The sequence below is a fragment of the Cytobacillus sp. FSL W7-1323 genome (genome assembly GCF_038595015.1).
GTDB classification, from domain to species: Bacteria; Bacillota; Bacilli; order Bacillales; family Cytobacillaceae; genus Cytobacillus; species Cytobacillus kochii.
In genome coordinates, this window is record NZ_CP151998.1 from 2,073,196 (window position 1) to 2,130,866 (window position 57,671).

At 36.9% G+C, this 57,671-nt stretch carries 59 protein-coding genes (2 of these 59 only partly in view); 57 read left to right on the forward strand and 2 right to left on the reverse strand.

Annotation, left to right across the window (positions count from 1 at the left end):
- The 9 genes from MKX67_RS10730 to MKX67_RS10770 all read left to right on the forward strand — a co-directional run.
- Nucleotides 1-450, forward strand: partial view of a CaiB/BaiF CoA-transferase family protein gene (locus tag MKX67_RS10730; RefSeq protein ID WP_322909256.1) — the end only. 738 nt of this gene lie to the left of the window's left edge; only the last 450 of its 1,188 coding nucleotides appear in the window; its start codon lies beyond the left edge, outside the window; its stop codon occupies nucleotides 448-450.
- A 14-nt stretch (nucleotides 451-464) separates the two neighbouring features.
- The gene (locus MKX67_RS10735) at nucleotides 465-1,682 is read left to right on the forward strand and encodes an acyl-CoA dehydrogenase family protein (protein WP_322909673.1); all 1,218 of its coding nucleotides are present in this window, start codon (nucleotides 465-467) and stop codon (nucleotides 1,680-1,682) included.
- Between the two features lie 14 nt (nucleotides 1,683-1,696).
- Nucleotides 1,697-2,011, forward strand: a complete 315-nt coding sequence (locus tag MKX67_RS10740) for a DUF3870 domain-containing protein (protein WP_095373468.1) — start codon at nucleotides 1,697-1,699, stop codon at nucleotides 2,009-2,011.
- Nucleotides 2,012-2,028: 17 nt separating this feature from the next.
- Nucleotides 2,029-2,493, forward strand: a complete 465-nt coding sequence (locus MKX67_RS10745; protein ID WP_095373467.1) for a hypothetical protein — start codon at nucleotides 2,029-2,031, stop codon at nucleotides 2,491-2,493.
- 5 nt (nucleotides 2,494-2,498) lie between these two features.
- A complete protein-coding gene (locus MKX67_RS10750; RefSeq protein ID WP_095373466.1) occupies nucleotides 2,499-3,809 on the forward strand; it encodes a sigma 54-interacting transcriptional regulator in 1,311 nt (436 codons plus the stop codon).
- A gap of 231 nt (nucleotides 3,810-4,040) precedes the next feature.
- A complete protein-coding gene (locus tag MKX67_RS10755; protein ID WP_322909257.1) occupies nucleotides 4,041-5,204 on the forward strand; it encodes an acyl-CoA dehydrogenase family protein in 1,164 nt (387 codons plus the stop codon).
- A gap of 30 nt (nucleotides 5,205-5,234) precedes the next feature.
- The gene (gene menB, locus MKX67_RS10760) at nucleotides 5,235-6,035 is read left to right on the forward strand and encodes a 1,4-dihydroxy-2-naphthoyl-CoA synthase (protein ID WP_322909258.1); all 801 of its coding nucleotides are present in this window, start codon (nucleotides 5,235-5,237) and stop codon (nucleotides 6,033-6,035) included.
- 24 nt (nucleotides 6,036-6,059) lie between these two features.
- Entirely contained in the window at nucleotides 6,060-7,670 is a 1,611-nt protein-coding gene (locus tag MKX67_RS10765) for an AMP-binding protein (protein ID WP_233435261.1), read from the forward strand.
- Nucleotides 7,671-7,702: 32 nt separating this feature from the next.
- Complete coding sequence (locus tag MKX67_RS10770) at nucleotides 7,703-8,443, forward strand: SDR family oxidoreductase (RefSeq protein WP_095373462.1); 741 nt, start codon at nucleotides 7,703-7,705, stop codon at nucleotides 8,441-8,443.
- Between the two features lie 129 nt (nucleotides 8,444-8,572).
- Here the strand turns inward: MKX67_RS10770 and MKX67_RS10775 are convergent, their stop codons facing one another.
- A complete protein-coding gene (locus tag MKX67_RS10775; RefSeq protein ID WP_095373461.1) occupies nucleotides 8,573-9,031 on the reverse strand; it encodes a DUF2188 domain-containing protein in 459 nt (152 codons plus the stop codon).
- 192 nt (nucleotides 9,032-9,223) lie between these two features.
- Between MKX67_RS10775 and MKX67_RS10780 the strand changes: the two genes are divergently transcribed.
- From MKX67_RS10780 to MKX67_RS10845, 14 genes are all read left to right on the forward strand, one after another.
- Nucleotides 9,224-10,027 carry an alpha/beta hydrolase gene (locus MKX67_RS10780; protein ID WP_322909259.1) on the forward strand — a complete coding sequence of 268 codons (804 nt, stop codon included), beginning with the start codon at nucleotides 9,224-9,226 and terminating at the stop codon, nucleotides 10,025-10,027.
- Nucleotides 10,028-10,110: 83 nt separating this feature from the next.
- Nucleotides 10,111-10,887, forward strand: a complete 777-nt coding sequence (locus MKX67_RS10785; RefSeq protein WP_095373459.1) for an IclR family transcriptional regulator — start codon at nucleotides 10,111-10,113, stop codon at nucleotides 10,885-10,887.
- A 632-nt stretch (nucleotides 10,888-11,519) separates the two neighbouring features.
- On the forward strand, nucleotides 11,520-12,791 hold the full coding sequence (locus tag MKX67_RS10790) for an MFS transporter (protein ID WP_095373458.1): 1,272 nt from the start codon (nucleotides 11,520-11,522) through the stop codon (nucleotides 12,789-12,791).
- 132 nt (nucleotides 12,792-12,923) lie between these two features.
- Nucleotides 12,924-13,451: a cupin domain-containing protein gene (locus tag MKX67_RS10795; protein WP_095373457.1), complete on the forward strand. Its 528-nt coding sequence runs from the start codon at nucleotides 12,924-12,926 to the stop codon at nucleotides 13,449-13,451.
- A gap of 137 nt (nucleotides 13,452-13,588) precedes the next feature.
- Nucleotides 13,589-14,503, forward strand: coding sequence for a VOC family protein (locus MKX67_RS10800; protein WP_307314255.1), 915 nt, complete (start codon nucleotides 13,589-13,591; stop codon nucleotides 14,501-14,503).
- Nucleotides 14,504-14,530: 27 nt separating this feature from the next.
- Entirely contained in the window at nucleotides 14,531-15,322 is a 792-nt protein-coding gene (locus MKX67_RS10805) for an SDR family oxidoreductase (RefSeq protein ID WP_322909260.1), read from the forward strand.
- 26 nt (nucleotides 15,323-15,348) lie between these two features.
- On the forward strand, nucleotides 15,349-17,070 hold the full coding sequence (locus MKX67_RS10810; RefSeq protein WP_095373454.1) for a thiamine pyrophosphate-binding protein: 1,722 nt from the start codon (nucleotides 15,349-15,351) through the stop codon (nucleotides 17,068-17,070).
- Nucleotides 17,071-17,099: 29 nt separating this feature from the next.
- Nucleotides 17,100-18,545, forward strand: a complete 1,446-nt coding sequence (locus MKX67_RS10815; RefSeq protein ID WP_322909261.1) for an aldehyde dehydrogenase family protein — start codon at nucleotides 17,100-17,102, stop codon at nucleotides 18,543-18,545.
- 16 nt (nucleotides 18,546-18,561) lie between these two features.
- On the forward strand, nucleotides 18,562-19,344 hold the full coding sequence (locus MKX67_RS10820) for an aspartate dehydrogenase (RefSeq protein WP_095373452.1): 783 nt from the start codon (nucleotides 18,562-18,564) through the stop codon (nucleotides 19,342-19,344).
- Between the two features lie 59 nt (nucleotides 19,345-19,403).
- Nucleotides 19,404-20,705, forward strand: a complete 1,302-nt coding sequence (locus MKX67_RS10825; protein ID WP_095373451.1) for an aromatic ring-hydroxylating dioxygenase subunit alpha — start codon at nucleotides 19,404-19,406, stop codon at nucleotides 20,703-20,705.
- A gap of 28 nt (nucleotides 20,706-20,733) precedes the next feature.
- Entirely contained in the window at nucleotides 20,734-21,243 is a 510-nt protein-coding gene (locus MKX67_RS10830) for an aromatic-ring-hydroxylating dioxygenase subunit beta (RefSeq protein ID WP_095373450.1), read from the forward strand.
- Between the two features lie 33 nt (nucleotides 21,244-21,276).
- Nucleotides 21,277-22,062, forward strand: coding sequence for an SDR family NAD(P)-dependent oxidoreductase (locus MKX67_RS10835; protein WP_095373449.1), 786 nt, complete (start codon nucleotides 21,277-21,279; stop codon nucleotides 22,060-22,062).
- Between the two features lie 18 nt (nucleotides 22,063-22,080).
- Nucleotides 22,081-23,040 carry a VOC family protein gene (locus MKX67_RS10840; RefSeq protein WP_342489222.1) on the forward strand — a complete coding sequence of 320 codons (960 nt, stop codon included), beginning with the start codon at nucleotides 22,081-22,083 and terminating at the stop codon, nucleotides 23,038-23,040.
- A 146-nt stretch (nucleotides 23,041-23,186) separates the two neighbouring features.
- Nucleotides 23,187-24,389 (forward strand): malic enzyme-like NAD(P)-binding protein, encoded by a 1,203-nt coding sequence (locus MKX67_RS10845; RefSeq protein ID WP_322909263.1) that lies wholly within the window; start codon nucleotides 23,187-23,189, stop codon nucleotides 24,387-24,389.
- Between the two features lie 214 nt (nucleotides 24,390-24,603).
- Here MKX67_RS10845 and MKX67_RS10850 read toward each other — a convergent pair whose 3' ends face one another.
- Nucleotides 24,604-24,885 carry a phage holin family protein gene (locus MKX67_RS10850; protein ID WP_095373446.1) on the reverse strand — a complete coding sequence of 94 codons (282 nt, stop codon included), beginning with the start codon at nucleotides 24,883-24,885 and terminating at the stop codon, nucleotides 24,604-24,606.
- 292 nt (nucleotides 24,886-25,177) lie between these two features.
- Between MKX67_RS10850 and MKX67_RS10855 the strand changes: the two genes are divergently transcribed.
- The 34 genes from MKX67_RS10855 to MKX67_RS11020 form a co-directional block, all read left to right on the forward strand.
- The gene (locus tag MKX67_RS10855; protein WP_095373445.1) at nucleotides 25,178-25,396 is read left to right on the forward strand and encodes a DUF1659 domain-containing protein; all 219 of its coding nucleotides are present in this window, start codon (nucleotides 25,178-25,180) and stop codon (nucleotides 25,394-25,396) included.
- Nucleotides 25,397-25,422: 26 nt separating this feature from the next.
- Nucleotides 25,423-25,641: a DUF2922 domain-containing protein gene (locus MKX67_RS10860; protein ID WP_095373444.1), complete on the forward strand. Its 219-nt coding sequence runs from the start codon at nucleotides 25,423-25,425 to the stop codon at nucleotides 25,639-25,641.
- A gap of 120 nt (nucleotides 25,642-25,761) precedes the next feature.
- Nucleotides 25,762-25,899, forward strand: coding sequence for a YvrJ family protein (locus MKX67_RS10865; RefSeq protein ID WP_095373443.1), 138 nt, complete (start codon nucleotides 25,762-25,764; stop codon nucleotides 25,897-25,899).
- A gap of 171 nt (nucleotides 25,900-26,070) precedes the next feature.
- Nucleotides 26,071-26,271: a cold-shock protein gene (locus MKX67_RS10870; protein ID WP_095373442.1), complete on the forward strand. Its 201-nt coding sequence runs from the start codon at nucleotides 26,071-26,073 to the stop codon at nucleotides 26,269-26,271.
- A gap of 625 nt (nucleotides 26,272-26,896) precedes the next feature.
- The gene (locus tag MKX67_RS10875) at nucleotides 26,897-27,043 is read left to right on the forward strand and encodes a hypothetical protein (RefSeq protein WP_180316972.1); all 147 of its coding nucleotides are present in this window, start codon (nucleotides 26,897-26,899) and stop codon (nucleotides 27,041-27,043) included.
- A 158-nt stretch (nucleotides 27,044-27,201) separates the two neighbouring features.
- Nucleotides 27,202-28,347, forward strand: coding sequence for an exonuclease SbcCD subunit D (locus tag MKX67_RS10880; RefSeq protein WP_095373441.1), 1,146 nt, complete (start codon nucleotides 27,202-27,204; stop codon nucleotides 28,345-28,347).
- Nucleotides 28,344-31,490, forward strand: coding sequence for an SMC family ATPase (locus MKX67_RS10885; RefSeq protein ID WP_342489224.1), 3,147 nt, complete (start codon nucleotides 28,344-28,346; stop codon nucleotides 31,488-31,490). The genes MKX67_RS10880 and MKX67_RS10885 overlap by 4 nt, the downstream gene beginning before the upstream one ends.
- A gap of 475 nt (nucleotides 31,491-31,965) precedes the next feature.
- Nucleotides 31,966-33,327: an MFS transporter gene (locus MKX67_RS10890; RefSeq protein WP_095373440.1), complete on the forward strand. Its 1,362-nt coding sequence runs from the start codon at nucleotides 31,966-31,968 to the stop codon at nucleotides 33,325-33,327.
- A gap of 51 nt (nucleotides 33,328-33,378) precedes the next feature.
- The gene (locus MKX67_RS10895) at nucleotides 33,379-33,834 is read left to right on the forward strand and encodes a GNAT family N-acetyltransferase (protein WP_342489272.1); all 456 of its coding nucleotides are present in this window, start codon (nucleotides 33,379-33,381) and stop codon (nucleotides 33,832-33,834) included.
- Between the two features lie 908 nt (nucleotides 33,835-34,742).
- Entirely contained in the window at nucleotides 34,743-35,987 is a 1,245-nt protein-coding gene (locus tag MKX67_RS10900; protein ID WP_341050922.1) for an MFS transporter, read from the forward strand.
- A gap of 115 nt (nucleotides 35,988-36,102) precedes the next feature.
- Nucleotides 36,103-36,783: a diphthine--ammonia ligase gene (locus tag MKX67_RS10905; RefSeq protein WP_307314228.1), complete on the forward strand. Its 681-nt coding sequence runs from the start codon at nucleotides 36,103-36,105 to the stop codon at nucleotides 36,781-36,783.
- Nucleotides 36,780-37,736 carry a 2-dehydropantoate 2-reductase gene (locus MKX67_RS10910; protein WP_307314226.1) on the forward strand — a complete coding sequence of 319 codons (957 nt, stop codon included), beginning with the start codon at nucleotides 36,780-36,782 and terminating at the stop codon, nucleotides 37,734-37,736. Before MKX67_RS10905 ends, MKX67_RS10910 begins: the two co-directional genes overlap by 4 nt.
- Nucleotides 37,723-38,541 carry an MBL fold metallo-hydrolase gene (locus MKX67_RS10915; RefSeq protein ID WP_180316971.1) on the forward strand — a complete coding sequence of 273 codons (819 nt, stop codon included), beginning with the start codon at nucleotides 37,723-37,725 and terminating at the stop codon, nucleotides 38,539-38,541. The genes MKX67_RS10910 and MKX67_RS10915 overlap by 14 nt, the downstream gene beginning before the upstream one ends.
- Before the next feature lie 442 nt (nucleotides 38,542-38,983).
- Nucleotides 38,984-40,162, forward strand: coding sequence for an acyl-CoA dehydrogenase family protein (locus tag MKX67_RS10920; RefSeq protein WP_095373436.1), 1,179 nt, complete (start codon nucleotides 38,984-38,986; stop codon nucleotides 40,160-40,162).
- A 26-nt stretch (nucleotides 40,163-40,188) separates the two neighbouring features.
- Nucleotides 40,189-40,950: a 3-oxoacyl-ACP reductase FabG gene (gene fabG / locus MKX67_RS10925; protein ID WP_095373435.1), complete on the forward strand. Its 762-nt coding sequence runs from the start codon at nucleotides 40,189-40,191 to the stop codon at nucleotides 40,948-40,950.
- A 20-nt stretch (nucleotides 40,951-40,970) separates the two neighbouring features.
- Nucleotides 40,971-41,420 carry a MaoC family dehydratase N-terminal domain-containing protein gene (locus MKX67_RS10930; RefSeq protein ID WP_095373434.1) on the forward strand — a complete coding sequence of 150 codons (450 nt, stop codon included), beginning with the start codon at nucleotides 40,971-40,973 and terminating at the stop codon, nucleotides 41,418-41,420.
- A complete protein-coding gene (locus MKX67_RS10935) occupies nucleotides 41,417-41,821 on the forward strand; it encodes a MaoC/PaaZ C-terminal domain-containing protein (protein ID WP_307314219.1) in 405 nt (134 codons plus the stop codon). Before MKX67_RS10930 ends, MKX67_RS10935 begins: the two co-directional genes overlap by 4 nt.
- Nucleotides 41,822-41,836: 15 nt before the next feature.
- Nucleotides 41,837-43,063 carry an acyl-CoA dehydrogenase gene (locus MKX67_RS10940; protein ID WP_095373432.1) on the forward strand — a complete coding sequence of 409 codons (1,227 nt, stop codon included), beginning with the start codon at nucleotides 41,837-41,839 and terminating at the stop codon, nucleotides 43,061-43,063.
- Complete coding sequence (locus MKX67_RS10945; protein WP_322909266.1) at nucleotides 43,063-43,836, forward strand: SDR family oxidoreductase; 774 nt, start codon at nucleotides 43,063-43,065, stop codon at nucleotides 43,834-43,836. Before MKX67_RS10940 ends, MKX67_RS10945 begins: the two co-directional genes overlap by 1 nt.
- 19 nt (nucleotides 43,837-43,855) lie before the next feature.
- On the forward strand, nucleotides 43,856-45,034 hold the full coding sequence (locus MKX67_RS10950) for a thiolase family protein (protein WP_224936304.1): 1,179 nt from the start codon (nucleotides 43,856-43,858) through the stop codon (nucleotides 45,032-45,034).
- A gap of 33 nt (nucleotides 45,035-45,067) precedes the next feature.
- Nucleotides 45,068-45,652 (forward strand): TetR/AcrR family transcriptional regulator, encoded by a 585-nt coding sequence (locus tag MKX67_RS10955; protein WP_095373429.1) that lies wholly within the window; start codon nucleotides 45,068-45,070, stop codon nucleotides 45,650-45,652.
- A gap of 2 nt (nucleotides 45,653-45,654) precedes the next feature.
- On the forward strand, nucleotides 45,655-46,098 hold the full coding sequence (locus MKX67_RS10960) for a thioesterase family protein (protein ID WP_095373697.1): 444 nt from the start codon (nucleotides 45,655-45,657) through the stop codon (nucleotides 46,096-46,098).
- Nucleotides 46,088-47,149 (forward strand): phosphotransferase family protein, encoded by a 1,062-nt coding sequence (locus tag MKX67_RS10965; RefSeq protein WP_322909267.1) that lies wholly within the window; start codon nucleotides 46,088-46,090, stop codon nucleotides 47,147-47,149. Before MKX67_RS10960 ends, MKX67_RS10965 begins: the two co-directional genes overlap by 11 nt.
- A 10-nt stretch (nucleotides 47,150-47,159) precedes the next feature.
- Entirely contained in the window at nucleotides 47,160-47,888 is a 729-nt protein-coding gene (locus tag MKX67_RS10970) for a 2-phosphosulfolactate phosphatase (protein WP_341050939.1), read from the forward strand.
- Nucleotides 47,889-47,908: 20 nt separating this feature from the next.
- The gene (locus MKX67_RS10975; RefSeq protein WP_095373426.1) at nucleotides 47,909-48,697 is read left to right on the forward strand and encodes an enoyl-CoA hydratase; all 789 of its coding nucleotides are present in this window, start codon (nucleotides 47,909-47,911) and stop codon (nucleotides 48,695-48,697) included.
- Nucleotides 48,698-48,753: 56 nt separating this feature from the next.
- Nucleotides 48,754-50,433, forward strand: coding sequence for a long-chain-fatty-acid--CoA ligase (locus MKX67_RS10980; protein ID WP_322909269.1), 1,680 nt, complete (start codon nucleotides 48,754-48,756; stop codon nucleotides 50,431-50,433).
- A 31-nt stretch (nucleotides 50,434-50,464) separates the two neighbouring features.
- The gene (locus tag MKX67_RS10985; protein WP_095373424.1) at nucleotides 50,465-51,328 is read left to right on the forward strand and encodes a branched-chain amino acid ABC transporter permease; all 864 of its coding nucleotides are present in this window, start codon (nucleotides 50,465-50,467) and stop codon (nucleotides 51,326-51,328) included.
- Nucleotide 51,329: 1 nt separating this feature from the next.
- Nucleotides 51,330-52,334, forward strand: a complete 1,005-nt coding sequence (locus tag MKX67_RS10990) for a branched-chain amino acid ABC transporter permease (protein ID WP_095373423.1) — start codon at nucleotides 51,330-51,332, stop codon at nucleotides 52,332-52,334.
- The gene (locus tag MKX67_RS10995) at nucleotides 52,321-53,082 is read left to right on the forward strand and encodes an ABC transporter ATP-binding protein (protein ID WP_095373422.1); all 762 of its coding nucleotides are present in this window, start codon (nucleotides 52,321-52,323) and stop codon (nucleotides 53,080-53,082) included. Before MKX67_RS10990 ends, MKX67_RS10995 begins: the two co-directional genes overlap by 14 nt.
- Entirely contained in the window at nucleotides 53,075-53,782 is a 708-nt protein-coding gene (locus tag MKX67_RS11000) for an ABC transporter ATP-binding protein (RefSeq protein ID WP_307314199.1), read from the forward strand. The genes MKX67_RS10995 and MKX67_RS11000 overlap by 8 nt, the downstream gene beginning before the upstream one ends.
- Before the next feature lie 27 nt (nucleotides 53,783-53,809).
- The gene (locus tag MKX67_RS11005) at nucleotides 53,810-54,970 is read left to right on the forward strand and encodes an ABC transporter substrate-binding protein (RefSeq protein WP_307314196.1); all 1,161 of its coding nucleotides are present in this window, start codon (nucleotides 53,810-53,812) and stop codon (nucleotides 54,968-54,970) included.
- A 106-nt stretch (nucleotides 54,971-55,076) separates the two neighbouring features.
- On the forward strand, nucleotides 55,077-56,084 hold the full coding sequence (locus tag MKX67_RS11010) for an NADP-dependent oxidoreductase (RefSeq protein ID WP_095373419.1): 1,008 nt from the start codon (nucleotides 55,077-55,079) through the stop codon (nucleotides 56,082-56,084).
- Between the two features lie 156 nt (nucleotides 56,085-56,240).
- Nucleotides 56,241-56,972, forward strand: coding sequence for a TIGR02206 family membrane protein (locus MKX67_RS11015; protein WP_095373418.1), 732 nt, complete (start codon nucleotides 56,241-56,243; stop codon nucleotides 56,970-56,972).
- Between the two features lie 245 nt (nucleotides 56,973-57,217).
- Nucleotides 57,218-57,671, forward strand: the 5' end (the start) of a protein-coding gene (locus MKX67_RS11020; protein ID WP_342489226.1) for a LysM peptidoglycan-binding domain-containing protein. It continues 494 nt past the right edge of the window; 454 of the gene's 948 nt are visible here — the first part of the coding sequence; it begins with the start codon at nucleotides 57,218-57,220; its stop codon lies off the right edge, out of view.

The following is a 57,671-nucleotide window of genomic DNA, read 5'->3' on the forward strand; positions in this document are numbered from 1 at the left end:
ATTGCTGTTGGCAACGATCAACAATTTGCCCGTTTCTGTAATATTTTAGAATTAGCTGAGTTGATAAACGATAAACGGTATGCCACCAATCGTAGTCGCGTTGAAAATCGTAGTTCGCTAATACCAATTCTTCAACGAGAGTTGTTAAAAAATTCAAAACAAAATTGGAAGCGTTTATTTGATGAACATGCGATTCCGAACGGTCCAATTCATACAATTAGCGAAATGTTTAATGATCCACAAGTTCTGGCAAGAGAGATGGTGATAGAGGGCAATCATCCTCATATACCGTCGTTGAAATTAACAGGTTCTCCATTAAAGCTGTCAAAATCTCCGGTCAAAGTAAGACATCATCCGCCGCTTTATGGGGAACAGACAGCCGAAATATTACAGAGAGTGGGATATACCAGAGCTGAAATAAAAGAAATGAAAAAAAATCAAGTGATATAGGAGGAATTATGATGATGAATTTCGAATTAACAGAAGAACAAGAAAGTGTAAAAAAATTAGTGAGACGGTTCGTTGACAATGAAATTATGCCAAATATTCAAGAGTGGGATCGTAAACAACATTTTGAACCTCGTATTTTAGAAAGGCTGTCAGAACTTCAATTAATGGGTGTATGTATTCCTGAGCAATACGGCGGGGCGGGGATGGATTATAACACCCTAGCAATTGTATGTGAGGAATTAGAAAGAGGGGATACAGCATATAGAACAGCAGTGTCTGTTCATACTGGATTAAATAGTATGACCTTATTGCAATGGGGAACTGAAGAACAAAAGCAAAAATATTTAGTTCCTCAAGCAAAAGGTGTAAAAATAGGTGCTTTTGGTCTTACTGAACCGAATGCTGGATCAGATGTAGCAACAATGAATTCGACAGCGAAAAAAGATGGTGATTATTATATTTTAAACGGATCAAAGACTTGGATTTCACTTTGTGATGTTGCTGATCACTTTCTTGTATTTGCTAAAACAGATCATGATGCAGCTCATAAAGGTATCACAGCTTTTATCGTTGAGAGAACATTTGCAGGAGTAGAAACAAAGGCCATTAAAGGAAAGTTAGGTATACGAGCGGGTAATACTGGAGAAGTGTTCTTATCTGATGTAAAAGTACCAGTAGCCAACCGTTTAGGTGAGGAAGGGGAAGGCTTCAAAATCGCCATGTCAGCTTTAGATAATGGTCGATTCACAGTAGCTGCTGGTGCAGTAGGCTTAATCGCTGCTAGTTTAGAAGCAAGTGTGAAATATTGTCATGAAAGAAAAACATTTGGTAAAGAGATAGGAAAGCATCAACTTGTTCAACAAATGATTGCTAAGATGACTGCTAACCTAGAAATTTCACGCCTACTTGTTTTCAAAGCTGGATCGCTGAAAAATGCTGGTAAGAGAAATACAAAAGAAACGTCCTTAGCCAAATGGATTGCGTGTGATGCTGCGTTTGAGGCGGCAAATGATGCGGTACAAGTCCATGGTGCTTATGGTTATTCAGATGAATACCCCGTAGAAAGATACTTGAGAAATTCAAAAGCTCCGGTTATTTACGAAGGAACGAGAGAAATTCATACCGTTATGCAAGGTGAATATGCACTAGGCTATCGTGAAGATAAGCCATTGCGTAACCCACTGCCATCTTGGCCCTTTGAAGAAGAAGAGGTGGCAATTCAACAAAGATAAGGAGAGCAACTATCATGAATACATTTTTTCTAGCAGGACACGCTAAGCTTCCTCAAGGAATGGCGGCAAGGAACCTATATGATTCTATTACAATTACATTAGAATTGGATCAAAAGTATGGTGTAATCATTGATGCATCATGCACGTTAGCAACAGAGCATGGAAGAGAATTTATTCGCCAGTTATTAAGAGGATATAGTTTAAATGATGGTTTGGAACCTTTGATACAGAGAGTAAAAGATCATTATAAAGGCAAAGCGGGTCAAGCGATATTAGCTGCTTTAAAAGATGTGCACACACAATATGAAATGGTTTTATCTATGAAATAAGGAGGGGGGCTGCTTTCATGCAGACCCCTTTTTCCTATCATCGTGTAAAAAAGGAGAAGAGTGATATGGATACCATTCGTTTTAAGATCGGAGACAGTGCAGCCATAGCAAGAAAATTTACAGAAGAAGAAATTTTGAGCTGTCAGCAACTAACAAATGATTATAGCCCTGTTTACCAATTACACAATAAGAAATGGGATGAACCTTTTCATAAAGCAATCGTACCCGCATTGTTAATTGAAGGACTGATCCATCAAGTAGTTAGTGAAAAATTACCAGGTTGTCCATGTGTGCTCCTTCAAAAAGAACTGTTATTTTATGACCCTGTCTACCGTGACGAAATTATTACAGCTAAGTTAGATTTGCTAGACTGTCATAACGAACGTCATTGGTTGACGATGAAGGTATCATGCATAAACGAAGATAATCATGAAGTCATTAGAGGTCAGCTCGTGGTACAATTACTCGGGCCTAGAGGTTGAATAAGATGAAGGATATTACATTGATGGAACAATCTCATCAAAATCCTATATTAATCGTAACTGAGCACGGAAGAATGGTTACTGCTAACCCTATATTTACCCAACGGTTTGCGATTACAATACAAGAATTGAAAGGTCAGTTGATAGAAGTTAGTAATTTTCCTTATCTGATTGGCAAACTTCACTGTCTAACGATCTTATCGGTTCTCTGTATCGTCAAAGTTAATAAAGAAAATGGTCATTATCGTTTAACTATTTTTTTAAAAGCAGATGAAATTTCTCTCCCTGTTTTAAAACAGTTTCTTTCTTTATTACAAGAAAAAGAGCAATATACACCTAAGACACATACAGCTAATTATGAATTTGCGCATATTATCGGTGAAAGTCAAAAGTTATTAGAAGTGAAAGAACTAGCTGCTCGTATAGCTGTTAGTTCATCCACAGTTTTAATTACCGGTGAAAGTGGTACTGGTAAAGAATTATTCGCTCAAGCGATTCATCATGCCAGTCCAAGGAGAAAAGGCCCTTTTATTGCAGTCAATTGTGCGGCCATTCCATCAGAATTATTTGAATCTGAAGTATTTGGTTATGAAGAAGGCGCATTTAGTGGAGCGAAAAAAACAGGCAAGCCAGGAAAAATTGAGCTAGCACAGAATGGCACATTGTTCCTTGACGAAATTTCTGAATTGCCTAAAGCTGCACAAGGAAAGCTATTGAGGGTATTGCAGGAGAGGGAAGTTGAGAGGCTTGGTTCCATAGGAAAAAAGCGAGTGGATATTCGGATAATAGCCGCCACGAATAGAGATCTATTTGAGCTCGTCTCGGCAGGGGAATTCAGACAAGATCTATATTATCGTTTATTCGTATTTGATCTGCCTATCCCCCCATTAAGAGACAGAAAAGAAGATATATTACCGCTTGTTCACTATTTTTTAGATAAATATAATCAACAACTAAATAAAAACGTAAATCAGATTCATCCACATTTGCTAAAATGCTTAATGGAGCATGAATGGCCTGGTAATATAAGAGAATTAAAAGCTGTGGTAGAAAGAGGGGTAACACTTTCTTTAGGAGAAGAGTTAGGCGACAATGCTATGGTGAAAAGAATAGCGACTCAGACTAGTCAAACCCAGTGTTTACCAAGCAATAATACTTCAAAAACCTTAGAAGAGATCGTGAAAGAAACAGAAAAAAAAGCTATTGTTGAGGCTTTAGAAAAATCGGATGGAGATAAAACGATGGCTGCTGTAAAATTAAATATTCATTTAGCTAGTTTATATAGAAAAATGGCTAAATATCAAATCAAAACCTAAGTAAGTAGAAAACGTAAGCAGATTTTGGCAGAGAGCCAATTTGTTTACGTTTTTTTTTTTGTTGATAACACTCGTTCATCTACTGTATAATGACTCACTTTTGCAAATATATTTCGCAAAAGTGAGATAAATTCGCAATAGTAAGAAGAATGAAACTGAATAAACAGCTTCAAACAAATAAACTAATTTGGCATGGTTCTTGCTTAATAGTAACTGAGAGGAGGATGGATGATGTTACAATTTTCATTTACTGAAGAGCAAGAGGACTTTCGAAAAATTTTAAGACAATATTCTAAAGAGGTATTATTACCTCAATATACAAAGTGGGACAGAGAAAAAAAGACGCCGAGACATTTATGGGAGGAGCTAGGGGAGTTAGGTGTAACAGGTCTGCGTATTCCAGAAAAATATGGTGGAAGCGCGGCAGATTGTATCACGACAGGTATTGCTGCTGAAGAAATAGGCAAAGGTGATTTTAATTTAACTTATTCAGTAATGTTAAATGCTTTAATAGGAGAAATTCTCTCCATTCATGCAAATAATGCTATTAAATCAGAGTGGCTTCCGAAAATTGCACAGGGAAAATCGATTGTTGGGATTGCAATTACTGAGCCACAAGCAGGTACCGATGCAGGGGGAATACAATCAACAGCTATTAGAAAAGGCGATCATTTCATTCTAAATGGTGAGAAATCGGGGATTAGTGTGGCAACAGTGGCGGATGCATTTATTCTTTTTGCTAAAACCGACCCAACTGCCGGAAATAGAGGAATATCCGCTTTTCTTGTACCTAGTGATTTACCAGGAGTAGACTGCAGAGGTTATGAAGATATGGGAAATATCCCAATAGGTAGAGGCTCCGTTTATTTAACTGATGTCATGATTCCTGAGCAATACTTGATTGGTAATCTAAATGAAGGCTTCTCTCAAGTGATGAATGGCTTTGATTTAAGCCGGCTTTTAATAGGACTTCAATGTATAGGTACAGCCACACAAAGTTTGGATGAAACAATAGAACATGTGAAAACAAGACATTCTTTCGGCAAACCATTAGCTGTGAATCAAGCAGTCTCTTTTCCGATAGTACACCATTATACTCAACTGGAGCTCGTTAAATGGCAAGCTTATCGAGGACTGTGGTTGCGTGATGAAGGTTTACAACATACGAAGGAAGCAGCATCTGTTAAGTGGCTTGCACCTAAATATAGTAGTGAAGCGATTCATGAATGCCTCCTTTTAAATGGGCACTATGCTTATACAAAAGAAATGCCATTTGAACAACGATTAAGAGATGTCATTGGATTAGAGATTGGTGATGGAACAGCCCAAGCAAACCAAATGGTAATCGCCAAACACCTTATAGGGAAAGAATTCCGATCTTATCAAAAAATATAAATTCAAATCAGAAGAAAAGGAGAATCACTAATGGAATTAATAGATACGATACTAGAAAAGAAAAATGGCGTAGCGAAAATAACTATTAACCGACCAGAAGTTTATAATGCCTTTCGAGCACAAACGATTAAAGAATTAATTTGGTGTTTTCGTGAAGCTTGGGATGATAACACTGTTGGTGTGGTGATTTTAACAGGGACAGGAGAAAAAGCATTCTGTACAGGTGGCGATCAAAAACAAAAAGATGGAGAAAGTGGTTATGATGGTAAAGGTGGTCTAGGAAATGGAATTGGCCTTGAAATAGAGAATCTCCATCAAACGATAAGAAACATCCCTAAGCCAGTTATTGCTGCTGTTAATGGCTATGCAATCGGTGGGGGCCACGTATTACATGTAGTTTGTGATTTAACAATTGCTGCTGCTACCGCAAAGTTTGGGCAATCAGGGCCAAAGGTTGGGAGCTTTGATGCAGGATATGGATCTGCCTATTTAGCAAGAATCGTTGGTGAGAAGAGAGCAAGAGAAATTTGGTACTTATGTGAACAATATAGCGCTGATGAATGTAAAGAAATGGGACTAGTGAATAAAGTTGTACCATTACATGAATTACAGCAGGCGTCAGAAGACTGGGCACATAAAATACTGCAAAAAAGTCCAACAGCAATTAAAATGTTGAAACTGTCCTTCAATGCAGATAGTGCAAATATCCAAGGGATTACGCAGTTGTCAATGGCAAATTTAGCATTATTCTATCAATCTAATGAATCAGCGGAAGGAAAAAATGCTTTCCTAGAAAAACGCCCAGTAGATTTTTCTACGTTTAGAAGTTAAATGAAAGATGAAGGAGTGTTTATTGTGGAACAATTAGATGGATTAACATCATATTCTTCACAATGGCTCAATAAAACGATGATTGATTACTTAGATGAAGCAATCACGCGTACACCAAATAAAACAGCGATTATCGATAGTAAAAGTCGATACACATACAAAATGTTAGGTTCAATGGTCGATCGCGTCGCACTAGGTTTATTGGACTTAGGTATAAAAAAAGGCGATGTCATTTCTATTCAGCTTCCGAATTGGAATGAGTTTGTTATTCTACATTATGCTGCTTCAAAAATTGGGGCGATTACGAACCCTCTTGTACCTATTTACCGAGAAAGAGAACTTACTTATATGGTTAAAGAGGCAGGGGCTAAATTATTAATTATTCCAGATTGTTTTAGAGGCCATGATTATATTGAAATGGTAGGAAAATGTCTAAACGAATGGCCGGAACTTGAGAATATTGTTGTTGTAGGAAATTCGTTACCAATACCGGAAAAAATGAAATCGTTTGCATCAATAGTCACTTCTATAGACATACTTCAAAAGCGTAGAGATGAGCTAAATATAGAAATAGATCCTAATGAAGTGACTGAGATTATCTTTACATCAGGTACAACAGGTCTTCCTAAAGGTGTCATGCATACTCATAATACTTTATGTATTACTTCCCATTATTGGATTGATCATTTGCAATTAACGAATGAAGATGTGTTATTTATGGCTTCAACTTTTGCCCATCAAACTGGGTTTGCATACGGCGTAAGGTTACCAACACAATATGGTGGTACAGCCGTCTACCAAGATACTTGGAATCCAGATTCATTCTTAAAGCTTATAGAAACAGAGAAAGTGACTTTTACGGCTGGAGCTACACCTTTTTTAAAAGACACAATCGCAGCGGCTAAAAAAAGCACAGCAGATATTAGTAGTTTGAAGTATTTTATTGCTTTAGGCGCCCCTATTCCGAGAAACTTAGTCAAGCAAGCAGAAAAGGTTGTATCATTCAAAATATTGGCCGGTTGGGGGCAAACAGAAAATGGGTTAGTTACTTTAACAAAGAGAACTGATTCCATTCAAAAATTGACGGAAACAGATGGTGTTGCTTTCACTGGCATGGAAGTAAAGGTTGTCAATCAAGAAGGGGAGACTTGCCAGGCGGGAGAAGAAGGTAATATTTATTGCCGTGGACCGGCTTTATTTCGCGGTTATTATAAACAAATAGAGAAAACGCAGTCTGAATTCGATCGAGATTGGTTTATTACTGGTGATAGAGGCGTGTTGGATGAGGATGGTTATTTAAGAATTACTGGTAGAAACAAAGATATTATTATTCGAGGTGGGGAAAATATCCCCGTATCTTATATTGAAAATGTCCTATATGAGTATGAGTTGATCAATGATGTGCAGGTTGTGGCAATGCCAGATGAACGATTGCAAGAAAAAGCATGCGCATTTATTCAATTGAAACAAGGGGCTACTACGCTTACTTTAGCTATGTTACAACAGTTTTTACTGGAAAAAGGGGTAGCGAAACAATATTGGCCCGAACATTTTGTCCTTCTAGAGGAATTTCCACGAACAGCAAGTGGGAAAATCCAGAAGTTTAAATTAAGAGAATCGTTACTAAAGAATTGAATGTAACTTAAGTAAAAAGGAGTGTTTGAATAATGAGTAAAATTGCCTATATTACCGGTGGCGGTAGGGGGATGGGAAGAGCAATTTGTTTAGCTGTTGCAAATAATTATCAAGTGGTTGCCAGTGATATCAATATAAATAATGCGAAAGAAACTATTGAACTTGTGAAAGAAATAGGTGGAGAGGGGTTTGCTGTACATTGTGATGTTACGAGTTTAGAAAGTGTAGAACGATCAGTAAAGGAAGTGCAGCAGAAGTATGGGAGTATTGATTTACTTGTAAATAATGCGGGATGGGATAAAATTGAACCATTTTTACAAAGTGAACCCGATACTTGGAGAAAGGTAATAGACATTAATTTAATGGGTCAAGTACACACATGTAAAATGATCCTGCCATTAATGATAGAAAATGGGAAAGGAAAGGTAGTCAACATTGCTTCAGATTCTGGGAGAGTAGGTTCAAGTGGAGAAGGAGTTTACTCTGCTGCTAAAGGTGGTGTAATTGCATTTACAAAGACGATTGCAAGAGAAATGGCCAGATATCAGATTAATGTGAACTGCATTGCGCCAGGTCCAGCCGATACGCCACTTTTCCAGGAGATAGGATCTTATAATAAAGGGATTGCTGCTGCACTAGAGAAAGCCATTCCATTCCGAAAATTAGCCCAACCAGAGGATATTGCTGGTGCAGTCGCTTTTTTTGCTTCGAAGGAAGCGGATTATATTACCGGGCAAACACTTTCTGTTAATGGCGGTTTAACAATGTGTTAAACAAGATAAAAAAAGGATAACCTTTTTCCTAAGTTCTTAAGGATAGAAAATAAGTATAAGAGCATGCAAACAAGCCGAAACCTTATTCGGCTTGTTTGTGTTTGTGCTTGAATAGGCAGTAATATATTGTTACTCTTCTATATCATAAGAATGTTTCTCGTCAATGGTTCCATCTTTTTTATATATTACAAGATGTGTTTTTTTATTTTGAGCGATTTCCTTTGCTCTTTTGACTGCTTCTGCCTTCGTAGGAAGGATCTCAGATGGTTTTTTTCCATGATCAGTTGTAATTGCCCAACCATCATCGTGTGGTAGTACATGTTGTCCTTCTTGAACTCGTTTACTCTTTTCTTTATCCCCTTTTCCTTCGGGTTGTAACTCACTGTCAGTTGCTTGAATCATTTGGTTTCGTTCTTTCGTTGTTGCATCGCTATACCATTTTTTACTTTGTTCAATGGCAATTGGAATAGCACGACTTTCATTATAGCCATCACGAATAAGACTGTTAGCTATTTCAATGGCTTTTTTCTTCATCGCTGTTTCTAAGTTTTTGAATGAATCTGGATAATCTGTCGTATGCCAGGGCATGTTCTCCACCTCCTAGTTTATTATTAAATTCATACCCTAGTTTGATAAAGATTACTCATAAAAAAAGTAAGAGTAGTACATAACAATAGTGAAATGTCTAAAAATTTAGAATAATGATTGACAAATGATGGGTATCTATTTAAAATTAAAACAATGTTTTGTTATAGAAACATAATGAAGAGGAGGAGTAAAATGCCTACCATAAGAGTAAGTAAAGAAATGAAGATTCATTACAGAGTGAAAGGTGAGGGAAAGCCGCTTATTATTTTACACGGGTTAGGTAATAATTCTCAGTCGTGGACAAAACAATTGGATGATTTATCAAAAGACTTTCAAGTATTCGTTTGGGATGCACCAGGTTATGGTCAAAGTAGTGATCCGGAGGAAGAGTTTACAAGTTTCCGGCAATTTGCTGATATACTAAAGCAATTTGTCGATGCCCTAGAATTACAAAAATTTTACTTACTTGGTCATTCAATGGGCTCTGCTATTGCTATAGATTTTACCTATCGATTCAAAGATCGAGTTGAATTACTTATTATTGCTGATCCAACACGAGGGGCTGCTGGGAATAGTGAAGAAGAGAACAGGAAAAAGTTAACTAGAAGAGTTTATAATGTGACAAATCTAACAGGAGAAGAACTAGCAAAACAAAGAGTAAGAGAATTGTTAGCGCCAGAGGCAAATCTGGAGGTTGTGAAAGAAGCAGAAAGAATTATGGCGCAAGTTCGACCGAAAGGATATATTTCGGTTGCTAACTCATTATATTCCTTGGATCACACGGACATTTATGGGAGCATAACAACGCCAACTTTAATATTATGTGGTGAATTTGATAAGGCAACTCCTGTTGAAGAGGCAAAAATATTTCATCATGCGATTGCCGAATCACAGTTGGTGATCATTCCTAATACAGGCCATCTTTGCTATCAAGAGGACCCAGCATCTTTTAATGAAGCCGTTCGGACATTTCTGCAAAATCCTGTAAATATATAAATGAAAATGATTCTTAATATCTTTTTGATCGATTTTTTGTTAAAATAGTAATATAGCATTTACTGGGAAAGTGGGGTGATGGAGTGGCTAACGGTGAAAAAGAGAGATATAATGCCAATTCATTAGTCAGAGGATTAGAAATTTTGAAATTATTCAACGGTGGACGTCCAACGATGTCTCTAGCTGAAATTGCGAAGGAACTAAATGTAAGTCGTACAGTACCATACCGTTTACTTTATACATTGCAAACGTTAGGTTACTTACATCAAGATGAACATACAAAGCGCTATAGCTTAACACCAAAAGTGCTTGAGCTTGGGTTTGCTTATTTGAATAGTTTAAACTTACCTGAAATCATTCAGCCTTATTTGGATACACTCCGTGATACAACTGGAGCGTCATGTCATTTATCGATATTAGATGATTATGAAGTCGTATACATAGGTAGTGCACCTGTTCGCGGGGTATCTGCCATAAATGTAAATATCGGTTTAAGATTGCCTGCACATGCAACAGCTAATGGCAAGCTTTTATTAGCTATGCAACCAGAAGGGAAGCTACGTGAGACAGTGTATGGATCTAACTTAAAACCGTATACAGAAAAAACGCAAACTGATTTACCTGGGTTCTTTGAAGAATTAGAAACAATCAGGAAAAACGGTTATGCAATTTCTTTAGGTGAATTCCATCAAGGAATTCAATCTGTAGCGGCGCCAATATATGATCGTAGTGGAAAAGTAGTAGCAGCCATTAATATTGTCGCCACTGATGTCACATATCAGAATGATTTTATCGAAAAAGTTGCTTTACCGAAAATCCTTGATATATCCAAACAATTATCCGGACTTATTGGAAATTGATTCACTAGAAGACACGAACTACTCATTAACAATTGTTGTACCCGAATCTAATTGATTCGGGTTTTTTTATTGGATTTACCTTTTTCTTTCACATGAAACTTACTTCTTTACAGTTTATCTTTCTTTAGTTATGAAAGAGTAATTGTTTTATATATATGTACAATCTTTCCCTAGTGTCGCTCTCATAGTAATAACTCTACAAATTAATCTACTAGATTAATATATTACTTCTCATCATCAACCTCTTCATTTGTCGTTCCTTAAATTGGCAGGGACTCACTTTTTATAAATAGTTCACAATAAAAAAGGTCATTAAATTAAATAGATTAAAAAAAATATATGAAATCACCTGATAAAGTGACTAAAATTTCGAATCTTTTTGGGCTTCTTTAAAATAATACGTATTCACTTTTAAAATAAGTGAAATCAGTTGGGATGTTCAATTTTCATTATAAGTATAGTGAAAATAGTTTTAATTTATAACAATCTGTATTGACAAAATTTTTTAAAAATTTTAAGATTATATAAACTTTGTTTTGTATAAAAAACAAAGTTTTAAATGGATCGAAATTTATATGGAGGTGATTTTTGTTAATTAGTGATTTTTTCCACATATGATAGGAGGGTAAAGAATGTTAACAGGAAAGAAAAGATGGTTATATATTGCTGTACCGATATTCTTCTTTTGGTTTTTTGGCCAAATTGACAAGCTTGGTATTTCTATTATTCAAACAGATGCTGATTTTCTTAGTGACTTAGGGATTGCTGGTGAAAATGCCAAGATTGGTTTCATCACTTTTATATTCACAATTGCTTATGCGGTTTCAAACCTATTTTGGGGTGTAATTATTGATAAACTAGGTGCCAGAAAAACAGCAATGTTAGGTTTGGTTGTTTGGACCATTACGATGATTACCGCTGGCTTGTCGACTACATATGAGATGTTTATCTTGTCAAGAATCGTTCTTGGGTTTGGTGAGGGAATGATGATTCCTGTATGTGGAAAATTCATTGCTAACTGGTTCCATTATAAAGAATTAGGAAAAGCACAAGCATCATGGTTATCTGGTAACTATTTAGGGCCGGCTGTTGGTGCATTAATGCTAACCGCTATCATTGCTAGTCTCCATTGGCAAGCTGCATTTTTCCTACTCGCTGCTTTTAATTTATTGCTTGTACTGCCACTTTTTTATTTTCTTACAAGAGATATACCAGAAGAGCATAAAGGGATTACACATGAGGAGCTTGCCTATATACGTGAGAAAAACCCGATTGATAAAAAAGATGGATCGAAAAATTTTGCTCAAGACTATAGGTACTGGATTGTATGGTTTGGAATGCTGATGTCTTCTTTCTTATTTTTTGGTATTAGTATATGGTTACCTACTTATTTAATCGAAGCGAAGAGTTTTTCTAGGGAAGCAATGAGTAGTATTACCTCCTTATCTTGGTTATTTGCCTTAGGATTTGTCCTTATTTGTGGTTACTTATCAGATAAGACAAACCGCCCAAGCCTGATGGCGACCATTTTATTTGCATTAACAACAATCTTTTTATGTGGTGGCATTATGTCGCCTAACGCGATAGTTGCAGGTATTTGCATGGGATTAGCTATGGGTACACAAGGTGGCGTCTTCCATCTAAGTAATTTATTTATTGTGAAATTCTCTACACCTGAAACCGCTGGTAGAGCAGCAGGTATGATGGGGTTTACTAATATTATGGGTGGTTTCGCCAGTTATATTATGGGATATTTACGAGATTTATCAAACGGAGACTTTGGGACATCAATCATTGTGTTAATTTTTGCCTCCACTTTAGGTTTTGTTGCTTATTTATTTACTCTTAAGCGGGAATCAACTGAGTTAAGGGTTGTTCATAATAACCAGTCAATAGTAGGTTAATCGTTTCATTCCAACTATTTATCTTTTTAAAATTTTCTCAAAATTTGTTGACTTTTTTGTTAACAGATTTTAAAATTGATTTATAGGAGAAACAGTGTTTCTAATATAAAACATAAAGGAGTGTTTTTGAAAATGGCATTTGATGTTAAAGAATTTGAAAAGAAGCATGTAGCAAGATTACAGGATCGTTCATTAGATTGGAATGTTCTTAAATTCCAAGAAGAAATTGACCCAAGATTTAAAAGAGCACAAATGAGATATATTGGTCGTGGAGCCACTGCAAATGCTGATTCTAATGTTATTGCAGCTGAGCACTTTACATTAAGCACAATGGTATTACCTGCAGGTTGTATTGGACCATTGCATTTACATGATGATGTTGAAGAAGTTTTCTTCATTATTAAAGGAAGTGTAAAAGCGTTGATTCAAGAAGTAGATAGTGATGAGGTTCATGAAATTCGTTTAAACGAGCGTGATTGTATCAGTTCCCCACCTGGCGTATATCGTGGGATTCATAATGATGGTGACGAAGAAGCATTAATGTTGGTTATGCTTGGTGCAGTTAAACCGAATTTGCCAACTTACGTTAAAGGGAGCGAATTAGAAGAACTTCGTCTTCAAAGAGCGAAAGAAAGAGAAGCAATTATTGCAGATAAATAATTAAGTGAGGTAAGGAAGACCAATCTCATATGGTCTATCCTTACCGATTTTTATTAACATTCTATATTCACCAATAATTTGTAACGAGCGAAACATTTACCACGAACTTTCGCTTTATTTATAGAGGAGGTTTCAAGATGATTGGTATTACCCATTTAAGACATATCAGTCTTATTACTCCGAACATTGAAGAACAAGCAGCCTTTTATGAAAAAGTTTGGGGATTAGACAAAACGGCTGAGGATGAACAAACGGTTTATTTCAGAGGAGCAGGACCTGAGAATCATATTCTTAGCTTGCACAGTGGAGATAGAAGTGCTCTTCATCATATCGCATTTGGCATGGTGGATAAGCATGCAGTTGACCGTGCTGCAGAATATTTACAAGAAAAAGGCGTACCGATTGTGCAAGCACCGGGCTATTTAGATGAGGAAGGTAAAGGTTATGGTCTCCGCTTTGCTGATCCAGAAAATCGTGTAATTGAATTATCGACGTGGGTTGAAATTCATACATCTATTTGGAATCAAAAAAATGTAGATCCAGTCAAACTTAATCATGTAGTAATGAATACCGCTGATTTACAAATGATTACAGAATTTTATACAGATATTCTTGGCTTTAAAGTGACAGACTGGAGTGAAGATAAAATGGTGTTCTTACGTTGTAATCGAAAACATCACTCCATTGCTTTTAATCAAGAGGGTCATGCATCTGTCAATCATATTGCTTACGAAGTTGATACAGTAGATGAGGTCATGCGTGGCATTGCTAATGTGCGGAAAGCTGGATTGAATGAACTATGGGGACCAGGTAGACACGGACCAGGAGATAATATCTTTTGCTATTTCAAAGACCCAGGTAATTTTGTTATGGAATACACTTGTTATCTTGAAACGATTGAGGATGAAGCAGAATGGAAAGCAAGAGTATGGAAACGTGTACCACACTTAATGGATCAATGGGGGATTGCTGGGCCACCATCCAAAGAAGCACGTGCAGCAATGGGGGGAAAACCAGATCCAGGCTGGGCAAAATTACAATCTTTGATTTAATGGCTGACTTAAGAAAGGAAGAGTGTAATGGATTTAGGATTAAATAATAAAGTAGCAATTATTATGGGGGGGACTTCAGGTGTTGGATTGAAAACGGCTGAGATGTTCCTAGCTGAAGGTGCTAAAGTTGCTATTTGTGGTAGAGATGAAACAAGAAAAAATACGGCAGAGAAATATTTAAATGATTTAGCATCTGCTAATAGCATTTTTGCCGAAACATGTGATGTAACGAATAAAGAAGATGTACAGCGTTTTGTCAAAGGTGTGGCAGAAAAATTTTCAGGTATTGATATTTTAGTCAATGCAGCAGGGCAAAGTGTAATGGGACATTTCTTTGATGTTACTGATGATCAATGGGAACAACAAATTCAATTAAAGTATTTTGCTATCATCCACGCTGTAAAAGCTGTTCATCCCTACTTAGTTAAGCGTGGCGGCGGCCGAATAATAAATATAAATGCTACGCTCGCGAAAGAACCAGAAAGGCATATGATTGCAACAGCTGCGACAAGAGCAGGATTACTTAATTTAAGTAAAACATTATCGCAAGAACTGGCGAGTGATAATATTCTTGTGAATTCTGTAAGTCTTGGCTTAATTAGAACGGATCAATGGGAGAGAAGAAGGAAGAAAAATGCACCCGATATGGATCCAGAAAGTTATTATGCAGACTTAGCGAAGAAAAGAAATATACCACTTGGTCGTGTTGGAGAAGCAGAAGAAGTAGCTAGTGTGATTTTATTTTTAGCATCCAAACATGCAAGCTATGTCGCTGGCTCAACTATTGAAACAGCAGGTGCATTAGGAAAGGCGTTATAAATACACAAAAAAGGTAGGAAGATACTATGACAGAAACAAAGCAAATGGAGACAGCAGGTGTAACAGATAACTCGGAGATGAACTTTACGGTTGCTGATGCGATTGTTCAAGAGCTTGTTAAAGCGGGCGTTACGACAGCATTTGGAATTGTAAGTATACATAATATGCCGATTTATGATGCCATTTTACGAGAAGGAAGCATCCATCTTGTATGTGCACGTGGTGAAAGTGGCGCGGTAAATATGGCCGATGGCTACGCACGTGTTACAGGAGAGTTAGGTGTTGTCATTACAAGTACAGGAACAGGCGCAGGTAATGCAGCAGGCGCACTTGTTGAGGCTTGGGCAGCAGGTGTACCACTTCTGCATCTAACTGGTGAAGTAGCATCCCCCTATTTAGGTACTGGCCGTGGCTATATTCATGAATGTAAAGATCAATTATCAATGTTAGAAGGATGTTCTAAACAAGCGATGCGCTTAAGAGTGCCACATCAAGCAAAAGCAGTGGTAAGGCAGGCTGTTGTAACTGCTCAAACTGCGCCGGCTGGTCCTGTTTCGTTAGAAATCCCCATTGATTATCAATCTGCGATTATTCCTGACCTGCATTTACAAGACTGGTCGGTAAAAACTCCGGAAGTTAACTCAAATACATATATTCCTGAAGATATTCTCTCATTGGTTGCTAAAGCGAAACGTCCTGTGATTTGGGCTGGTGGAGGTGTCATTTCAGCAAATGCATCCCAAGAGTTAACAAGATTGGCTAATCAGCTAGGAGCTGCTGTTATTACGAGCCAATCCGGAAAAGGAAGCATCCCTGAAGATCATCCTCAATGTATTGGTCATTTTGCTGCCTATCCAGACACGAAAGAAATGCTCAAGAATGCGGATTTGTTAATTAGTGTCGGTGTGAGATTTAGAGGAAATGAAACGTCAAATTGGAAGGTTGAAGTGCCGAATAATCATATTGCAATTGATGCCGATTGGCAAGGAATAAATCGAAATTACCCTTGTAGTTATGGACTTGTTGGAGACGCGAAGGATATTTTAAATCACTTTGTCACGCAATTACAGACAAAAGATGTTCAAGATAAACCATCGTATAAGGCTGAAGTAAAGCAACTACGAGAAAAATTACGAGCTAATTTACGAGCAACTTTAGGTCCATATGAACAAATAATGGACGAAATGAGAGCAGCATTACCGAAAGATACAGTGCTCGTACGAGATGTGACAGTACAAGCTAATGTATGGGGCAGCAGATTGTTCGAGATTCTTGAACCGAGAACATCTATTCATGCTTCCGGTGGTGGAATAGGTCAAGGGTTACCGACAGCGATTGGTGCTCAAATGGCTGCAAAGGATCGCAAAGTGGTTTTAATGGCTGGTGATGGGGGCTTTATGGTGAATGTTGGTGAAATGCCGACTGCTGCCGAGGAGGCTCTCCCACTTATTGTTATCTTATTTGATGATGGTGGTTATGGCGTTCTTCGTAATATCCAACAAAATGCATACGGTCGTCAAGTAGCTGTTGATCTACTAAGTCCTGATTTTGTGCAATTGGGAGAGTCTATGGGATTTGATGCGGTACGAATTCATTCAAGTGATGAATTTGCCGTAGAAATAAATAAAGCGGCAAAAAGTGTTAATCCGACAATCATCGTTGTAGATATGGAAGCTGTAGGGCCAATGGCTAAACCTTTTGAGGGACCTCCTGGTGCTGCTGATGCGTTTAAACCGAAGAAGTTATAAGTAAACATCTGAGTAAAGGAGGAAGCATAATGATTTCAACATATCCTAAAGTTTCAGGAAAATTTTTAATTGATGGTAAATGGTTGGAAGCGGAAAATAAAAAAGAAGTCATTAATCCAGCAAATACGCAAGAAGTAGTTGGAGAAGTTGCCCTTTGTACAAAGGAGCATGTAGATAAAGCGATAACATCAGCAGTGACGGCATTCGAATCTTGGTCTCAATCAGATATTCACGAACGCGCAGAAAAAATGAAGGTAGCAGCAGGAGCGATTGAAAAAATCGTTGAAGAGAATGTGAATTTACTCGTAAGGGAAAATGGTAAAATATTAGTTGAAGCAAAGAAAGATTTACTTCGATGTGTCGACATTATGAAAGAAGCGTCCGATGAATTATTAACTTGGTGGCAACCAGAGTCATTAGATGGAAAACAAAAAGTGCAAATTCGTAGAAGGCCGAGAGGGGTAACTGCGGTAATCTCTCCATGGAATTCACCGATGATTTTAACATTTAAGCGTGTTATTCCTGCTATCTTAACAGGTAATACAGTCATCGTTAAACCAGCTACAAGTTGTCCGCTAACAATTATGACATTTCTAGAAAAAGTCGCTTCATACTTTCCAAATGGTGTATTGAATGTTGTAACAGGGTCAGGTTCAGTAATAGGAGATGCACTTTGCAAAGATTCTAGTGTACGAACAGTTGCCTTTGTTGGTAGTACGGAAACGGGTAAAGAAATTATGAAAGCGTCAGCTAGCAATGTGAAAAACATCTTCATGGAATTAGGCGGGAATGATGCAGCCATCATCTTGGAAGATGCGAAACTCGATGATGAATTAATAACTAAGTTAAGATTTGGTATCTTACGAGCAGCTGGTCAAGTATGCTCAGCAGTTAAAAGGGTATATGTGCATGAATCTCGTTATGAAGAGCTTGTGGAAAAATTAAGGAAAAAGTTCCAATATATTCGGATTGGTAGTGGGATTCAACCAGATGTAGAGATGGGACCGTTAAATAATCAATCACAATATGAATATGTGAAAGGGTTAATTTCGAGAGCGAAAGATGGAGGGGCAGAAGTCCTTACAGGTGGAATCAAAATTGATCCAGAAGGTTGGAATGATGGATACTTTATTGAACCTACTATTATTACTGGTGTTAATCAAAATAGCGAAATTGTTCAAGCGGAACAATTTGGACCAGTAATTCCGATTCTCTCATTTAAGACAAATGAAGAAGCATTAAAGCTTGCAAACGATAGCCATTTTGGTTTACGTGCGTCTGTTTGGACAGAAAATGAAAAGAAAGCGATTGCGTTTGCTGATCAATTAGAAGCCGGTGCTGTATTTATCAATAACCATACTGTATTCCAGGACCTTCATTTAGATTTTCCTGGTTTAAAAGAAAGTGGTATTTCACGCGAAACGAGACACTGTAGCTTGGAATTTTTTGCAGACACTTATGGATTCGCGAATTAGAAAGTAGGGTTAAAAAATGAAGCTGGGATTAATAGGTGGAGGAAATATCGGAAAATTTTTGCTACAATCTATCAATAGCGATAAATTGGTAGATGGCGCACAATTCGTTGGATTGTATACAAGAAATCAAGAGAAAGCAAATGAGCTGGCTGAAGAGTATGATTTGCGAAGCTACCAATCAATCGATGAACTGATTGCTTCAGATATAGATGTGATAGTTGAAGCAGCTACTGTAGACGTTGTTCGAGCTCATGCCACATCGGTTCTCACACATGGTAAAGATCTTGTTGTGAGCAGTGTTGGCGCATTTTCTGATAACGACTATTTTCTCCAATTAGAAACGATTTGTAAAGAACAAGGGACAACGATTCATTTACCTTCAGGTGCAGTAGGAGGCTTGGATATATTAAAAGCTGCTAAGGCTATTGGTGCTTTACAAGAAGTATCGTTAACAACAACGAAGCCACCGCATGCCTTAAACGGTGTTACTCTCGAGAATAAAACAGTCTTATTTGAAGGTAATGCCTATGAAGCGATTAAACAGTTTCCTAAGAATATTAACGTATCAATTATTCTATCATTAGCTGGACTTGGTTCAAAAGAGACAAAAGTGAAGATTATTGCTGATCCAAAAGCAACGAAAAATAGTCATGAGATTACAGCTAAAGGGGCGTTTGGAAAAGTGAAACTAGTGGTTGAAAATGATCCGATGCCAAACAACCCAAAGACAAGTTACTTAGCAGCTTTAAGTGTTCTCTCAACATTGAAACATAAGGATCAATCTATCAAAGTGGGGTAAGAATTAGTACAATAATCTTTGTGACATCGATGAATCAATTGGTAAGAAGGGGGATTATTATGATTAAAACGGCAAAAGACATAGAGGATATGACAAAATCGGAATTATTGGAACATTTGAATGATACGGTCAAACCGGAAGTAGGAGAAATACCTGCCTACGTGTTGGCCGATCCCAAAGTTTATGATCTTGAACATAAAAAAGTCTTTATGAAAACATGGATATTTATTGGTCATGAATCAGAAATACCTAATAAAAATGATTATATGCTGAGAGATTTAGCCGGATATTCAATTATTGTATCTAGAAATGCAGATAGCAGCATCAAGGCATTTTACAATATGTGTACGCATCGTGGTATGAAGTTGTGTCGTGCAGACAAAGGGAATAAATCTGCTTTTGTTTGTCCATATCATGGATTTAACTTTAAAAACAATGGTGATTTAATTGGTGTTCCACTACAAAAAAACATCTATGGTGAAGAGCTAGATAAATCTACTATGGGTTTAACAGAAGTACGAATTGAATCCTATAAAGGATTGTTATTTGGTACTTGGAATGATGAGGCAGAATCATTAGATGATTTTTTAGGAGATTTTAAATGGTATCTTGATATATTAGTAGGTCGAGCTGAAATGGAAGTTCTCGGTGCTCCGCAACGTTTCGTGATTCATTCGAATTGGAAGATTGGTGCTGATAATTTTGTTGGTGACTCCTATCATACAATGGTGACACATGGTTCAATTGCTAAATTAGGAATGGTACCCTCTGCAACGTATTCCAAAATGGGTTATCAAATTCATAGTGAAAATGGCCATGGACTAAATCTTGGTACACCAAATCCTGATTTTGCTTTTCCAGAAGAATTAATAGAAGAATATAAATCGAATTTATCGTCAGAACAGTTTGAAGTATTAAGTAACTTGAAGAATATGATCGGGAACATCTTTCCACATCTATCTTTCTTAATTTCTCATACGAAAGTAAAAGGGCAATTGATTTCCAATACCACTGTTAGGTTATGGCGACCAATCGATCACGACAAAATGGAAGTGATTGCTTGGTTTTTAGTAGAAAAAAATGCACCTGAAGATTGGAAGAGACGTTCACGTGAATCCTTTGTCCTTACATTCAGCCCATCAGGCATTTTTGAACAAGACGATACGGAAGTATTTACTGACATTACTGCCGCAGCAAAAGGCCCTATGCCAGTAATGAAAAATTTAACTTATAACTACACAATGGGACTGCATAGAAAACCAGTAGACTTTATCGGTCCTGGAGTTGCTTATGATGATAAATTCTCTGAAGCGAACCAAAGAAATTTTTATAAATACTGGTTGGAGCTAATGAATAGCTAAATTTTCTTGAAGGAAGGAGATAGATGAAATGAGTATGGAAAAAATGCTTGCAAATTATGAATTTGAACAATGGCTATATAAAGAAGCACAATTATTGGATGATATCGATTTTGATGGCTGGTTCAGTTTGATGCATCAAGATTTGAAGTATCAGATGCCAGTCCGTATAAATAAGGAAGGAACAGAGCGACCTGATTATACGACAGATATGTTTTGTTTTGATGATGATATTGACTTGCTAAAACTCAGAGTGGATCGTTTAAAAACAGATTATGCTTGGGCGGAAATTCCACCTTCTCGAACTCGACGTTTTGTCAGTAATGTAAAACTGGAAGATTATAAAGAGGAAGAATTTGCGTCAGTGAATAGTTATTTACTTCTTTATAGAAGTAGAAGTACAGATATCCATCACGATATTATTTCAGGAGAGCGTCGTGATGAATTCAAGTTCGAGAACGGCAAATGGAAGCTATCGAAACGGGTATTTATCGTGGATCAAACAACAATTAATACTCGAAATCTAGCAATCTTTATTTAATTTATTCACAAGGAAGAGAGGAGGACAACTAGGATGGCAGAGTTTAGTGGTCGCTCGCTTTATGTAACTGGTGGGGCATCAGGTATTGGGAGAGCTGTGGTGGATTCATTTCTGAATGAAGGAGCAAATGTGACGATTCTTGATCGCTCAAAAGACGGATTAGCTGCTATCAAGGCACAATATGGTGAGCAGGTGATTTGTATAGAAGGAGATGTCACTATTTTTGAAGACCACGAAAAAGCGGTATATCAAGCGGTTGAAAAATTTGGGGGACTAGATGTCTTTATTGCTAATGCAGGGGTATTCGATGGATTTGCAAAATTCGAAAATGTGACTGCTGAAGCAATGAATGATGCTTATGATTTATTAATGAACATTAATGTTAAAGGATATTTCAACGGTGCGAAAGCTTCCCTTCACGAATTGCAAAAGACAAAAGGTAATATCATTTTCACCGTTTCAGGTGCAGGATTTTACCCTGATGGTGGTGGAGTATGGTACACCGCTAGTAAACATGCGCAAATTGGTTTAATGAGACAATTAGCTTTTGAGGTTGCACCAGACGTAAGAGTGAATGCAGTTGCCCCTGGTGGGACATTAACAGCACTTAATGTCATCCCACCTTTAAAACCATTTGTGAAAGAAATCGACAATGATACGAAAGCGAAAAGCATAAAAACGAGAAATCCATTACGAATCGCAATGAATGCTGATGATCATGTTGGTCCATATTTATTATTAGCTTCGAGTAAATCACGCGCCATTACTGGCGAAGTCATTTCGAGTGATGGCGGCCTAGCCATCAGAGGTCTTAGTTAAGAAAGGAGATAAATGATTATGGCATCGAATACGAAAATACAGCCACTTCTTGGTAGTACAGAGGTCAATCAATTAGCATTTGTTGTCAATGATATTGAAAAAGCCTCGGCTGATTTTTCAAAACTGTTAGGTATACCTAATCCTGGCTGGTTCCTAACAGGTGATGAGGAAGTCTCTAAAGTAATATATAAAGGAAAGTCGACCGCTTCACAAAGTAAACTAGCATTCCTAAATACACCGACTGTTCAATTTGAACTCATAGAACCTAATATGGAGCCGGGAACAATGCGCGAATTTCTCAATGAAACAGGAGAAGGAATCCATCATATTGCCGTTGATGTTGATAAGATTCAAAATCATTTGCCGAACCTAGAAAAAAATGGTTATCCGCTTCTTCAATCAGGTGAGTTTACATCAAGTGATGGAAGGTACATTTATGTTGATACAGCGAATGAAACGAAAACTTTGATTGAATTATTAGAAAGTGCAGAACCTAGGGATACTACATACAAAGCGGGAGAAGAAAAGCCACTTTTAGGTACAAATGTTGTGGAACAACTTGCCATTGTGGTAAAAGATTTAGATAGAGCAGCAGATAAGTTTTGCCAATTACTAGGTGTGAAAAAAACAGCAGTGATTCAATCAGGTCATAGTGACATAACAAAAGTTGTTTTTAACGGTGAAGCAACGGATGCGGATAGTCGCTATATGTTCATTCGAACACCATTATTAGAAATTGAGTTAATTGAGCCTGGAAAAGCGCCAAGCACATGGAAGACACATTTAGAATCATATGGAGAAGGTGTTCACCATATATCCTTTGTAGTAAAAGATATGGATGAAAAGATTACACTTTTAGAAGAAATGGGCTATCCAGTTATTCAAAGAGGTAATTTTTATAACGGAAATGGCAGATATGCTTATATGGACACAACTTCAACTTTTAAAGTCATCATTGAGTTGTTAGAAAAATATTAAACTATATTGGGAAGCGCTTTGTAAATGAAGAGGTATACAAGGTTGCTTCTCTCAATTTTTTAAGTAAATACTTATCAGGTGATTTCATGACAAAAGTTGATGTCTTTATTATCTGAATTTTCAAATAAAAAATAAGCGAGGATTATATGATGGAATTAAAGGAGAAAGCACTAGCGCTTCATCGTTTGCATAAGGGAAAACTTAGTATTACCACAAAGGTGCCAGTAAAAACGAAAGAAGATTTAAGTTTGGCGTATTCTCCAGGTGTAGCTGAACCTTGCTTAAAGATTGCTGAGCATGAAGAGTCAGCCTATGAATATACGAGTAAAGGCAATATGGTCGCAGTCGTTTCAGACGGTAGTGCCGTTTTAGGCCTTGGAAACATAGGTGCTCAGGCATCTTTACCTGTAATGGAGGGAAAGGCGATTCTTTTTAAAGAGTTTGCCAATGTCGATGCAGTGCCGATCTGTCTTCAGACCAATGATGTAGATGAGATTGTCCGTACGGTGAAATTATTAGAGCCCTCATTTGGAGGGGTGAACCTTGAAGATATTTCTGCACCTAGATGTTTTGAAATTGAACAAAGATTAGTTGAAGAATGCGGAATTCCTGTCTTCCATGACGATCAACACGGTACGGCAATTGTAACAGTAGCTGGTTTAATCAACAGCTTGAAGGTTGTGGGGAAAAAGCTTGATGAAATAAAAGTAGTCGTTAATGGTGCAGGTGCAGCGGGGATTTCAATTATTAAATTATTAAGAAAATTAAATGTTAGCGAAATGATTCTTTGTGATACAAAAGGAATGATTTATAGCGGAAGAGAGGAAGGGATGAACGCGATTAAAGAAGAGGTAGCCAAAATAACAAACAGTAAGTCTCTATCGGGTACGTTAAAAGAGGCAATGAATGGAGCGGACGTGTTTATTGGAGTCTCTGCAGCAGGTGTATTATCTAAAGAAATGGTACAAACAATGAATCGTGATGCGATAATTTTTGCGATGGCTAATCCTAGTCCAGAAATTATGCCAAAGGAAGCCAAAGATGCTGGAGCAGCCATCATTGGTACCGGCCGGTCTGACTTTCCTAATCAAGTGAACAATGTATTAGCTTTTCCAGGAATTTTTAGAGGTGCATTAGATGTAGGAGCCAAAGTGATTAATGAGGAAATGAAGATTGCGGCTGCTTATGCAATAGCAGGCATGATTAACGAAGAAAAACTTACTAGAGACTATATTATCCCAGATCCATTTGATATCAATGTAGCACATAATGTGGCAAAAGCAGTTAGTGAAGCAGCCATTTCTACTGGTGTCACTAGAAATGCATATAGAGAACCAATTTTTATATAAAATAATGAATACGCCGGGGATGTTTGTCCAAACAAAATAAAGATGTGGACATACTATAATTGTGTAAGATCTCCTCCCTATTAGATCTTTTGATCTACTTTGGCCACAAGCCATTTAAACTTGTGGTCTTTTTTATGTCCAATTAGAAAAAAGATAAAAGCTACCAAACATGCCGGTAGCCTTTACTCTCACGAACACCATACCTCCTCAAATATCAGCCCTCGTTATCTGTTTTTTTATTTATCACTATCCCTTCCTTTGTTTGTTTCAAAACCTGATGACCAAAAACAGCGATCCCTGCTGCAATAATACCGTTAACAATCGCCTCTAATGAAAAACCATATCCGATGCTCCCAATACCGATAGAACAAATAAACAAAATCCAAATGATTGTCCAATCAGGGATAATAGGGGTCTGTTTGAGTGCATGTCCAATGAGCCAAAGCGCCGGTATTAATACAAAATAATTTTGGTTCAAAAATTGCACAAGGTTCATGTCACCACCTCCTTATTCCGGCTATTAAATATAGTATGAAAACCGCATAAGATTGCTTGTTCGCTTGCACTAAGTTTAGAAGCAGAAAGGTATTATTTTTTGAAAAATACTAGAAATAGTATAAACAAATCCTTATTTTTAGGTTATCTGTTGTATGTAATAGGGGTGGAACAACCTCTAAGTTCTAATAAACGAAAGCACCTTGTAAGTAGCTCAATTTTAATTTATCTGATGATAACCTGTCTCTTTTGCATATTAACTTTTATATAAGAAGTGAAAGGGGGGAGAGAATATGGCACAAACAATTTTAGTTGATTCAAAGCTTCGTTTAAGTTTTGAAACAGGTGTAAATGAAAAGGGAGAAGCGGAGTATAAGGTGAAAACTTTTAGCCATGTGATATCAGAAACTACGGCTGATCAATTATATCGATTTGCCGAGGCATATGGATCTTTAGCACAATCACCACTCGTTTCTATCCAAAGAAATGACAACCATGATATTTTACAATAATACTATTTGAAGGGAGAGAGTAAAGAATGACGAAAAAATTAGAGTTAACTTTTGGAACGGCAGATGGAAGTGTTTCGACCATTTCAGTTGATGATCCTAAAGAACCTATTGACATCGCTGAAGTTATTACTGTAATGGAAGAAATGATTGCTTCAGAAGCGGTTCAATCAACAAAAGGAAAGCTTACAAATGTTAAAGGTGCAAGACTTGTAGAAAGAACCGTTACTGATTATGAGATAGTGTAATATAAGGTTATTGTAACCAAGTTGTAATTTTAGGTGAACCTCTATCTTTTGCAAGGAAAGAGGTTCATCTTTTTATTTATCTTCTATATTCTTATTACGCAAATTTAGGAGGGAACGAATGTGAGTGAGCTTGTTAAAATGATCAGTGAAGTCGGCTTTCCTATCATTGTGACATTGTATTTACTTTACCGCATTGAGGCGAAGTTAGATGTGGTTGTTCAATCGATTCAAAGCTTGCCTGAGAAGCTAAAAGATTAAGCGTAATTTGTTGACAGTGATGGGGATAGATGCTAAATTTAACTTAACCGTTACTCATTAGTGGTATATAAAGAAAGCTTTTCCTTTGATTGGATAGGTCTTTGTAAGTACAATGATTAAAGGTGAATTTTTATATGGTTGTTTTTTCAACCATAAGGAGGATTTTTTGTTATGAAAAACGGTAAAGTAAAATGGTTTAACGCAGAAAAAGGTTTTGGATTTATCGAAGGCGAAGACGGAAATGATGTATTCGTACATTATTCTGCAATCCAATCTGAAGGATTCAAATCACTAGATGAAGGTCAAGAAGTTTCTTTCGAAGTTGTTGAAGGTGCTCGTGGACCTCAAGCGGCTAACGTTAATAAAATATAATTCGATGATAAACAGTCTAACATTTGTTAGGCTGTTTTTATATATAAAAATAATAGTTGATCCTTTCACTTAATATGATGCTGAGCCCACTTACGAAACATCTCATCAAGATCATTCATATTAAAAGTAATAGGAAGGTATGATGCTTCAATATCTTTCCAAAACATTTTTAAAGTATTACCTGCTGACTTCGTACTTCCCCACAATCATTAATATGTTTGCAAGGATTTGCCATCATATCATAATTGCTATACATTTGGAATCTTTCATATGTATAGCAATTGGTTAATTGTGACCCACACGGTTCATTTTTTGCACTCGGTAGGAGTAATCATCGAGATGATTATTCAATCACTATGATGAACCAATAATAATCCTCGTTCACTCCATAACAAGCGGTACACCTTTTATATGATAATCTGATTATCCTTCCAATCATTGCATTATTGTCCGTTCTAGCCCATATTTTTCCTTAATATATTGTTATGCTCACTCCTTTACTTGTTTTTATTTTAAAACATATTCGAAAAATGAAATGGAATATATTAATCTTTGCATTAAGAAAATGTTATTAAGATATAGCTTGTAATCATAGTAGATTATTTGTGATAATATGGTGAGAAAATTGGTTACAGAGTTAAATGGTTCGATTATGGGAAAAGGAAGGTTTAGTTCATTATTAACAATAAGACCTTACGAATCGATGCTGTATGATGGATTGCAGACATGGGGTGTAAGTATTACCAATGGGCGCAGCATTCGCTTGCTATGAAAGTACGACTTTATAAAGATATATTAATATTGAAGATAAGATAACACTAGAAGATTTTGTAACAATGTGGAAGAAAAGCAATATGAAGGCAGATTTGCCTCATTTTTATAAAAGGTTAAAGTAGGCAAACAAAGATACATAGAAGAGAGGGAAAATAAGTGAAATTTATTCATACAGCTGATTGGCATTTAGGAAAGCTTGTTCATGGGGTTTATATGACTGAGGATCAATCATATATGCTAAAGCAATTAGTTAAGCTTGTTGAGGAAGAACAACCAGATTGTTTAGTTATAGCAGGTGACCTTTATGACCGATCTGTCCCGCCCGTTGCTGCGGTAGAATTATTAAATGAAGTATTATTTACAATCAATGTAAAATTAGGTGTCCCCATTGTGGCAATTGGTGGAAACCATGATAGTGCAGAACGATTATCATTTGGCAGTTCATGGTATCAACAAAGTGATTTTTACTTAGCTGGAAAGCTGAAAGACACGGTTGACAGTGTCAATATTAAGGGAGTGAATTTCCATCTTGTTCCCTTTGCTGAACCAGGTCTAGTAAAATATGCTTTCAATGATGATCGGATTATCTCACATGAAGAGGCAATGAAAGCGATTATCGAAAAAATAGAAAAGAAGATGAACCATAATGAGCCAAATGTGCTCGTCGGTCATGCATTTGTACTTGGGGGAGAAACGACAGATTCAGAGCGAATATTATCTGTAGGTGGTTCTGGCTGTGTAAGTGCCCGTAACTTCGATTTATTTGATTATACAGCTCTTGGTCATTTACATAGTCCAGATGCGATATCTCATAACAAAATTAAATATGCTGGATCTCTGATGAAGTATTCTTTCTCAGAGGCAAAACAACAAAAATCGGTTTCAATTGTTGAGATGAATGCTAATGGTACTTTTCAATTAGAGAGAAAAAGTTTAATACCGCTCCGAGATATGAGGGAAATTGAGGGCTATTTAGACGAGTTATTAGACGAGCGTTTTTATAGCGAGCAGAAGAAGGATGATTATATAAAAGTAACCCTATTGGATGAAGGTGCGTTGATTGACCCCATCAATAAATTAAGACAAATATACCCTAATATTCTTCATTTAGAACGAAAGCGTACTTTGCAAGATATGAAAAAGAAGACGAAATTAAATGTTTTAACTGATGAGAGAAAAAGTGAACTTGAACTATTTTCGCATTTTTATCAAGAAGTAACCACAGCTGAATTCACTGAGGATAAGCAAAATATTATTGTCGATGTAATAGAAAAAATGAGAAGGGAGGGAGTTGGCCGATGAAACCACTGTTATTAACAATGCAAGCGTTTGGACCATATGCCGGTAAAGAAAAGATTGATTTTACTCAATTAGGTGGTCGTTCAATGTTTGTTATATCCGGAAAAACAGGAGCGGGAAAAACAACTATTTTTGACGGGATAACATTTGCCATTTATGGTAAGGCGAGTGGGGAAGATCGAATGGGTGCAGACTTACGTAGTCAGTTTGCAGAAGAAGAGTTAATAACGGAAGTATCGCTCACATTCACAATTAAAGAGAAACGATTCTATATTGTTCGCTCTCCTCAGCAATTGAAGAAAAAAACAAGAGGGGACGGCTTCACAACCGTTGGTGCGAAGGCCGAATTATATTCGATCTCTAATGATGGTACACAGCAACAATTAGCTGCGAATGTTCGGGATGTAGATGAAAAGATTAAAGAAATCATGCTTATTGATAGCAACCAATTCAGGCAAATACTGATGATTCCCCAAGGAGAGTTCCGTAAATTACTCACTTCAGATAGTAAAGAAAAGGAAGTCATCCTGCAAAAACTATTTCATACAGAGATATATAAAAGAATAGAAGAAAGATTAAAAGATGAAGCAGCTGAACTGCGCAAAAATGTGGAAGTGAAATTCGAGCAAAAGCAGAGAATCGCGCAGCAAATTCATGCTGTTATGAATCAGGAGTTACAGAGAGTACTAGAAGAGGATAAGCTTGAGTCTATCAATCATTATCAGTTTGTAAAACTTTTATCAGAAGAATTAGCACAAATGGAAGAAAAAATAATTGACTGGTCAAAAAAGATAAAAGAGCTTGAAAAGACAAGTTTAGAATTTCAGCAAAAGAAAATAGAAGGGAACCGGATTATTGAACAATTCACATTAAAGGAACGATTAACTGAAAGGTATGAACAGCTAAAAGATACTGAGGAAATAATGGCGAAGAAAGAGAAAGATTTGTCCTCAGCGTACAAAGCAGCTGTCTTATTCGAACAGGAACAAAATTGCCACCTTCTAAAAAAAGAAATTAATCATATTTCCGAGCAAATGCAATCAGTCCAAAGTGAAGAAAATATCCAAAAGGAACGGCTATTACATGCAAATAAAGTATTAGAAAAGGAGTTGCTTCGGGAGAAAGAAAGAGAATTAGTAGAATCAGAATGGTTGTCATTAAAAAATTTACACGATGATATCCACATCTTTGCTGACACAGAGAAAGAGGTTTCATTATTAGATCATGCAATGACTAGTAAAAAGAAAGAGATTGATAAAAGCCAACAAAAACTTAATCATTTACAGCAAGAATTAAAAAAAGTAAAAGAAGAAAAGCAAGAGCTTGAGAAAAATCAAGAACATATGCTTTCAATAGAACAACAACTTCATCAATACAAATATGAAATCAAACAATTACAATCACTTATACACTTAGAGCAAGAATTAGTTTTTGAAAAGCAATCTTATGAAGAAAAGGATAAATATCTACAGAACGCAATTGCTCGCTTGAATGATAGTAAATCACTTCAGCATGAACTCGAGAAGAAGTGGATAGAAGGACAAGCAAGTATTCTAGCAAAGGAGCTTCAACAAGGTGAACCATGTCTTGTTTGTGGTTCAATTCATCATCCGTCAATTGCTAATGGTCATGAAACCATTCCAACTGAGGAGGATTTAAATGCAGCTAAACATCAAGCATTAGTCATTGAAAAGGAAAAAATAGCGACAGAGCAAGCTTTCTACCTAGTACAATCTAAATTACAACATATAGAAAAATCTATTGCGAAACTATTAACAGAAATACAATCAGAGCATCTACATCATCTAACATTAGATAATGCAAAAGAAGTTTTAGCAGAAGTGGAAGAAAACGAAAGAAAAAAAATACAACAGAAAAATCAACTAGAAAAAGAAAAATCCAGGTTGAAGCAATGTCAAGAAAAAATCATTTTGTTAGAAGAAGAGGAAAGTCAGTATGCAAAAAAAACAGATACGCTTAAGCAGTCTGTTGTTGATCTAAACAATGAATATATTAAGCATCATACCTCGCTGCAAAGGTTGATTAAGACCATTCCAGAAGATTTACGTTCTTTACCGCAATACAAAATGGCTTTGCAAAATAAACAGAACAAATTGCAGACATTAAAAGACCAATTAAAGTTGGCAGAAGAACAGAAAGAAAAAGTGGCCAAACAATTAACCATTTTGAAATCGCGTTATGAAACATTCACCCAACAACATGACCATTTACAAGGACAATTACATCAGGAAAGAACGGACTTTGTTAATCGAATGCAGAAGCAAGGCTTTAAAAGTTATAGTGAATATGCCAATGCGCAAATTTCAGAAGAACTTAGGGAACAAATCGCTCAAGAGATACGTTCGTATCGTGAAGAATTACGTTCTGTTAATGACCGCTTAAATGAGTTGACGAAACAATTAAGAGATATAATGAAACCAGATCTAGAGCAAATTGAATCGAAAATAAATGAACTCGCTAAAAAGATTCAATTTGAAAATGAGCAATACAATCAACTTATGTATAAGAAAAGAGATAATGAAAAGGCATATACACGTTTAGAAAGTCTTCATGAAGAAATTGCTGATTTAGAAGAACGTTATCGCCTCATTGGTCATTTATCCGATATTTCGAAAGGACAAAATACGTATAGATTGACGTTCGAGCGGTTCGTTTTAGCGGCTTTCTTAGATGATATCCTTATTCAAGCCAATTTACGTTTATATAAAATGACGAACGGAAGATATGAATTAACGAGAAAAACAGATCGTTCCAAAGGAAATGTACAAAGTGGATTAGAACTACTTGTATTTGACCAGTATACGGGACAAGAAAGACATGTTAAAACATTATCAGGTGGGGAGAGTTTCAAGGCTTCTCTTGCCCTTGCATTAGGTCTTGCTGATGTGGTTCAATCACATGCAGGTGGTGTTTCGATGGAAACCATGTTTATAGATGAAGGTTTCGGTACACTTGATCCTGAATCATTAGAACAAGCCGTTGAATCACTCATCGAAATACAGAGTAGCGGTAGATTAGTGGGCATTATTTCTCACGTCCCCGAGTTAAAAGAAAGAATAGATGCACGCCTAGAGGTAGAGTCGTCTAAAGGGGGCAGTACAACTAAGTTTATTTTTACAACCTAAGTAATTTTGGACTCTCTTCATTGATAAGGGGGTCCTTTTTACGTAACCAAAAGGTTTGTTATGAAGACGACATCACTTAGTCTCGAATGATTTTTTTTCGAGCGATTATTCACTATTATTAGGAGTTTTCGGGCGAATAGAAGTGTTTGTCTATAGTCAATTTTTCATAAAAAGAAAATACTTGTGCGAAAGCAACAGATAAGAGTATGGTAAAAAAGGTAAGTACTTCACTTAGAAGCACAAAAGGTGAAAAAGGCGAGCGTATGATGTTTGAACTTTACTCTGAACGAAAGATAGAAATGAAAGCCGTGCACACAAACAAGGCTAGCCTGAGTTAATTAGGTTCAAAAACTCCTAACAAGACCCCAGCAAAAATTGTTTATGTTTTCTTTCGAAAAGCGGAATAATAGGAATCAAAGTTTAATTATTGTATAATTATTAATAATCAGAAAATAATTAAAGGGGGTGAAAAGACATGGCCGTTGCATCCTTCACTCGAACGAGCGCTCATAAGCAAGAGAACCCACAATATAAAAAGTTAATTTTAGCACTCTGTTTTTGTAGCTGGTTTGTCGTTATGAACACAACAATGTTTAATATAGCCTTGCCCAATATAATAACAAACTTGCATATTACCCCGATTATCGGTTCGTGGATGGTTTCTGGATACTCCATCGCTTTTGCCATTTTTACACTCACATTTAGTCGATTATCCGATTATATTTCTATAAAAAAATTGCTCCTTATTGGACTTAGTATATTTATAAGCTCTTCGTTGGTTGGATTTTTTGCTGAAAATTTTATTATCCTTTTATGTTCACGAATCTTACAAGCGGTGGGTGCTGGGGCTGTTCCAGGATTATCTATGATCATTGCTAGTAGATATGTGCCGATATCAGAAAGAGCAAAATCAATTGCCATGATTGGTTCAGGTGCAGCATTAGGTTTTGGGTTAGGTCCAGTAGTAGGTGGGGTAGCAACACAATTTTTTGGCTGGAATTACTTATTTCTAATACCGCTAATGGTTCTTGTCTTTTTGCCTATATTAATGCAATTGTCTCCGGAAAATGAAAGAAGGGAAGGTAGCTTTGATATATTTGGTTGCTTTCTTACTAGTTGTACAACTATTGCCGCCCTTTTAACTATCTCGCAAACATCTTATTTATTCGGCGCAGTATTTGTAGGTTTAGCAATCATTACAATGTTCTATTTGATGAAGCAGAATCACCCATTTATATTTCCGCAATTACTATTAAATAAACACTATATCCGATTATTAGTCATTGGTTTATCAGGTTTTATTTTTCATTTTTCAAATTTATTTATGATGCCACTTATTTTAGGGAATTTGCATCATAAAGAGCCGATTACTATGGGTCTATTGATATTTCCAGGTGCCATCATCGCTATGCTTGCTGGACCCTATATTGGTAAGTTGATTGATTTATATGGAAGCAAGCGTTTTATTTCTCTTGGCCAATTAACATTACTGCTCGCCTCATTACTATTTGCTTTTTTACAAGCTTACAATTCGTACTTTATTATGGGTGCTTACATTTTTGCAAGTATCGGTTTTTCTATGCTAAATAGCAGCGTTGCCAATGAAACAGCCTATCTATTATCAGCAGAATTGAACAGTGCAGGTATGGGTCTGTTACAACTACTTCAATTTATTGGTGGAGGAATTGGAGTGACAATATGTGGATTATTAATGAATCTTCAGGGGGAATTGCCATTATATATTCAGTATGAACGCGTCTACTTTATGCTTGCTAGTATTCTCGTACTCGCTTTTAGCTATCAAATCATCTTTCGGAAAGTAGATATTGAAAACTAATCGTTCAAAACAATATAATAATAGAAAAAGAATTCAAGGGGACAATAGATGATGGAATTGAAGATTGATGATTTATCAGGTACAGATATTCAACAATTGATAATGGAACATTTAGAGGATATGAGTAGTCAATCACCTCCTGAAAGTACACATGCATTGAACTTAAATGGTTTAAAACAGCCTTCTGTGACCGTTTGGAGCTGCTGGGAATCTGGTCAACTTGTTGGTTGTGCTGCATTAAAAGAGCTAGACAACCAACATGGTGAGATCAAATCGATGAGAACAGCCAAAAACGCTTTACGAAAAGGGGTAGCAGGAAAACTATTAGATCATTTGCTTCATGAAGCAAAGGAGCGGGGGTACTTGCGTTTAAGTTTAGAAACAGGTACTATGGAATCTTTTGAACCAGCTAGAAAATTGTACGAAAGTAGAGGGTTTCAATATTGCCAACCATTTGACCACTATAAGGAAGATCCCAATAGTGTGTTTATGACAAGAACAATTTAGAATAAGAAAATTATTCTTGTTAGATAAATGGTTGCTAGTAAAGAATCTCTGTAATGAAACAGGTGCAAACCGAATGTGATTTGCACCTGTCTTTCTTCGCATTATGGAAATATTTTTTTAAAGGACAAAGGTGAAAATGAAAAATAAAATGTAAATGAAGATTAATAAGCCGATAATTGTAAAGGCAATAGTTGCTATTTTACTACTAGAGTATTTATTAAGAACAAACACCATCACAATATAGAGAATAAAAAAGATTAGAGCTGGTAAGAAAATAAAGAATGTTGAACTCAATTGGAAAACCCTTTCTTTTTGCAATATATGTACATTCTCTACTATCTTAAATGAAAGCTAGTAGGACATGCAATATTTCGTACAGAGCATAACCTTTTTGAGGTATTTTTAAGCGTATGATAAGTATATTCAAGACGGTTACAGAAGGAGATGTGTAAACGTGAAAAAATAGAAAGATGGAACACTGTACTGGGCAACCTCCTTTTCCATTGTTTTCTATCTTCTCTTTACTAACGAATGTGATATTGAATAATTTTCCCCCCTTATAATGAAAATTCCTGTGATCTCTTTTAAGCAGTTCAGTTCCGACCGCTTAATACACTAATTAAAGAGTGTATATTTTAAGAGCGCCAATCCTTTGTCGGTTCACACCCACAACCTCAGGCAATTATTGTTCTGTCCACTTTTGCTACCTAACAGATATGGAATCTTTGAGCAATTCCTTTCCCTCTTTTCATCAATATGTTTTTTACAGTATTATTTAATATGGCAAAAAAGAAGTGTAAAAAATTCAGATAATTATTAACCTGTTTATTTTGTTGAGGATATTTATGGTATCATTTGTAAATAACAAAGGTCCTAAATTCTAGTTTAAAAGGAGATTTGCGCGACAATTGATATCATTACATAATTTGAAAGAATGGAAAAACCCAATCATTTTATTAATCTCACTTTCTAGTGCCCATATTGGTAGTTTTGTATATTTAGCAGCCATTAATGTATTGGTGTACAAAATAACAGATGGTTCAGCAGCGGCTGTCGCCGGTCTTTGGGTGATTTCACCAATAATCAACATGATGACAAAGTTGTGGACAGGTAGTTTTATAGATTATCGTAGTAAAAAGAAAATCGTGATGATTACTTATGTTTTACGTGCTTTATTAATTGTAACCATGTTCTTCGCAACGAATATAACCTACTTGTATCTTATTTTAATTGCTTTAAGTGTGGCCCAATCATTTTTTGTCCCTGCGTCAGTAACCTATTCAACGATGATAGTCCCTGTTGAGAAAAGAAAAAAGTTCAATACATTCCGTTCGGTCACATCATCTAGTGCTTTTATTATTGGGCCAGCGATAGCTGGTGTATTTATCTTGTTGACAACCGTTGAGGTGACTCTTTTATTAACTAGTTTGTTTTTTGTCATCGCTGCCCTTTTTATTTGCTTTCTACCTGATGTGGATAAGAAGTTGGAGATCCCTCGATTAACAGTTAAAAGAATAAAGGAAGATTTTACCATTGTTTTTAGCTTCTTAAAAAAAGAGAAATATGTCAGCTTTGTCTACTTAGGTTATTTATTTCTGGTAATTATTTCCTATATTATGGATGCGCAAGAGGTCGCTTTTATTCAAACAGTAGTCGGCCTTTCTGAGACTGATTATAGCTTTCTTTTGAGTATTACAGGTATAGGATCGGTTGGTGGCGCTTTAGTATTAACCATGATGGCAAATAGACTATCAATCCGATCAATGATTGCTTGTGGAATGTTCATGATGGCTATTGGATATGTTATCTACTCATTATCCACGTCATTTACGGCTGTGATGAGCAGTTTTATACTATTAGGTTTTTTTAATAGTTTCTTAAATGCTGGAGCCTTAACTTTTTACCAAAATAATATCCCTGTAGAAATGATGGGCAGAGTGACAAGTATCTTTCAATTGCTGCAAAGTATGTTACAAGTAGGTTATTTAAGTATCATTATACTAATGACTCATCTCATTCCATTAAAAAATATTATCATTACATTGAGTTTGCTCCTATTTGCATTCACTTGCCTTTATGTTGTAGTTATTTTTCGCTATTCTTTTCAACGTTATTTTACAGAAAAAGGTGAGGAGATGTCTGCTGATGAATAACAGCAAATGGCTATGCTTGAATACAACTTTTCTGCAAACAGTTTTATTTGCTACCTAAGAGTGAAAGGAGTATGATGTGTTATAAGAATATTCAGTTTATTATAAGGGGGATTATATGGGAAAAACGGCTTTATCATGGAGTGGGGGGAAGGACGCTTGCTTGGCATTAGACTACTTATTGGCTAATGGAATAAGTGTTGAAGTATTGATTACAACAAAACAACCATCTGAAAAAAGGACATACGGTCATGGAGAAAAAACAAATCTGTTAGTAAAACAAAGTGAATCATTAGGTATACCCATTCATTTTATTGATACAGACATAAATAATTATACAGATAGATTTGTAGAAGAATTAAAGCAACTGAAGTTAAAATATGATTTAGAGGCTATTGCATTTGGGGACATTTATTTTACGCCCCATAAAGATTGGGGAGAGAAGCTTGCTTCAACAGTCGGGTTACAGGCTATTTATCCATTATGGAGAAAAAAAGAAGAAGTAGATGCACTTCTAAAATCGTTTATTCAGCGTGGTTATAGAGCTAAAGTGATAAGAGTCCGTCCGGATTGTTTATCTGATAGTTGGCTAGGCAGAGAGATTGATGATGAGTTTTTTCAGAAGATTAAGTTAGAAGAAGTCTGTCCGATGGGAGAAGCAGGAGAATATCATAGCTTTGTTTATGATGGACCGATTTTTTCTAAAGCGGTTTCACTCCTTACTAAGGAAACTGTGTTATGGGAAGGATCTAAGAAGGTTGATTACCATTTAAGTCATGATGGGGAGGTAGAAGTATGAAAATAGGTGTGGCTGGGGCAGGAGCAGTTGGAAGTTTGTTTGGGGCATTACTTGCAAATGCTCATCATGAAGTGACCTTTCTTGCCAGAGGTAAGCATTTAACTAGATTGCAAGAGAGGGGCATAAAAGTAGTTACTGAGCAATATCCTATCCTTAACTTAAATAATGAGCATACGATTTTCACTAATGACATACATGCGTTAGCTTCAGTAGACATCCTTCTATTTTGTGTGAAGTCTACTGATACGAAAAAGTTAGCTGATAGCCTTAAGGGTGTTATTAAAGATGAGACAATGATCGTAACGATGCAAAATGGGGTGGATAATGAAGAAATATTGGCACGTAGTCTAACGAATAATAAAATTTTTTCTTGTGCGACTTATGTGCAAGCAAGTATAACTGAACCAGGCTGTGTGAAAGAATCGGGGGCACATCAATTATTAATAGGTGCATTACAAAAAGAAGATAGCAATCAAGCGAGAAAAATGGTTGATTTATTTCAAAGAGCAGGAATAAGTGCAAAATTCACAGAAGAAATTCTTAACCATAAGTGGAAAAAGCTTCTTTGGAATATTACCTTTAATCCGTTGTCGGCTATAACAAAAGCAACAATTGGCGAAATATTAGAGAGTGTGGAATTAAGTGCTTTGGCGAAAAACGTGGCAGCAGAAGCCGTTTCTGTGGCAGCAAGACAAGGTTATCCATTTGATAAAGAAAAAGTGATTCAGTCTATTTTTAAAAAAGCCGCCTATGCCAAAGATCATCAGACATCTATGCTACAAGACCGGTTAAATGGTAAGGCAATGGAATACGAATCGATGTGTGGGTATGTTCTTAAACTTGCCCATGAAACAAAAATAGAAGTGCCAACGATTATGTCTTTATATAGTATATTGAAATTTTGGGACGAAAAAGAAAAAAGAAAGGACTACGGATATGTTGAAATCTTATAAACATGAAGGTGTGATTTGCGCCGAAGGGAATTTATTGAAGAATAGTAAAATTTCAAGAAAAATATTTTCTTTTATTATCGACGGTTTGGTGATTGATACTGGGCCGTATTCGATGTCATCTGCCTTCACTCAATTTTATCAATCCTATTTTGTTGATCAGGTCGTTTTAACACATAGCCATGAAGATCATTCTGGCAATGCCTCGTGGTTTGCCAAGCAACAAATTCCTATTTTTTGTCATCGGTTAGGGATAGAGATATGTTCTGAAGAGGCGCCATACCCCTTATATAGGCAAAAAACATGGGGAGCAAGAAAAGCGTTTCCTGCTTATCCATTATCGCAAAAAGTTTCGTCAAGACAGCTTGATTGGGAGGTAATAGAGACACCTGGTCATGCGGATGACCATGTGGCCCTATTTTGCCGCAATAAAGGGATAATGTTTACAGGTGATTTATATGTTCAGCCTCATACAAAGATTGCGATGGATACAGAATCCATTCCGGAAATAATGCAATCAATAAAAAAATTGTTAACTTATGACTTTGAGGCAATGTTTTGTTCTCATTCAGGGTATTTTCCTCATGGTAAAGAACAATTGCAAGCGAAATTGAATTATTTAGAGGATCTCAGTGGTGAAATCATGCAATTGTATCTTGAAGGAAAAAGTGTTTTAGAGATTCAGCAATTACTTTTTCCAAAGCACTATCAAATGATCGCGTTATCAAATGGTGAATGGGATACGCTTCATATTGTTACTTCTATCATTAATGGCAATCAAGAAAAATTCAAAAAATCATCGGTTTAGTCTTGGCAAGAGAAAAAATCTCTGATATTATAATGAATATTAAAAACATACTGACTAGTCAGATAATATTTGATGTTTTTATTACTCCATGACACATTTCCATTCAACTACTAAGAACTTTGCAAAATTACTGCGTGGTTTGGCTGTAGACACTTCTTTGTTTTTAGTTCCGTTACCTCTGCCAAACGTTTTTATCAAAAAATGAAAGCGTTTCCTAACTATTACGTTCAATGAAATTTAACACCATTGTTCTAAGCCGGTTGTAAAGTGAATAGATTCATAATGTCATTTATAGGTGGCTACTCTATGCTTCGCTACAGGCAAGAGTCAAACAAAATGATCATGTTGTTATTAATAATGTGAAAAAACTAACCGGTTAGTATGTAAAGAAGTTCTAACATACTAACTAGTTAGTATAAATAAATAGATAGAGGTGAAAAGAATGGATTTACGGTTAACAGAAGAACAAAAAATGGTACAACAAACCATTAGAAAGTTTGTGGAGAAAGAATTAATTCCGCTAGAAAATGAAGTGTTAAAGAATGAACGAGAAGGAAAGCCAAGCCTTTCTAAAGAAGTGCAGAAGAAACTACAGTTAAAAGCAAAGGAAGCAGGTTTTTGGGGAATTAACACACCTGAGGAATACGGTGGAGCTGATTTGGGACAAATGATGCAAGCCATTGTTTGTATTGAAGTAGCTAAAACGTTTGTGCCATTTAGTTTTGGTGGATCTGCTGACAACATTCTTTATTATGCTAATGAAGAACAAAAACAAAATTATTTAATTCCGACGATAAATGGTGAGAAAAAATCTTGTTTCGCTATGACTGAACCTGGAGCAGGATCTGATACGCAAAATATTCGCATGACAGCAGTGAAAGATGGAGATGAGTGGGTTCTAAATGGTGAGAAAACTTTCATTACTGGTGGTAATGAAGCAGATTTCGTAATGGTCATCGCGATAACGGATAAGGAGCTACATAAGAAAACAAAGGGTAGAGATGGTGTCACTTGTTTTATCGCTGACCGTGAAATGGGCTGGAAATCAGAATTTATCCATACGATGGGTGAATGGGGACCAGCTGGACTTGTATTTGATAATGTACGAGTGCCAGAGAAGAATATACTAGGTGAATTGCATGGTGGTTATAAACTTGGCCTTGAATGGATTGGATTTGCTCGTTGGATAGTAGGAGCAAGAGCAGTTGGAGCAGCAGAGAGACTATTGCAAATGGCCTTAGATTATGCAAAAGAACGAGAAACTTTTGGCAAACCAATTGCTGAGAGACAGGCAATTCAATGGCAAATTGCCGATTCAGCCGTTGAAATTGAGGCAGCTAAGTGGCTAGCTTTAAATGCTGCATTTACTTTGGATCAAGGGGAAGATAATCGACACTATGCATCAATGGCAAAACTTTATGGGTCTAATATGGGGAACAGAGTCGTGGACCGCGTATTACAAATTCATGGTGGCATGGGGTATACAAGAGAGCTTCCGATTGAGAGATGGTACCGCGAGGCAAGACTTTGGAGAATATATGATGGCACAGATGAAATCCAACGTATGATTATCTCAAGAAACTTACTGAAGGGACATGTGAAAATCGGACAACAAATATAAAGGAATGATACAGGGGGCATATGAAAATGACAAGATTCACAGGGAAAACTGCATTTATTACTGGTGGAAGCCGAGGAATTGGTAAAGGCGTCGCTGAGCTTTTCGCACAAGAGGGGGCAAATATTGCTATTATTGATATCAATGAGGAGGCATTAGCAGAAACAGCCGCAGAATTCAAGGAAAAGGGCTATCATATCTTCGTGAAAAAAGCGAATGTTGTGGAAGCAGGCGAAGTAGAAACAGCAATGGAGGAAGTTGTGCAACAGTTTGGTACACTTGATATTTTAGTTAATAACGCTGGTATCATCCGCGATAATTTACTGTTTAAAATGACGGACGATGATTGGCAATTAGTGATGGATGTACATCTGAAGGGTTCGTTTAATGCATCGCGTGCCGCACAAAAATATATGGTCAAGCAAAACTATGGCAGAATCATTAGTATTTCTTCTACTTCTGCTCTCGGTAATAGAGGTCAGGCTAACTATGCAACAGCAAAAGCTGGTTTACAAGGGTTAACAAAAACATTAGCCATTGAACTTGGACGTTATGGTATCACAGCAAATAGTGTTGCACCTGGTTTCATTGAAACAGAGATGACAAAGGCTACAGCAGAAAGAGTAGGGGTACCTTTTGCAGACTTTGTAAATGGAGCGATTGCGGCTATACCGGTTGCGAGAAGCGGAAAACCTGCGGATATCGCAAATGCAGTTGCTTTTTTTGCAGATGAGAAATCATCATTTGTGAACGGTCAAGTAATCTATGTTGCGGGCGGTCCAAAAAATTAAAATAGGAGTTGATACACAGGATGTACACGGATGTGATCGGCAAAGTATCAGATAAGGTGAAGAATACTGTTGAACGAGGGTTAGTCAAACGGTTCGCGCAATCGATTGGCGACCCCCATCCCATTTTTATTGACGAAGAATATGGAAAGAGAAGTAAGTATGGCACAAATATTGCGCCACCTACTTTTCCACGTGTGTTTGAATCGGGCACAATTGAAGAGTTACAGCTTCCTAAAAAAGGTTTGATTCATGGTGAGCAAAGGTTTCATTATGAAAGACCTCTCCTAGTTGGAGAAGATGTTTATGTTTGGACCGAAGTAAAGGATTATTATGAAAAGAAAGGGAGCAATGGTTTAATGGGTTTTCTTTCCGTAGTGAAGTATGGGGAAGATAAGGATGGGAAGCTCATTTTTAAAGAAGAAGCCATTACCATCATTACAGAAGCTGTGAGAAAGGCGATGAGTGTATGAGTAATATCTTGACATTAGAAAAAGGAAAAACATTGTCAGAAACCTTAGCGCCTGTATCGAGAATGGACTTAATAAAGTATTCAGGTGCATCTGGAGATTTTAACCCCATTCATACAGTTGATGAGGAAGCAAAGAAAACGGGACTTCCTGGAATTATCGCTCATGGCATGTGGACAATGGGTAATTTGGCCAAATTATTCACACCATATTATGAAGAAGGGTTTATAAAGGATTATCGCATTCGTTTTTCAGGTATGGTCTTCATTGATGATGTGATTACACTGGTTGCTACAGTGACTGCTGAAGAGGAGCAGGAAATTGCATTTGAGGTGAAAGCAGTCAATCAAGCAGGGAAGGCAGTTTTAAAAGGTGATGTCACGTTTGTTAAAACAAATGGATAAGAGGAGGTGCGGGTAATGAATTTTGAATATTCGGACAAAGTAAAGCGTTTACAAGCAAAAATTAGTGATTTCATGGATCAATATGTTTTTCCAAATGAGAAAACCTATATGGAGCAAATAAGTAAGGAAAATCGATTTAGTACCCATCCAACCATTATGGAGGAACTAAAAGCAAAAGCAAAAGCAGAAGGATTATGGAATTTATTTTTACCGGATAGCGAAGATGGTGCAGGTTTAAGCAATATCGAATACGCTCCATTATGTGAGTTAATGGGGAGGTCATCTATAGGACCTGAAGTATTTAACTGTGCAGCACCAGATACAGGTAATATGGAAGTATTAGTACGCTACGGAACGGATGAACATAAGGAAAAGTGGCTAAAGCCATTACTAAACGGTGAAATACGCTCTTGTTTTTCCATGACTGAACCGAATGTGGCCTCATCTGATGCGACCAATATCGAATCCAGCATTATTCGTGATGGAGATGAGTATGTCATTAATGGAACAAAGTGGTGGTCATCAGGGGCAGGTGATCCTAGATGTAAAATTGCCATTGTCATGGGTAAAAACGATCCAAACGCCGAAAAACATAAACAACAATCGATGATATTAGTCCCACTTGATACACCAGGTGTAAAAATCAAACGCACATTAAATGTGTTTGGTTACGATCATGCTCCTCATGGTCATGCAGAAATTGAATATAACAATGTAAGAGTCCCTGCTAGTAATATGCTACTAGGTGAAGGGAGAGGCTTTGAAATTGCACAAGGCAGATTAGGACCAGGGCGCATTCATCATTGCATGAGAACGATTGGGGCAGCGGAAAGAGCATTATCCATTCTTTGTGAGCGTGTCCAAGAGCGCATTGCCTTTGGCAAAACATTAGCAGAACAAGGTGTTATTCAAGAATGGATTGCTGAAGCTAGAATGAATATAGAACAATCTCGTTTACTTACATTGAAAGCTGCTTATATGATGGACACTGTTGGAAATAAAGCTGCCAAAACAGAGATTGCCATGATTAAGGTAGTCGCACCAAATGTGGCACTTCAAGTTATTGATCACGCCATTCAAGCACTAGGTGCAAAAGGAGTAAGTCAAGATACACCGCTTGCTGCAAGTTGGGCGAATATTCGAACATTACGATTAGCAGACGGTCCAGATGAAGTCCATAAAAGAGCGATTGCAAGACAAGAGTTAAAAAAATATAAAAAAGTAGCACAGGGGGTCCAATAATGCATGTAAAAGAACTGTTCGATCTATCTGGAAAAACAGCTATTGTCACTGGGGGCGGAAGAGGATTAGGTGAACAAATTGCTGAAGGGTTTGCAGAAGCTGGAGCAAACATCGTGTTATGTTCCAGGAAAAAAGAGAATTGTGATGAAGTGGCCGATCGTTTAAAGGAACTTGGTATTGAAGTACTGACTTTTAAATGTGATATTACTAATCCAGAAGAAGTGCAAACAGTCGTCGATGAAACGATTCAGCGTTTTGGAAAGATTGATATTCTTGTCAATAATAGTGGGGCAACATGGGGGGCACCAGTAGAAGAAATGCCTCTAGAAGCCTTTCAAAAAGTAGTCAATGTAAATGTTGTAGGCACATTTCTAATGTCACAAGCTGTTGGTAAAGCAATGCTGGTTGAAAAACAAGGGAAAATCATTAATATAGCTTCTGTTGCTGGACTTAAGGGGTCAAATCCAGAGTTAATGGACGCAATTGGATATAACTCAAGTAAGGGTGGTGTTATTTCTTTTACAAAAGATTTGGCTGTGAAATGGGGACCAAGAGGCATTCATGTCAATGCGATTGCACCTGGGTTTTTCCCAACAAAAATGTCCAAGGTTCTTATTGAAAGAAATAGCGATCGCTTCTTACAGAGGACACCACTTAGGAAATTTGGTTCCGACTCTGATTTAAAAGGAGTGGCTCTATTTTTAGCCAGTGGTGCGTCCGATTTCATTACTGGTGAAACAATTGCGGTAGATGGTGGAACAACGGCGATGTAAAGAGAAAGGGATGGGTGAAATGGGTAATAGAGAAGCAGTAATCGTTTCAGCTGTACGCACAGCGATTGGTAGGCAGGGAGGTGCTCTTGCCTCCGTTCCAGCTCACGTATTTGGTGGCGAAGTTATAAAGGCAGCAGTAGAGCGGGCGCAAGTGAATGTGGGAGAGATTGATGATGTGATTTTTGGTAATGTGCTAAGTGGTGGGGGAAATATTGCTAGATTATCAAGTCTTCAATCAGGTCTTTCTCTTAATCTACCTGGCTTAACAATAGACCGCCAATGCGGATCAGGTATGAATGCTGTTGCACTTGCTGCAGCAATGATTAAAGCCGGTGAGGGAGATGTCTATATTGCAGGTGGAGTAGAAAGTATGTCGAGGGCACCTTACTTGATGGATCGGGCTGATCAACCGTATAGTCCAAGACCCCCTCAATTTAGAAAATCACGACTTTCACCTGATGAAGTTGGAGATCCTCCTATGGGGATAACAGCAGAAAATTTAGTAGAAAAATATGATATTTCTCGTCAAGAGCAAGATGAATATGCCAATCGTAGTCAAGCAAGAATGGCTAAGGCGATGGCAGAAGGCCGTTTTAATGAACAAATTGTTCCGATAAAGATTCCTATTAGAAAAGGTGAGCCGATTACTTTTAATGAGGATGAACACCCAAGACCACAAACGAATATAGAGGGGTTAGCTAAACTTAAACCTGCATTTAAGCAAGCTGGCAGTGTGACAGCCGGTAACAGTTCAGGCTTAAATGATGCGGCCTCGGCGCTTGTTATCATGTCAAGAGAAAAAGCGAATTCACTCGGTTTACGTCCATTAGCCGTCATAAAAGAATCAACTGTCGCTGGTGTTGACCCTAATATTATGGGAATAGGTCCTGTACCTGCTGTTAGAAAACTATTAAAGAAAACTGGAAAAACACTTGAAGATATTGATTTAATTGAATTGAATGAAGCATTCGCCGCACAAGTCATTGCTTGTGACAGGGAGTTATCATTCAATCCTGAAAAGTTGAATGTGAATGGCGGAGCGATTGCTCATGGTCATCCATTAGGCGCAACAGGTGCCATACTTGTTACGAAAGCAGTGTATGAATTGCAACGGTCACTGAGCCAGACGGCTTTAATTACCGCTTGTATTGGTGGAGGTCAAGGGATTGCCCTTCTCATTGAAAGAGAACTAGTCTAAGAATAGGCATAGACATAGTCAGGAGGGCTTTTAGTGAAAAATCAAATTTTAAAGAAAAGCATCGATTTGTTTGATGATAAAGGCTTTAAGGAAACGACCATTCAAGATATTGTCGATCAACTCGATGTGACGAAAGGTACTTTTTATTATTATTTCAACAGTAAGCAGGAAGTATTAAGGGATATCCATTTAGAATACATCGAAGGTTTATTACAAGAACAAGAGGAAATCTTACAAAATCAAACATTAAGTAATAAAGAAAAGCTCTACGAAAACATTTATTTAACATTAAGTAAGATTGACACCCAGGGAAAAGAAGCACGAATTGTGCATCGGGAGTTAAGGCATTTACATGAAGATCATGTCAAACAAATTAAATTAAAGAGAAAAGAATATCGATTAAATTTTGAAAAAATTATTGATGAAGGTAAAAAGACAAGAGAGTTTAGTAATCATATTCGAACGGATATTCTTGCATTCGGATTTTTAGGAATGACGAATTATAGCTATTATTGGTTTCGCACAGATGGTGAACTAACGGATAAGGAATTAGCACGATTTTATACCGAAATTATTTTAAAAGGTATTGAAGAAGTGCCTGTTAAAGAGGGGATTTGATGATGCATAAAAAACATCAAATAGAGGTGTATGTACGGTTTAGTGAAACCGATGCTGTTGGCCATGTCAATAATACAAGTTATTTTCTTTATTTTGAAGAGGCAAGAACGAAATTATTTTATGAGATTTTACCTAATAGAAATAAACAAAGTAGTATGATTTTGGCTTCTATTCATTGTGATTATGTTGCCCCAGCTTTCGCAGGTGAGGAACTAGTTGTGACTACTGAGGTTAGCAATATTGGCCGTAAAAGCTTTGAATTACAGCATTTATTGACAAAGAAGATGGATGGGAAATTGGTTGCTAAAGCAAGTTGTGTCACTGTGTGTTATAACTTCATAGATGATCATTCTATTTTGATTCCAGAACATTTAAGGGATAACTTAAAAAAATATCAGCCTCTCGCATTACTAAGTAAAACAGAGGAGGGTGTTCATGACTTCTGATACAATTCCCATTCGAGAAGGTGAAGGGCTTGATGTTCATCGCTTAGAACAATATTTAAAAGCAAATATAGAAGAAATACCTAACAAACCATTAGAAATCTCCCAATTTAGTGCAGGTAAATCAAATCTAACCTATCAATTAAAAGCTGGCAACTGGGAAGCTGTGTTAAGAAGACCGCCTATGGGACCAGTAGCACCTAAAGCGCATGATATGGAAAGAGAATATAAAGTACTACAGGAAATCCACCCTTTTTTCAATCAAGCACCGAAGCCTTTTATTTACAGTGATAAAGAACTTTTAGGTGCACCATTCTTTATTATGGAAAGAAAAAAAGGGGTGGTGATAGACGATTCCCTCACTATTCCTGATGGTGACAGTACTTATGATGTAGGTCAAAGAATATCACAATTGATGGTAAACACTCTTGTGCAATTACACGCTATCAATTATCAGAAGACCAAACTAAAAGAGATGACGAGACCAGCTGGGTTCATGCAAAGGCAAGTAGATGGCTGGATAAGCCGATATCATCGTAGTAAAACAGATGAAATTAATGGGATTGATGAACTTACAAATTGGTTAGAGTCACATCTCCCACATTCCGAAAAAACAACGATTATCCATTATGATTTTAAGCTAAATAACAGTATGTTCAATCAACAGTTAACAAGATTAATCGGTGTCTTTGATTGGGAAATGTCAACTGTTGGTGACCCGTTAGCCGATCTAGGTGTTGCCTTAAGCTACTGGCATGAAAAAAATGATTCCGATCTATTGAAGAGAGGTCTAGGAGAAGAGTCGGTGACGACAAAGCCAGGCTTCTTCACAAGAGAAGAGTTTATTCAAGCATATGCGCTAAAAAGTGGGACAGATGTCAGTCAAATTCATTATTATTTAACATTTGCTTACTTCAAACTCGCCGTTATATGTCAGCAAATTTATTATCGTTGGAAGCGCGGACAAACAAAAGACGAGCGCTTTTCTAATCTAAACTTATATGTAAATAACTTAATACAACATGCTGTAAAGACATCTAGAAGAAAATTGTGAGGTTATTGATATGGTGAAACTTCATGTAGTCATGAAAAAAGAAGAAATCGATAAAGAGAAATTAAATGGGCAGAAGGTGGTCGTTGTATTTGATATTTTGATGGCCACATCAGTTATAACAACTGCGATTCAACACGGGGCAAAGGCGGTCATACCAGTAGCGAATCAAGAGGATGCATTATATGAAGCAAGCATTCGTGAAAAAGGAACATATGTGTTAGTTGGAGAATATAACGGGCTAACGATAGACGGATTTGAATCACCCCATCCAGAAAGATTATCTAAAACTGTTGAAGGTAAGGATATCATCTTAACAACCACCAATGGAACAGTGGCCATCAAACATGCTCTTAATGCAAAGAAAGTGTATATAGCATCCCTCTTAAATGCCAAACATTCTGCTAAGGCAGTTTGTAGCGAACATCTTGATGAGACGGTAGTACTTGTTTGTTCGGGATCTTCTGGTGCATTTAATGTCGAGGACTTTTATGGAGTCGGTTATTATATTGATTGTTTAATAACTAGCAGTCATAAGGCTTGGGAAATGTCAGATACAGCACTGTGTGCCCATCAGTTTTATTTGGGTGCAAAAGAAAAAGGAACAGAATTATTAATGGCTTCACGTGTAGGTAAAATGATTGCAAATCACGGTATGAAGACGGAAGTAGCATTCGCAGCTCAAAAAGATATTTTTGCCGTTTCCCCTATTGTAACGGATGAAGGCGTAATCGGCGTTTAATAAAAAAATGAGGTGAAGATATGACATCGAAAACAATGAGTCATTTACTAATGAAAATTGAGAATGGTGTAATGGAATTAACATTAAATCGTCCTGAGGCATTAAATTCATTTAGCCCTGAGCTAATTCAAGGGTTAAAATCAGCACTACAACAAGCCAAAGCGGATAAAGATATTCGTGTTATTGTATTGAAGGGAGCGGGAAGAGCTTTCAGTTCTGGTGGAGATGTAAAAAGGATGGGTTCAAGATCGCCTATAGCTACTTATGAACATATTGGGAATTTGAATGAGCTTATTCTTTTAATACAATCTGTAGAGAAACCAATCATTGCAGCCGTACATGGATATGCGGCAGGAGCAGGGTTTAATCTAGCACTAGCATGTGATTTAATCTTAGCAGAAGAAGAAACTAAATTTATTTTAAGCTTTTCTAAAGTAGGCTTAATTTCGGATGGCGGCGGCTCTTATTTTCTACCTCGACTAGTTGGATTACAACGTGCGAAGGAACTATTATTTAGCGCAGAGCCATTAACAGTTGAAAAAGCATACGAATTTGGCATCGTTAACCATATTTACAAAAAAGGTCACTTTGAAGATGATGTAAAACAATATGCGGAAAAATTAAGTGCTGGGCCAAATATTGCGTATGGATTTATTAAAAAACTTACTAACGAATCTTATCAGTTATCATTAAAACAAGTATTAGAACAGGAAAGGATTACACAAGGTACGATGGTAACAACAGAGGACCATCATGAAGGAATTACTGCTTTTAAAGAAAAAAGACAACCTGACTTCAAACGTTCTTAAATTAAATATGACACCTCTATGAGCTATTCTAAAAAGTTAAGGAGGAGATTAAATTAATGCAAACAAGACATTTTGATCACTGGCCAAAGCTTCCAAAAAAACTGATTGTTCCAGAAACTTCAGTTTACCAAAACTTGGAATTCTCAGCACTTCAATATCCTTCGCGAGAGGCTATCCATTATTATGGAAATGAAATAAGCTTTAAGCAATTATTAGACGAAGTGAAGAGTGTTTCTAGTTATCTTCAAACGGAATTACAGGTAAAAAAAGGAGATAAAGTCCTGCTCTTTATGCAGAATTCTCCACAGTTTGTCATTAGTTTCTATAGCATTATGAGAATCGGCGCAGTCGTCGTTCCGATTAACCCAATGCTTGTTACGAGTGAGTTAGCTTTTTATATTAATGATTGTCAAATTGAAACAGCAGTTATCGGTCAAGAATTACAACCTATTGTAAAACCACTTATTGAACAGACTTCTTTGAAACACCTACTTATTGCCTCCTATTCAGATTATATTGACCCACAAGATAACATAGATAGACCAGATGTAGTTGCAGAACCACGAAAAGAATGGACAGAAGAGCAAGATCATTTCCGGTGGGATGACGCTATAAAGATAAGAGAAATCGTTCCTTATTATACGAGCAAACAGGATGATTTAATCGTCCTTCCTTACACTTCAGGAACAACCGGTGTACCAAAAGGCTGTATGCATACGAATTATTCTGTTCAAGCCAATACCGTTGGTGGTGCTTTATGGGGGAGGATTTCAAGTAGCAATGTCATTTTATCTTCTTTGCCATTTTTCCATGTGACCGGAATGGTGCAAAGTATGCATGTACCCATTTATGCTGGAAGTACCATGGTCATTATGACTAGATGGAATAAAGATACGGCATTACAACTTATTGAGAGAAAGCAGTGTAGTAATTGGACAGCTATAAGTACGATGTTAATTGATTTTATTTCTAATCCAAAATTAACAGCTGATCGTATAGCTTCACTTATTGGCATTTCCGGTGGTGGCGCTACTTTGCCGGAAGCAGTTGGTCAGAAATTAGAGAAATTAACTGGATTAACTTTTTTAGAAGGGTATGGCTTGACCGAAACAATTGCACAAACCCATTCAAATCCAACAGATCATCCGAAAATGCAATGTTTAGGCATTCCCTTCTTCGATGTGGATGCTAGAATTATAGATCCTATTACAAATGAAGAATTGGGAATCGATGAGGTTGGTGAAATCATCATTCATGGTCACCAAGTAATGAAAGGTTACTATAATCGTCCAGAAGAAAATGAAAGCGCTTTTATTACTATAGAAGGAAAACAATTTTTTAGAACAGGTGATTTAGGAAAAGTAGATGAAGAGGGTTATTTCTTTATTGTTGATCGTGTAAAAAGAATGATTAATTCTTCAGGTTATAAAATTTGGCCGACAGAGGTGGAGTCGATTCTATATCGTCACTCTGCGATTCAACAGGCTTGTGTCGTTGGGATTCCTGATCCGAGACGAGGAGAAGCAGCAAAAGCCTTCGTAATATTAAATGAAGACAGTAAAGGAAAGACATCTGCTGAAGAGATTATTCAATGGGCTAAAGAGCATATGGCTGCCTATAAAGTTCCGAAAGTGGTTGAGTTTAGAGAGTCTTTCCCGATGACATCTAGCGGGAAAATATTATGGCGTAAACTGAAAGAAGAAGAAGAATCGAAAGTGAATCAACAAAAAGTCTAATCTTCTACTGACGTGAAAAAGGGGGAAAATGATGGAACTTTTAATGCAACAATTGTTTAATGGATTAACAATTGGGAGTGTCTATGCCCTAGTAGCTTTAGGGCTCACTTTAGTATACGGCATTCTCCATATTCCAAATTTCGCTCACGGTGCTCTGTACATGGTAGGTGGATATATCACTTTAATTATGATGACTGAAGCAGGTTTACACTATATTCTCGCAATGGTTGTTTCCATTTGTGTAGTCGGACTATTAAGTGTCTTAATGGAGAGACTTGTGTTCTATCCTCTAAGACACTCTCCTCCTATTCAAGATAAAGTGGCTGCCATCGGTATTTTACTTTTTCTTGAAGCATTAGCACAGTTTATATGGGGAGCGGACTATCGCCAAATGTCAACACCTTTTGGGCAGGTGGTGGAAGTGTTTGGTCTCACACTGACATTGCAGAGAATACTCATTGTATTCGCAGCAATTGCGGTAATGATTTTGCTTTACTGGTTCTTAAAGAAAACATTTACGGGTAGGACAATCATTGCAATGGCCCAAAATAGAGAAGGGGCGCAATTAGTAGGTATCAACACACATAAAGTAGCGATCCTCACTTTTTTTATTGCTGGTGCTCTGGCGGCAATTGGTGCTTCACTTACGTCACCAATTAACCTCGTCTTTCCTGGAATGGGACATCTGGTAATCCTAAAAGCTTTTGTCATTATCATCATCGGTGGAATGGGCAGTATTCCAGGAGCCATATTGGGTGGATATATCCTAGGGTTCACGGAAAGTTTAGGAGCAACCTACCTTTCTGCAGATTATAAAGACATCATCGCTTTTGTATTATTAATTCTCATTCTATCAATCAAGCCTCAAGGAATTTTCTCTAAAGGAGGCGTATAGAATGAACGTTCTAACAAACAAGAAGGTAATTATACCTTTGCTCATCGTTCTCGGAATCGTTTTCCCTTTCGTTATTCCGAATCTTTATTATCTTCATATTATGACTTTGGCTTTTATTTGGACCATCGCAGTTTATGGCTTGAATTTACTTGCGGGTTATACAGGTTACTTATCTTTAGCTCATGGTGGTTTCTTTGCAATTGGGGCGTATGTTATCGGCATCCTTACTGTTAAACTTGAGATGGGTTTTTGGTTAAGCTTTTTGTTAGCCCCATTGGTAACGATGTTCATCGGGTTAATCATCGGGCTGTTTGCCTTAAGAACGAAAGAACACTTTTTTGCTATATATACCCTTTGTGTAGGCTATATTATTTACCTAGTGATTGATAAGTGGGAAGGTCTAACTGGTGGCGTAAGAGGACTAATTGGTATCCCTTTGCCAGAGGCAATCGGTCCAATTACTTTTCAATCACCAACAGCTCAATATTATTTAGCGTTTTTCATTTTTCTCCTCGTTGTGGCTGTCATTTATCGTATCGTGCATTCACTAACTGGGAGAACATTTATCGCTATTCGTAATAGTGAAGATTTAGCGTTATCACTTGGTATTTCAACTAAACGGAATAAACTTCTTGCCTTTGTACTTTCCACTTTTTTTGCTGGTTTGGCAGGAGCGATGTATGCAGGTTTTATCCGTTTCATCGGTCCAGAAATAGCTTATACAACGATCACATTTGATTTGCTTACTTATATGATTGTTGGTGGAATTGGTACATTTGCTGGTCCGATTGTAGGGACATTTCTTATCGTGATCATCTCGCAAAATCTACAATTCTTACAAGATTATCGGATGCTCATATTTGGTCCATTATTGACATTACTCATCATCTTTTCTCCTAGAGGAATTGTTGGGTTTATTCAAATGCAGTTGTATCAAAGAAAACGGAAAAAACAGGAATCTCTTGCTTACAAAAACAGGGAGGAGGAGACAAATGCTGGAGGTTAAAGGCTTAACGAAGCGTTTTGGTGGAAATGTAGCAGTGAAGTCAGTGGATTATTCCGTCCAACAAGGGAAGATCAACGCCATCATTGGCCCTAATGGTGCGGGGAAAAGTACATTCTTTAACTTGATTACAGGTGTGCACGAACCGACCGAAGGAACCATTATCTATAAAAATGAGGAGATTACTAGACAACCAGCGAATGTGATAGCAAAGCTAGGTGTGGCAAGGACATTTCAAAGTACACACTTATTTGAAATGTCGACGGTGAAAGACAATGTAATCGTTGGCCATCGCTTGCGAACGAAATCTAATCTGTTTGATAGTATCTTTCGGACGAAAAGGCTAAAAGAAGAAGAACAACAATGTATCGCCAAAGCAGAGGAATCTTTAGATTTCGTTGGCTTATCACATGTAAGTGATCAACTAGTAACAAATATTTCTCAAGAAGAGAAGAAACGTGTTGCTTTCGCATTAGCACTTGCTACTGATCCTGAGATCGTTTTTCTCGATGAACCAACAGCTGGGGTCAATCCTGATGAAACAGATGAAATGGCAAAATTAATCCAAAAAATGGCGGATAAAGGTTTAACGATTTGTCTTATTGAGCATAAGATGCCGATGATTATGCGGTTGGCGCATCATATTATGGTTTTAAACTATGGAGAAAAGATTGCGGAAGGAACACCAGCAGAGATCCAAAAAAATGAAGAGGTCATCAAAGCCTATTTAGGAGGGACGGTGAGTGCTTAAATTAGATGGAGTTTCTGCTAAATATGGAAAATATTTAAGTATTAAAGATATTGATATTGATGTTGTGGAAGGCGAGATTGTTGTTTTACTAGGGGCGAATGGAGCAGGGAAAAGCACGACTTTCAAAACAATTAGTGGTCTATTAAAAGCAACTTCAGGCAAGATACTTTTTAATGATGTACCTATTCATCAAACGGCACCTGAAAAGATTGTACAAATGGGGATTGTCCAATGTGCCGAGGACCGTAAATTGTTTCCTTATATGAACGTAGAACAAAATCTAATGATGGGAGGTTATATTCATCGTAAGCGTAAAGCGCAATTGAAACAATCATTAAATGATGTGTTCGAGCTTTTTCCGATTCTTTACGAAAAAAGAAATGAAGCAGCAGGTTTACTAAGTGGTGGACAACAGCAAATGCTTGCAATCGGCAGAGCTTATATGGCTAAACCGAAGTTAATGTTACTTGATGAACCTTCCATTGGGCTAGCACCACTTATTGTTGAGCAAATGTTTGAAAGCATTAAAAATATTAATCAAGAAGGAACAACCATTCTTTTAGCAGAACAAAATGCATTTGCAGCGTTAAGTATTGCGAAGAAAGGTTATGTGTTTGAAAATGGGCAGATTGCATTGCAAGGGACTGCGGATGAGCTTTTATCAAACCAAGAGGTAAGAAAGGCTTATATTGGTGCATAAGTAATAATTATTAAGGGGGAGAGTTTTATGAAAAAGCGGAAATGGTTAAGTGTTTTAGTCGTATTCACTATCTTTTTTCTTTCAGCTTGTGCACAATCAAGTGGTGGCAATGGTGAGAAAGTCGTCAATATTGGTTATAGTGGTCCATTGAGTGGTGCTGCTGCTTATTATGGTGAAAACACATTAAATGGTTTGAAGATGGCAGTAGAGGACATTAATAAAGAAGGTTTTGAAGTAAATGGTGATAAATACAAACTGAATGTTGTTGCCTTGGATGATAAATATTTACCTAATGAAACAGCATCAAATGGAAAACGCTTAGTTCAAGAAAACCAAACACCAATTATATTCTCGCCACATAGCGGTGGCATCTCAGCGTTACAAGTATTTAACGAAGTGGATAATTTCATCGTATCAGCCTATTCGAGTGAACCAGATATTGTTGAGCGTGGGAATACATTAACTGTTAGAATACCGCCGAGCTATGAAGGATATATTGAGCCATTCTCCGATTATGCGATGGATAATTTCGGAAAAAAATTAGCTGCTATTCCGCCTGTTACGCAATATGGAAAAGATTGGGCTGAAGCGATTATTCCATACTGGGAAAGTGCAGGAGGAGAAGTAGTTCATAAAGCTTCAGTTGATTACTCTAAAGATACAGACTTTTTTACTCTTTTAACGAATGCATTAAAAGAAGAGCCAGATGTCCTCTTCATTGGTGGACCTTCAGAACCTACTGCTAAAATTGTATCGCAGGCAAGACAGCTTGGATATGACGGAGGTTTTATCGTGATGGACCAAGCGAAATTGGATGAAATGAAAAATGTGACAGGTTCATATGATGTATTAGAAGGAGCGATAGGTGTTGTTCCGCTTATATATACAGAATATTCTGGAACAAAGGAGTTTATTGATAAGTATCGTGAAAAGCATGACAAGGACCCAGGTTCTGAAGCAGGCTATCACTATTTAGCAATGTATGTATTTGTAGAGGCAATGAAAGCAGCGGGATCTGTTGATGATGCTAAGCTTATACGGGAACACATTGAAGATGGATTAACTAATTTACCAGATGATAAAAAAGTATATGATTTGAAACATATTGAAGAAAATGGGGCAATCGAAAACTTTATCAGAATGGGTGTAATTAAAGATGGTGAGTTTGAAGAAGTAGATGTAGAGTAAAAAGAGGGCGTCTGTGAGTGAAGAAGGTTCACAGACGTCCTATCTTTTGTTTTACCTTAATTGATAAGGGTATAGAGAAGTAGAACGTATAAAATGGAGGGATAAAATGGGTAATCGAAGTATTCTATTAGTCGAAAGACCAACCGGAATGCCAAATGATAAAAATTTTGAATTAGTAGAGAGTGAAGAACTTCCTCGTTTAAATGAAGGGGAGGTATTAATACAAACCATTTACCTTTCTGTTGATCCATATATGAGAGGCAGGATGAGTGGGCGAAAATCATATATTGAGCCTTTTGCATTAAATGAAGTGTTATCCGGTGGAATTGTAGGTCAAGTAATTGAATCAAAGGATGGTAATTTTAAAGTGGGTGACTATGTGGAAGGGCGGCTTGGCTGGTCTGATTATAATGTAGCTAAAAGTCATCAAGTACGTAAATTAAATCCTTCTATAGCTCCTATATCAACAGCATTAGGTATTGTGGGAATGCCAGGATTAACAGCTTATTTTGGCTTACTAGATATAGGTGAGCCTAAAGAGGGAGAGACGGTTGTGGTCTCTGGAGCAGCAGGTGCCGTTGGTTCAACGGTTGGGCAAATAGCTAAATTAAAAGGCTGTAAAGTGATAGGAATCGCTGGAACGGAAGAAAAATGCCAATATTTAAAAGAAGACCTACATTTTGATGAAGTCATCAACTATAAAACTGATAATATAAAGGATAAGGTTAAACAATATACACCCGATGGCGTCGATATTTACTTTGATAATGTAGGTGGAGATATTTCCGATGAAGTAATAAAAAGAATTAATTACAAAGCAAGGATTATTCTTTGTGGACAAATCTCCTCCTATAATGCGACAGAAATAGAGCATGGGCCGAGAATACAAGGGTTATTAGTACAAAAAAGCGCATTAATGAAGGGTTTCATTGTTGGTGATTATGCAAATAATCACGAAGAAGGCTTGAAGCAACTTGGAGAATGGGTTAATTCAGGAAAGCTTCAATATCGTGAAAATATCGTGGAAGGTTTAGAAAATGCTCCTCATGCTTTTATTGGCTTATTTAAGGGAGATAATTTAGGTAAACAACTGGTTAAAGTGAGTGATGATTAACATGAACGAACTATAAGAGCATGGATATTGGAGAAGAACAAATAACGTGTTTGGCATAATTTGTTCTTTTCCTTATTATTGTGAATGTTTGATCCTGCTACTAGCTCTGTAATAGAACAATAAGGGACAATTAGATACATATATTGGAGGAATGTTATGCAACTATTTGAGCAAAACCATAGCAACTACTCCTTTGAGATATTTTCTACTTCACACCTTGTAATGGTAGTACTCTTTTTAATAGGATCCTTCTTCTTATATTTCCAGAGAAAAAGGTTAGCCGGACATAAAACGATGTTAAGAGTAATATTCTTATTGCTCTTGCTCTTTTTAGAAGGAAGTTATCACTATTGGTTATGGATAGGTGGAAAGTGGGATGTCTCTTTTGCTTTGCCTCTTCACTTATGCTCGATTAGTGTGCTACTTTGCTTGCTATTACTTATTTTACAAAAACGTTTGCTCTTTCAATTAACTTATTATATTGGTATTGCGGGAGCGACTATGGCTATCTTAACGCCAGAATTGTTTTTCGGATACCCACATTTTCGTTATTTTCAATTTTTCTTTATCCATATGATCATCGTATGGACAGCTCTACTTTATATATTTAGCTTCAAGTACTCTCCATCAAGTAAAGGGGGTGTAGCTGCGTTTATTTCTCTTAATATATTTGCGATTATAGCGGCTGTTATTAACTATGTTACGGATGGAAATTATATGTTTCTTTCTCGAAAACCAGCGACGAGTTCTGTGCTCGACTTTTTTGGCCCATATCCTTATTACATTTTTGTTCTTGAGGCTGTAGCAGTATTGTTATTTGTACTTATGTATCTTCCTTTTAAGGATAGGAGGAAAGACCCTTTAGAGAAAAGAAAAACAATTAGTTGATTAAATCGGCCCATTTTTTTCATAGGTGTCACAAAATGGACAAATAAAATGTAACTATTTTCTTTTGTGTTACATTTTGTTTTAGTGATAAAGAACTGTTTATTGTGGATGCTATTGGAAGTTTAGTATGTATTTTCTTTTAAATTGTAATTATATTACATATAAACCATGTTTTTCACGGTTTGTTTTTCTTCGTATGCACTCTATCATGAATGAGAAATGATAGATTAGGAGTGTACAAAGAGATGAAAAAACAACTCGTGTCAATAGCAGCGGCTACTACTCTTTTTGCGGCAACATATGCAGAAGTTGGAGCAGCGCAAACACATACAGTGCAATCAGGTGATACTTTATGGAAATTGTCTAATACATATAATCTTTCCATCAATCAATTAATGGAGTGGAATCAGCTAAAGAGTTCTACAATTGTTGTTGGTCAAAAGCTGAAGGTAAATGGGGCAGAACAAACAAGTACCTATACAGTCAAAAGTGGAGACTCACTTTGGAAAATTGCACATCAACATGGTATCTCTGTCATTGATTTAAAAAACATCAATGGGCTGAGTTCCGATAGAATATATCCAGGGCAGAAATTAAAGCTAAAGGTGAGTTCAGGGGGGGCACCTTCAACCCCTAATACAAACCAATCAACTTATACAGTACAATCAGGTGATAGTCTCTGGTTAATTGCCTCAAAGC

Coding starts and splice junctions, on each gene's coding strand:
- MKX67_RS10735 (WP_322909673.1), top strand. CDS start 465: ATGAATTTCGAATTAACAGAAGAACAAGAAAGTGTAAAAAAATTAGTG.
- MKX67_RS10740 (WP_095373468.1), top strand. CDS start 1,697: ATGAATACATTTTTTCTAGCAGGACACGCTAAGCTTCCTCAAGGAATG.
- MKX67_RS10745 (WP_095373467.1), top strand. CDS start 2,029: ATGCAGACCCCTTTTTCCTATCATCGTGTAAAAAAGGAGAAGAGTGAT.
- MKX67_RS10750 (WP_095373466.1), top strand. CDS start 2,499: ATGAAGGATATTACATTGATGGAACAATCTCATCAAAATCCTATATTA.
- MKX67_RS10755 (WP_322909257.1), top strand. CDS start 4,041: ATGTTACAATTTTCATTTACTGAAGAGCAAGAGGACTTTCGAAAAATT.
- menB (WP_322909258.1), top strand. CDS start 5,235: ATGGAATTAATAGATACGATACTAGAAAAGAAAAATGGCGTAGCGAAA.
- MKX67_RS10770 (WP_095373462.1), top strand. CDS start 7,703: ATGAGTAAAATTGCCTATATTACCGGTGGCGGTAGGGGGATGGGAAGA.
- MKX67_RS10775 (WP_095373461.1), bottom strand. CDS start 9,031: ATGCCCTGGCATACGACAGATTATCCAGATTCATTCAAAAACTTAGAA.
- MKX67_RS10780 (WP_322909259.1), top strand. CDS start 9,224: ATGCCTACCATAAGAGTAAGTAAAGAAATGAAGATTCATTACAGAGTG.
- MKX67_RS10790 (WP_095373458.1), top strand. CDS start 11,520: ATGTTAACAGGAAAGAAAAGATGGTTATATATTGCTGTACCGATATTC.
- MKX67_RS10795 (WP_095373457.1), top strand. CDS start 12,924: ATGGCATTTGATGTTAAAGAATTTGAAAAGAAGCATGTAGCAAGATTA.
- MKX67_RS10800 (WP_307314255.1), top strand. CDS start 13,589: ATGATTGGTATTACCCATTTAAGACATATCAGTCTTATTACTCCGAAC.
- MKX67_RS10805 (WP_322909260.1), top strand. CDS start 14,531: ATGGATTTAGGATTAAATAATAAAGTAGCAATTATTATGGGGGGGACT.
- MKX67_RS10810 (WP_095373454.1), top strand. CDS start 15,349: ATGACAGAAACAAAGCAAATGGAGACAGCAGGTGTAACAGATAACTCG.
- MKX67_RS10815 (WP_322909261.1), top strand. CDS start 17,100: ATGATTTCAACATATCCTAAAGTTTCAGGAAAATTTTTAATTGATGGT.
- MKX67_RS10820 (WP_095373452.1), top strand. CDS start 18,562: ATGAAGCTGGGATTAATAGGTGGAGGAAATATCGGAAAATTTTTGCTA.
- MKX67_RS10825 (WP_095373451.1), top strand. CDS start 19,404: ATGATTAAAACGGCAAAAGACATAGAGGATATGACAAAATCGGAATTA.
- MKX67_RS10830 (WP_095373450.1), top strand. CDS start 20,734: ATGAGTATGGAAAAAATGCTTGCAAATTATGAATTTGAACAATGGCTA.
- MKX67_RS10835 (WP_095373449.1), top strand. CDS start 21,277: ATGGCAGAGTTTAGTGGTCGCTCGCTTTATGTAACTGGTGGGGCATCA.
- MKX67_RS10840 (WP_342489222.1), top strand. CDS start 22,081: ATGGCATCGAATACGAAAATACAGCCACTTCTTGGTAGTACAGAGGTC.
- MKX67_RS10845 (WP_322909263.1), top strand. CDS start 23,187: ATGATGGAATTAAAGGAGAAAGCACTAGCGCTTCATCGTTTGCATAAG.
- MKX67_RS10850 (WP_095373446.1), bottom strand. CDS start 24,885: ATGAACCTTGTGCAATTTTTGAACCAAAATTATTTTGTATTAATACCG.
- MKX67_RS10855 (WP_095373445.1), top strand. CDS start 25,178: ATGGCACAAACAATTTTAGTTGATTCAAAGCTTCGTTTAAGTTTTGAA.
- MKX67_RS10860 (WP_095373444.1), top strand. CDS start 25,423: ATGACGAAAAAATTAGAGTTAACTTTTGGAACGGCAGATGGAAGTGTT.
- MKX67_RS10870 (WP_095373442.1), top strand. CDS start 26,071: ATGAAAAACGGTAAAGTAAAATGGTTTAACGCAGAAAAAGGTTTTGGA.
- MKX67_RS10885 (WP_342489224.1), top strand. CDS start 28,344: ATGAAACCACTGTTATTAACAATGCAAGCGTTTGGACCATATGCCGGT.
- MKX67_RS10890 (WP_095373440.1), top strand. CDS start 31,966: ATGGCCGTTGCATCCTTCACTCGAACGAGCGCTCATAAGCAAGAGAAC.
- MKX67_RS10895 (WP_342489272.1), top strand. CDS start 33,379: ATGGAATTGAAGATTGATGATTTATCAGGTACAGATATTCAACAATTG.
- MKX67_RS10905 (WP_307314228.1), top strand. CDS start 36,103: ATGGGAAAAACGGCTTTATCATGGAGTGGGGGGAAGGACGCTTGCTTG.
- MKX67_RS10910 (WP_307314226.1), top strand. CDS start 36,780: ATGAAAATAGGTGTGGCTGGGGCAGGAGCAGTTGGAAGTTTGTTTGGG.
- MKX67_RS10920 (WP_095373436.1), top strand. CDS start 38,984: ATGGATTTACGGTTAACAGAAGAACAAAAAATGGTACAACAAACCATT.
- fabG (WP_095373435.1), top strand. CDS start 40,189: ATGACAAGATTCACAGGGAAAACTGCATTTATTACTGGTGGAAGCCGA.
- MKX67_RS10930 (WP_095373434.1), top strand. CDS start 40,971: ATGTACACGGATGTGATCGGCAAAGTATCAGATAAGGTGAAGAATACT.
- MKX67_RS10935 (WP_307314219.1), top strand. CDS start 41,417: ATGAGTAATATCTTGACATTAGAAAAAGGAAAAACATTGTCAGAAACC.
- MKX67_RS10940 (WP_095373432.1), top strand. CDS start 41,837: ATGAATTTTGAATATTCGGACAAAGTAAAGCGTTTACAAGCAAAAATT.
- MKX67_RS10945 (WP_322909266.1), top strand. CDS start 43,063: ATGCATGTAAAAGAACTGTTCGATCTATCTGGAAAAACAGCTATTGTC.
- MKX67_RS10950 (WP_224936304.1), top strand. CDS start 43,856: ATGGGTAATAGAGAAGCAGTAATCGTTTCAGCTGTACGCACAGCGATT.
- MKX67_RS10960 (WP_095373697.1), top strand. CDS start 45,655: ATGCATAAAAAACATCAAATAGAGGTGTATGTACGGTTTAGTGAAACC.
- MKX67_RS10965 (WP_322909267.1), top strand. CDS start 46,088: ATGACTTCTGATACAATTCCCATTCGAGAAGGTGAAGGGCTTGATGTT.
- MKX67_RS10970 (WP_341050939.1), top strand. CDS start 47,160: ATGGTGAAACTTCATGTAGTCATGAAAAAAGAAGAAATCGATAAAGAG.
- MKX67_RS10975 (WP_095373426.1), top strand. CDS start 47,909: ATGACATCGAAAACAATGAGTCATTTACTAATGAAAATTGAGAATGGT.
- MKX67_RS10980 (WP_322909269.1), top strand. CDS start 48,754: ATGCAAACAAGACATTTTGATCACTGGCCAAAGCTTCCAAAAAAACTG.
- MKX67_RS10985 (WP_095373424.1), top strand. CDS start 50,465: ATGGAACTTTTAATGCAACAATTGTTTAATGGATTAACAATTGGGAGT.
- MKX67_RS10990 (WP_095373423.1), top strand. CDS start 51,330: ATGAACGTTCTAACAAACAAGAAGGTAATTATACCTTTGCTCATCGTT.
- MKX67_RS10995 (WP_095373422.1), top strand. CDS start 52,321: ATGCTGGAGGTTAAAGGCTTAACGAAGCGTTTTGGTGGAAATGTAGCA.
- MKX67_RS11005 (WP_307314196.1), top strand. CDS start 53,810: ATGAAAAAGCGGAAATGGTTAAGTGTTTTAGTCGTATTCACTATCTTT.
- MKX67_RS11010 (WP_095373419.1), top strand. CDS start 55,077: ATGGGTAATCGAAGTATTCTATTAGTCGAAAGACCAACCGGAATGCCA.
- MKX67_RS11015 (WP_095373418.1), top strand. CDS start 56,241: ATGCAACTATTTGAGCAAAACCATAGCAACTACTCCTTTGAGATATTT.